The organism is Geovibrio ferrireducens, from assembly GCF_026226615.1.
In the GTDB taxonomy this organism is placed as follows: Bacteria; Chrysiogenota; Deferribacteres; order Deferribacterales; family Geovibrionaceae; genus Geovibrio; species Geovibrio ferrireducens.
On the sequence record NZ_JAJAPB010000007.1, the window covers coordinates 1 to 53,290 of the forward strand.

Consider the following 53,290-nt stretch of genomic DNA (forward strand, 5'->3'; position numbering starts at 1 on the left):
TTGTTCCTACGTTGACGTGGGGCTTCGTTCTAGCAAACTTAGCTTTAGCCATCTGGGTCTCCTCCTGAATTTAAAAGCCCTCGACCGGAATTGAACCGGTGACCTCGTCCTTACCAAGGACGCGCTCTGACCGACTGAGCCACGAGGGCGCAAAAACGCAAAAAAGGGGCGAACTGGTACGGTTTCGCCGCCTTTGAAAGCACTTGAAAAAAGCGGGTAACGGGACTTGAACCCGTGACCCTCAGCTTGGAAGGCTGATGCTCTAGCCAACTGAGCTACACCCGCATATGGCTTATAAAAAAAAAGAAGTGGGGAGAGGAGGATTCGAACCTCCGAAGTCTTACGACAACAGGTTTACAGCCTGCCCCCTTTGGCCGCTTGGGTATCTCCCCTTCTTATTTAACTTTTATTTATGCCGCCCTCAAAGGAGCGGCTTAACCGACCGCCTCTACAGGCAATCGACTGCTAAAAGCCTCGTTTATAAGAGCCGGGGGGCACCCGGCTCTTCAAGTGAAGCTGGTGATAGGAATTGAACCCACAACCTACTGATTACAAGTCAGTTGCTCTACCGATTGAGCTACACCAGCATTTCATCCAAAAACAGGAAACTTCTGCCGCGAACAGACAATTCAGTCTGCCAGCGCCTTTAGCGAAGTGAGAGCATATAGAAGAGAGGCTTCCTTGTCAAGTATTTTTTTGACATTTTTCCGTCCCTTTTTCAGGCAGGCTTTCAAGCCGAAACAAGTGATGCGGCTTGAGAAATCTACCCCTGTGCTCTGCACTTTCAGGAAGGAAAATATTGCATATCCTTTCACCTTTGTCAATCCACTATTTTATGCTTTTGAAGAAAAAAATCACACTGTCCCTGCTACTCTCTTTTTTCCGCAAAACCGCTGGTGGAATACACCCTTCCGTCCTCTTTCATATAGTATTCCCCACCGTAAGGGTCTTTAGGCAATGCGGCGATGAATCCCTTCTCCGCAAGTTCATTCAAGGAGGCTGGTTTCTCTGAATACCTGCTCTCGTACTCCCTAACCGCTTTCTCTATTTCAATAGCGCCTTGCAGCGCCAGAAGCCTCTTTTCATACAAAGCACGCACCTTTTCGTTCCCTGTACTGTTCATCATATCCAGAAGAAAGGCAGCAGCGACCTCATGTCTGCCGGAATCGTATGCCAGTCTGGCGGCAAGCGTTCCATAAAAGGACGGTGCGCCCTTTAGCTTTGCGGCACGGGCAATATACTCCGCACCTTTCGCACTGTCCTTAAGGAAGTAATAGTAAATAAACCCCAGATTATACAGCAGCCTGTGGCTTTCCGGTCTGTACGAAATCCCCTTTTCAAGGAGCCTTACAGCCTCTTCCGCCCTGCCTGCGCTCCATGCAAGGGTCAGTGCGGAAAAATAATATGTATCATAGAAATACGGATCAAGTTCAGAGGAAGCATTCACGGTTGTTTCAAACCAGTCCCAGTCCTGCCCTTTGATTATCGCCCTGTCCTCAAGCATTTTGCCGACATAAAATATAGCTGAAAGCAGGCGGTTGTCTGCGGCGAGACTCTTAAACTCAAGTGATGTAAAACGGATCAGCTGTCCGGGGACTGCCACTGAGCGCTCGAACCTCGCATCAAAATCAGCCTTCGGCGCAATCACTGCTCCGCTGAGCCAGATATGCAGTGGAATAAGAAGGCACAGCAGACCGACGGACAGTCTCACGGAAACTCCCTGCGGCTGAAAATAATACCCGCAAGAACAAGAAGAACGGCGGAATATACCAGTGCGTAGAGGATCGAGCCTGTGTATATATCAAGGGGAGGCATTATTCCGTTAGCGGCTACAGTTTTGTAATCCAGCGATGAGAAGTCTGGTACTATGTATTTAACAATATTCAGAAAACCGGATAAGCCCGCATAAGCTTCGGATGTGCCTGCGTATGTCAGCACCTCAGCGAGGCTTTGCCCCGCTATATATATAAGGACGGAGAATATCAAAACAGTGAAAGATGTCGTAACGAAGGAACTGAAAAAAATGATTACCGCATTCAGAAAAACACACTTCACGAGATCCGCTAATGCGGCAAGTGCGTAAGCATTCCACGAAAAGCCTTTGAAATATCCGGGCATGGCGGATTTCATAAGCAGTATGGGAATGTGGGTGAGGAGGAAAATTATACTGTAAGCGGAAATCAGCAGCAGAGCCAGACCTGCGAACTTGCCGAAAATGTATCTCCGGCGGGATATGTTCCGTCCCAGCACAAAATATATCGTGCGCCTGTCCAGATCCTTTGCCACCAGACCGACTGATACGGAAAAACTTATGAGCAGTCCGGCCAGCGACATTGCCCCCAGATTAAAATCAGCAATAACTTTGCTTAAGTCCTGCATGAAAAAGCGGGCGAATACAGCGCTGAGAAACATAATGATAAGCGAGAAAATAACAATAGCATACAGCACTCTGTTCCGCACTCCCTCAAGGAAGGTGATAAAGCATACCTGCGTCATCGTACCGCCTCCTCAAAAATACGCTCAAGGGCGTTATCTGCGGATTTCACCGTAACTGCGCTGAATCCTTTGTTTTTCATGGATTCCATGAAGCTCACGATCTCTCCGGAATCAGTGAGAACTCCCACCGTGTTTTCGTATTCCACAGTTTTTAATCCTGTCAGAGAAGATCTTAAGGCCTCGCTTTTATTAAAGACAACCTCAGCCTGTTTAGAAGCGAGGAGAAGTTCCTCCTTAGTGAGCATTCGGACGATTTTACCTTTGTTCATAATCGCTGCTGTGTCACAGAGGCGTTCGGCATCACTCAATATGTGGGAGCAGAAAAGCACAGTCGCCCCCTTCTCCTTCATCTTCGTGATAAGCTCATACACCATCCTGCGCCCCAACGGATCAAGCCCGCTCATGGGCTCATCAAATATAACGAGATCAGGTTCATGAATGAGCGCAGCAGCGATACCGGAGCGCTGGACCATGCCTTTGGAAAATGTACGGAGCTGTTTATTGAGATTTTCAGTCATGCCGACTTTCTCTGCCATGGATGATATGCGTTCCATAATATTGTCTTTTATTCCGGAGGAAGCCAGCGAGAAGGTCAGAAGCTCTTTCAGGGTAAGATAATCATAATAATACGGATTTTCCGGAAGGTAGCCTATGTTCCGGCTGTTTAGCTTAACAGTTCCGGATGTGGGGCGGACAAAACCCATAATGGTTTTGATTGTAGTAGACTTGCCCGCTCCGTTCAGTCCGAGAAGGGCAAAAACCTCACCCTTTTTCACCTCAAAGCTTATGCAGTCCACTGCGGTTTTCTTTTTTATGCGCTTTACAAGGGAATCTATCTTAATCATAAGCGGATTATAGCATGTTAAATATAAGGATGAAATAAACAAGTGGGAAAGAACAGTTCAACAGTTCGCTTCTTTGCAAAGGAGTGTTGGGGAGGATTTAAAAAGACAAATAAGGTTGTTTTGTTCCAGCTCATCTCCAGTGCATCATTGAGAAACCGAATTGGGAAACAGTCGCAAAGAAATCCCCCTCTGGTCCCCCTTTGCAAAGGGGGAAGTTTAAACACAAAAAAAGCCGACCGGATAAACCGATCGGCTTGGATTTTTTAAGCTACTGAGTTGTTCCTAGGGCTCTTCTTCCTCTTCAGCGGGGTTGCACGCGTCAACGCCGGCAGTTCCTTCAAGACCTGTTTCACCTGTCTGAATTGTGGGGGCGGTGTTAGTTGCGCCGTAGCAAATGGTACCACCGTTTGTGTGCTTTGTTACAACATTGTAATCTGTTCCATCATCAGCACCTGTACTTGCGAGTCCAACCCATGCGCTGAGAGTAACTGTTTCCGCTTCTCCATTACCATCAGTAGAAGCTGTTAAATCCAATACGCCGCTTGTTGCAGCAGGAGCACCGTTCTGGGCAACCTGAGGATATTCCTGATAGTCGGCAAACCAGCCCTCAAGAGAAGACTGAACGTTTCTCAGGTCTGACTGAGCAGCTGAGTTATAAGCTCTGGAACGATATTTGGCAAACTGGGGGATTGCGATAGCGGCAAGAATACCGATGATTGCAACAACCACCAGAAGCTCGATAAGAGTAAAGCCTTTTTTAGTTTTTTCGATCCTCATCATAAAGGATACCTCCTGAAGTAGAAAAAATATCTTTTCGGCATGAAATTTCGCTTTTAAAAAGCAACTTCTAAAGACAGTGTACCATAAAATTAACCACAGAAAAGTTTTTATGCAAGTTAATTTTCACACACAGGTTCCTTAACATGCTAAGTGGCTGAATACAAGGGGCTTTGAGGCATTCAGCTTTTTGTAAAATATTTATGGGTAAAGTTTATTTAAAAATAATAAATAAATGAATAATAAGGAATATCAAAACCTTGACAGTTTTTTAAGACAAACATAGAATACGCATCCTTCATATCAAGCCGAAATGGCGGAATGGTAGACGCAGCGGACTCAAAATCCGCCGGTGGCAACACCGTGGGGGTTCGAGTCCCCCTTTCGGCATCAATGGTTTAAGCCCCTTTAAGATATAAAGGGGCTCTTTTTTTACACTCGTATTACACTTACTCAGCGCATCTTGCGCAGTTACACTTCACTCATAAATGTTTCGATACTCAACTCCTCCTTCGGTTCATAATTCATGATGAGGAGCTCGGAAACGGCCTTGTGTTCGTTCCCTACTGTGTATGTGGTGCGAACATCCTCAATCAGGAAATCTGCGAAAATAGCCCTTATTTCGGGCGTATCATTGATACTGAGAATGAACTTGCCTTTTATCCCTGCCAACAGCCTTGCGAGATCCCCGAAATCATCTCTGGAGAATATGTCAGCGCCGTAGTCATCCTCGCACCCGAAATACGGCGGATCAAGATAAAAAAAGGTATCTGAGCCATCGTATTTACAGATGCACTGCTGATATGCCAGATTTTCGATATTTGTGCGGGAAAGCCGAAGATGGGCAGCCGAGAGATCCTCTTCAATCCGCAACAGATTCAGGCGAGGCGGACTCGTTACGGAATATCCGTAATTCTGTCCTGTCAGCTTTGCTCCAAAGGCTGTTTTAATAAGATAATAAAAGCGAACGGCTCTTTGAATGTCCGTGAGGCTCTCCGGAGGGGTAATGCTGTATTTTTCGAACTGTTCACGGCTCACGAGCATATATTTAAACTGCCGGATGAACTCTTCGAGATGAGATTGAGCGATCCTGTAAAGATTGACAAGATCGCTGTTGATGTCATTAATAGTCTCAACTCTGGATTGTTCTTTAGTGAAATAGACATGAGCCCCGCCGCAGAAAACTTCAACGTAGCAAGTATGCGGCGGGATCTTCTTGACGATTGTGTCGGCGAGCTTAGATTTCCCTCCGAGCCATCCTATAAGTGCTTTAATAACACACCTCAATTGACAAAAATTAGAGGACTGCTATCATACCGCTTGCCTGATCGGGCACAAAACGGACAGTAACAGACCTCGGTCTGTATCGTGTTGTCGCACGATGTCTATGGAGGTCTTGTCTCCGTGGACTGCTGTCCACTGTTTTACAAGTTCAGCGTTTTTCAGTAGCTAAAAATACATCTGTTTTAACATCCAGAGAGTTTTAGCGCCCCAACCAACAGCCGCACCAACTATAAAAGCCACAAAAAATAATATTCCGGTCGTTAACGTCATAGCGTCCTCCTTTTTATATTTCCGGCATTGCCGGCCACTCTATATCGAACGGAAAGCCCGTTTGGAGTGTTATATTCCTCAGTGCCTGTCTATATGCCCGCACAGAGACGCTGATGGCTTCATCAAGCGGATAGTCCGGCATGATGAGATAGTCTGTAGCCCTGAGCAGTGCATCACGCTCAGCGCGAACTGCCGCCGCTATCTGTGCGGCCTTTTCTTCGTCAGTGAGCAGTTCCGCCGGGTCGACAGCGATAATTTCGCCGTCGCGCTCTAAAATATGCTTTCCGGCACTCTGTTCAGCAAGCAGAGTCTCCCACGCTTCAACTGTTAACTCAATTGCGCCATCAGGTATTGTTTCATGAATATCAGAGTGATAAAACCCGTTTTTAAAATATATTTTTTTCATAAAATCCTCTTAATAGCCGATAGCTATATATTTTATGTCGCCGGTATACCCGTCCCCACCAGCAGCTACTTTTGTAACAAAAAAACCGCTAGATGACACAGAACCATATTGCGCTGTTTCGACGCTGCCAGATCCTCCGCCTGACGCTGAATTATTGAACGGAGTTATTGACAATGATACACACGCTACCGGAAACACGATCGGAAATGATATTGTCGCCGATGCTCCGCCGACAGTCCCCCACTGAAAAATCAGCCCGGACGGCAACTTCTGATAACCGTTAGTCGTTTTCGAAGCTTGCCATTCGTCCGCAGCTAGCCAGTTTGACAAAAAAGCTGCAAGCCCAGCGGGCGTTACTGCTCTCACGGCATCTACCCCCGCGGCGGATTCTGCTGTTGTTGCAAGCTCTACAATACCTTTTGCTGTCGTGCTTGCATCTCCTGCCGTTGCCGCTGTGCCTAATCCTAACGCAGCACGTGCAGAGGCGGGGGTAGTGCCGATTGTAAGCTGATTTGATGCAGTAAAAAAAACTGACCAGTTGCCCCAGCTTGTGTTTTTGACTCTATAAACAACTTCTGTGCCAGATTGATTTATGAAAAGCTGAAAGAGATTTGTTGTTGCACGGCGGAAAGTCATGCAATAACCGCCAACGCTCCCCGGTTTATTAGTTGCGGCGCTGCCTACCCAAACAATTGACGTTTCAGTAATTTCGTTCAAATCACCTACATATAAATCAATCGCTTCAGAACCGAATCCGTAGTCGCCTTTCAGTAAAAAATTCATAAGTGACGCTGGGGTGACTGCTCTCGCATCATCAGTGCGGCCTTCCACCTCCGCTTGAGTTGCGAGTTCTACAACTCCTGAGTTTGTCGTTGTCGCGGCGGGGATCGATGGTATGTCAGAAATAGCTGCGACTCTGATCCATGTGCTCGACCACACGCCGCTTGTCCGCGGACGGTAATAAATACCGCCGTCATCGGGGAATGCAACTTGAATAGATACTGTATCAGAGCGTTTCAGCATGAAGCCACATCCGCCGTCCTCCGAAGGCTTATTTGTTGCGGATGAATCATATGTAAACCAGATGCCCGCCGTCATCGACATATTAAGATTACTAACATTAAGCGGTGCAGGGCCGATCCCGTAGGCCCCGTTGGGAATCAGTTTTGCCGGGTCTATATCAGTAACGCCGGAAATAACATCCCTGTACGCGCCTTCTTTAAGATTATCTTTGCGCTCAAACGCATGAAAATTCAGAGCAGTTGAACCTATGGTTATCGGTCCGGGTGTGTTGTTCTGAAAAAGATACCCGCCGTTTGCCGTGCCTTCAACGACCGAAACCAAACTGCCAGGAAGGACATTATCAGTGTTATTAAAATCAACCGCCCTCGCCCATGCGCCGGATGCCGCAGTGTAGATGCCGTTTGATGATGCCGTGGACTGATTTTTGACTAAAACACGGTCTCCAGATGAGAGAGATACGCCGTCAACAGTCTGGAGCCCTGAAAGCGTGATATGCGCAGTTGTGGCGGCTCTCACTTTGTGCGGGTCAATGTCTGCATCGTTTACGTTCAGCACTTCCACGACTGCTTCTGATGCGTTTGAGTGCTTGCCTATGATCGTGACATTCAGCGCCGACGTTGCGCCAGACTCCAGCAGCGGCTTTGCCTTTTCAGGGTATTTTGCGATGTAGATCAGGTCTCCCTCATCATCAAACACCGCGGCCTCTCTGACGGTGAATCCGCCGACATTTTCCGGAATGCGCGCGCGGAATTTGATATGCTGACGGTTATTCGGCTGAATAGTCACGCTGAAAGTCTCTGTCCGCCAGACTTCGTTTTCCAGCGCCGTCTGGCTCTCTGACGGCTCGTAGTACGCACCGTTTGAGTCCCCCACTGCGAAGTGAGTAAAATTGATCTGCCCGCCGTTTGCGACCAGTTCATTCATTTTTTCTAAGCCGATATTCGTTAAAATCGTTTTAAATTCTGCCATTTTATCACTCCGGCCAAACTATAGTAGTGTCCACGTCATACAGAGCGGCCGCAATGTATATCGGGCTGCTCACAACTGAATTGACTTCGATTGTGTCCATGTGAGATCTGATATTTTTGAACGCGCTGATATACGATGTAAGCTTCTGTAATTCTTCAGCAGTGAGAACGGCTGATTCGGAATCGACTATAACTCTGAAATGGTAGGGCTCACCGCTGTATTCAAACCATTCATACAACTCGGTGTTATGTCCGATTATTTCGAGAGCCTTTTCAACCGCCCATCTCGTACCTTTGTATCTGTGCAGTTCCAGAGCATTTTTTATAAATTCGCGTTTTTGTTCAATGGGCATAGATGTATTCCATCCATCGAACGATGTGAGATTGAATTGCCACGCCAGAATGTTTAAAACATCGTGAGGCTGAGTATCGATTGACGGATAAATCATGAGTCTGTTTATCTCTTGGACAAATGCGCTGATTTGACTGTCAAGAGCACTGATAATAAGGCTCATTGACTCGTCACCGGTTATACTGCCGGGCAGAAGATCAGCAAGACTGAAATCATAAATTTCCTTACTCATCTTCGTACCCTGCAAAAGTGACGCTTATATTTTCCGCGACGGCAACGCTTGTTTTGTCTATTTCAGCGTATGAAGGGTGCGTAATAACCACACGTTTAGCCCCGGCGTTTATTACGCGTCTGACAAGCTCTGACGGGTTTAAGTCCCTGCCTATTGCGCTTTTTTGCCATATTACAAAATCATCAACGGCCTTGCTCACGGCTGTTTGAATTGAATCCCCGACTGAGCTTGCGCTTGAGTGTATATAGTACGAAAGCTGAATATCATAATTTACTGCCGCAGGAGCTAGAACAGAGACATTATCAGTAAGGGGACGGCGCTTAGAATCGTTCACAACAGAGTTAACCAGAGAGAGGATTTCCCCCGAAGGCAGATTACCGCCGCTCATGAGCGGGTAAATCTCGACAGTGCCGGGGGTGGGGGAAATTACAGAAACATCTACAATATCCGCATGCGCTGTTGCCGCCCAGTATTGATATGCACCTGTCGGGCCCGCTGTGCTGAATTTCTGCGGGGCTATTCTTATACGCTCTCTGAGACGATCATCTGATTCTGTTTCATACCCTCCGGAGCTTGTTGATGTGTTTATGACTCCGGCTATACCCGCAATGGGGTCTATGAGAGTCTGTATCTGCCCCGGCATGTAGCCGTTTCCCGCTGTTCCGGTCTGTATGCATACGCATTTCAGCACAGCATGGGGTGTGCCGGAGAGGACAGTTCCCGCTGACTTAACTGCAAAAAACAACTGACCGTCAGGGCTGACTCTTGTGCCCGCGGGGATGAAAACAGCGCCTGTTGAGCCGATGACACGGGAAAACTGCACATCTACAGTTGCCCCCGATGCCGGAATACGCTCAACATCAAGCAGTGCGCCGAGATGCTCTAGATTCCCCTCTTTTGAATATGCAAGAAAGTTTTGCTTCAGGGCTGTTTCCGCAAGAAAATATTGAAGAGCCTGAACATAGGCCAACCCTGACAGAAACAAGCGAACGGGATCGCCGGGATAGAGAGTTTTGCCGCTGAGAGTTTCAAAGTCTGATATTAACTGCCGCTCTATTTCTGCGACATCTGTAGTAAAAAAGCTGATTTGAGGCAGTGAATTTAAGTCCATTTTATCACCTGAATTTCACATGCGGATATACACGACCGTTCTCATCAGCCGTGAATGTGATTTCGCTTACTGCTGCGCGGGGTTCCCATAGCGCCAGTTCTTCTATTATTTCATGACGCATTAACGCCATGCCTTTCGGAGTCGGCAGATCGAGGTATACGGCTGTTAAGCCGAAGCTGCGATTCAGAGGCACTGACCCTTTTACTGTGCCTAAAATCGTTTTAATATTCTGGATAATCTCTTCTGCGTCTTCGGGGAAAAACGAGATGTAACTTGCTTTTGAGTCGCTCATTTCTTATATCTCCAAAGATCAACGTACTCGGCTTCCGTCTGTTTCTTCACAGTCTTCTTAGACTGTGTTTTCTTTGCAGTTTTTACTATCGGTGCATAATACTCTTTAAGAGTCACTGCGGCTTCAGCTGTGAGGAGTTCCCCTTTTCCGCCGACAACCTTTCTTGACTCGCTTATTTTTTCCAGAACGAATTTGCCGAAATTCTTTGAGCCGATAAACAGCGGCTGCTCTGTACCTGTGTTTAAGATTGCTTCAAGAGCTGCGAGCTCCTTTTCGGGATTGACTCCGTTAAACGCATTAAAATACATAGTGAACGATATTGTTGTAAGCGCCGTGCCCACGTGTTGTAAAACAGGCTTGCTGTTGAGCACATCATGCTCAACGAACTTAGCGCTGAGTTCGCGCGAAAGATTATCAAAAGTGCGCACAGCGGATGAGCTCACTTCAAAAACGATAGAGCCGAAACTGCCGAGACTCATTGAGGGCCTCCAGATGTTTCAGAACCTGATGCGACTCCGCCGTGGACGTGAGTATCAAGGCTTGTGGACTCTGAGTCGATTGTAGAGGCCTTGAGCGCCCCTGTTATCTCTGCGGAAAATGCCCCGCCGCCTGAACCCTTAAGACCTGCTTTATACTCAAGCAGCCCCTCTACAGTGAGCTTTTGAGTTACGATAGTTTCCGGCGCATCTATAGTAACTTTTGATGCGCTCTTTACCATCACGTCTCCGACTGCTTCGACCGTGATAGTCTCAGATGCCTTGATATTTGCCTGCCCCTTCACATCAGCAGAAAGAATGTGTTTTTCACGGTCATATTCTATTTCAGTTCCGTCTTTAAACCTCACATGCCATTTATCGTTTGAGCTTACCGAAGGGGTGTCATCGTCTGAATAAAATGATCCGAGAACGAAGCCATACTCAACACCGTTTGGCAGAAACAAACAGAGAACCTGTTCACCGAGATCCGGCATCCAGAAGGCTTTATCGTCCTGTGCTTTATTAACAAGAATACGCAGCACTGCCGAAACAGTGGAGTCTGCGTCCTCAAGCTCAACTCTTACCGCACAGAGCGTGGGATTCTGCTCAACAACTTTACCTACCCGCACGATACGTGAGAGAAGCTCTGCGGTTGTTTTATCCATATCAATACTCCAGCGCTGTTTTAAGACTCAGAGACGTAGTGTAGCCCCCTGAGCCGTCGATTGTGTGTGTTGCGGTGTCAATACCGTATTTCCCGTCAAAACGTCCGAAACCGCTGACCGAGACATTTATCCCGGCCGCGGCGGAGGGGGAACCGACAAGCGTGACACTTCCTGAAACCTCGTTGCTGTTTTTAAGCCTGAGTTCTGCTTTTGCCCTTGCTTCGGCCTCTGCCACTGATTCGACTTTTGTGTTTATTTTAAGAGTCTGCCCAACTTTAGGGGCATTAGGGGGGATATATTCGTATTTAATATTTTTTTTCTTTTTCGGGTCATAATAAGTTACAAGGCAAGACTTGTAAGTATCATGAGCTTTGCTAGCAAAGCTCCATGATTTTGTGGGGTTTGACGGTGTTATTACGAAAGATGCGTTTTTAGCGCCGTAATTTGCGCCGCTGTATATAATCACCTGAGTATCCGCAACTTTGAGGTTCATTCCCTTGCTCTTGCAGAGGCGGTCAAGAAATGCGAGGTCAGATTCGTTGCGCTGATCAAGTCTTTCCATAACCGGATCTGTATCAGAGTCAAAAATGAGAGAAAAACCGTTTTCAGAAGCAAATTTCTCTGCAACTGCTTTCAGAGTCATTTTCTCAAAACCTCTGGTTTTGGCCTCGTTGCGGAAAGCTTTTGTGATAAATGCAGAAACACCTTTAATAGTAAAAGTATCGCCGGAGTTCGCCGAAATCTCATCAATAGTAAAAGTGCCGAAATTCAGCGATATATCTTTCCCGTTGAGCCATTTTTCACATAAGAGCCCAGCGGTGACCTTGGCTCCTTTATCAGGGAACCAGTCTCCCCGCCAAAGTCCATTTTTATCGTGCAGAGTGAGTGATATATCATCTGCTTTTCCGGCGGCATTATCTGTGTAGCTGAACGATTTAAGCATAGGTGCTATATCCGCGGAAATAGCAACACCTTCATAGCTGAGTTTGAGTATTGCACGTCTCACTGATTCACCTTCCAGGGAGGCAAAATCGGCGTTGACGGCAGAACTTCAAGCTCAGGGATGTTTACTTCTGTTCCGCCGGAAAAGACCACAATATGAGCTATGGCAGGGTTTACTTCGAGCAGGGCGGACATAAACCTTTCTTCACCGAGTTCCCGCAGGGATATGGTGTCCCACAGGTCGCCTTGTATAGATATTGTCTTACGCATAACTCACCCTGTCACCGTCATTCCCCAGCCTCTCAAGAGTTTCTTTTATTTTCTGTCCGAGAGTTTCTCCGTATTCCGATGCCTGAGCGGGATCGGCATTGCCGGTTACTGTCATGTGAATTGTTATATTGATTCCGCCGCCTTTGAACGCCCCTCCCGCGCCCCCGCCAGTCTGAGCGGAATCTCCCAGTGCTGCTGATGCTTTTCCTGCTGTATTTTTTACAGCGTTGACAAGTTCAGGGTCGGCCCTGCGGACACCTTCGGCAAGGGTGGAAGGTATACGTGAGCCGGAAAGCGTAAGAGTTGACAGCGGCCCTTCCTTCGCATCAGAAAACGGGAGAAAATCCCGCACCTTGCCCAAAACGCCTTTTACTGCCTCTATCGGGGCAAACGCAGCGGATTTTATACCCTCGCCCAGAGTTGAAATAAGACGGAAGCCTGATTCAAAAAGGCTGAAACTGCTCAGAAAATTAAAAATACTCATCCATATGTTTTTATAAAAATCAACGACCCCAGTAATACCGTTTCTAAGCATATCCCACCCTGCGGAAAATGCACTGCCGAACCATGCCCAGAAACCTGAGAAAAATGTTTTTACAGAATCCCAGTTTTTTATAAGCAGATATGCCCCGGCAGCTATAGCAGCTATGCCGAGTACTATCCAACCGATCGGTGTTGAGATAAATGCCAGATTCAGCATTCGTGTTGCGAATGCCCACGCCTTGGTTGCCGCTGTTGCTATGCTGGATGATATTGCAAGAGCTTTTGCTCTCATGTTTGCAATGTTCATAACCCTGATCAGTGCGACAAACTCTTTGCGGTTTATAGGCAGCCGAATGCCGATAAGAGCCAACACTTTAGCAAAGGCGAGATACCCCCCTGCGATATAATTACCCGCAAGCCTAGCGGCATAAATAGCCGTTGTAAAAGCCATCAAACCCGCAACAGCGCCTACTATCACCGTTGTCAATATCGGAAATTTTTCTGTTGCAGTTACGATTACGGTCATGAATGAACCGACTACATCCAATGTTCCGTTGATAATCGGGAGAAAAAGTTGCCCGATTGTTGATGCCAGATTTGAAATCCGCTGCTTGAAAAGCTCAACCTCGTTACCCCTTTCCGCTGCCCGTGCCATTTTTTCCGTTGCGGCGGCTCCCTGCCCCATACTCACCGCGAGGCTGTCTGAGGCTGTTTCAAGACCTTTAACGTCTTTGTAAAGCAAATCGATCATGGCAACTGCCTCTTCCGTGCCGAATGCCTTTGTGATTTCCTGTTTCTCTATAGCATCAAGTGTATCGCCATAACGTTCTTTCATCTTTTTCAGTATTTCGGGTACAGGAAGCAACTGATCGTTCGCATCGGTAAATGACATGCCGAGAGTGTCCCCGGCTCCGGCGGCCTTTGATATAAACGCTCTGAATTTTGTGGCCGCTTCTGAACCGCCCATCGTTGTCTGAAGAATGCCGAGAACCGCAAGCTGGTCGTTCATGGAATAACCGGCGGATGTTGCCGCTGCACCGAGTGCGGACAGAGCCGCTGACATCTGATTACCGTCTGTTTTAAACTGCTGAACAGCAGAAGATATGCCCGCACTGAAATATTCGCCGAATTTAGTATCACGTTCTTCCGCAGAAAGGGTGTCCCATCCTTTTATTGTATTTTTCCCGAATTTCTCAAATTGCTGGCGGTAAATACCGTAACCGGTTGCGAAAAGACCTGTCATCGTTCCTGTGGATGACTTTGTTGCTTTTGCTGTCATGGCTGACAAACTTGTGAATTTAGCAACACCTTCATCGCTGAGGCTTGATATACCTGACTTAATGTCATAACTGGCACGGATGAAATCAGGAGCAGACGTTCCTGAAAACTGGTTTGTGAAAGAGATAGCTTCTTTTGCTATAGCTGTAAGCCCGCTTTCGGAAACACCGAGTGATGCTACTTCGCCTTTTGCTTTTTCTATTTCGCGGGCTGAATTCGCAGTACCCGCAAGGAGCGCGAATTTAGCTACGTTACCAATTAAATCTTGTTTGAGAGAATCCCTAGACTGCCTGTTCGCGTCGCGGGCTTCATCAACGCGTACACTGTATTCGTAGCGCTTTTTACGCTTTTCGAGGATAGCTGTAAGACGCGCTTCTTCACTCGCCAGTTTATTAACATCTACATTAGCTTTGCGCAGTTCTTCCCGCGTTTCGCTTAAGACTCTTTTTTGTCTATTATACGAGTCTGAAAGGTTTTTTACTTCGTTTTCGGCTTTACGAAGAACCTTTTCCTCTGCTTCAAGAACTTTATTCAGCCGTGTTACTTCGTTCTGGGCTTTTGTGAATTCCTTTATCATTGCCGATGTAGGTTCGGCTGTATTGTCAAGCTCCGCAGCCAGTGAACGCACACGTTCTTTTGCTGCGTTAAGCGCAGGTGAAATACGCCGCTCAGCAGTGCTGAATGATGCTGAAAACGTGCTCACTCTTGACTGAGCGGCAGTGAGCGCGCTTTGAGTATTATTCAGATCCGCTTCAATATTACTTAATGATGAAATTTTATCTTTTGTAGAAGAGAGTTCCTCAAAGCGTGACTGCAGCCCCTTGACTTTTCCTTTTGCCGATTCTATTGTAGTTGCAAAACCTGAACCGAGGGCTGCACCGATGATAAAAGATAAAGCACTGGTTTTTTCCATATCACTTTCCGTTTTTGTTTCATTTTTACTAACAGTCGGGTGCGGTCTTCTTTTAAGCCTTATGCCTACCCTCTCCGCAGAGGGCAGGCTTTACGGCATACCTTTTTTATCTGTTATTATTTGGCTTGGCATGTATAAGATTGTCCGGCTCTTTACTGACGCTTACTTCTTTTTGAAAGACGTATAAACTCTTCCGCCCATTCATAAAGGTCTAAGTCATCCATTTTCAGGTACACATCAAGAGATGTTGATGTGTTAACCGCCAATCCCATCGCTAACTGCTTAATGTCCTCGGATGAGAGGAGAAAAAATTCTTGTAAACAGCAAGCACCTCCTTGTGATCGTCAAGATCAACATTGAGATATTCCGCAGGGGTTAAGCCTGTGAGCTTTGCCATGTAGTGATGATCATAACCGAGATCCTCCGTGTCCTTTTTCTCCATTTCCAGTTTGTCCGCATTGGTGGGGCGGCGCAGTATGAGTTCAGTTACTTCCTTTTCGCCGAGATTAAAAGGATGATTCAGAGTTATTTTCACATTTTTTGCCTTCGCGAAGCGCCCGTCGACTATTCCCTCGCGCTCCATTTCCAGAGCTTTTTCTATCAGAAGGCCTATATCTATCCCTTGAAGATTCAATGCTTCCTTTTCCTGTTCTTTTGCCTTGCCCATAGCCTATTCCATCCCCATCGCTTTACGCACATCAGCGAGAACATCCTCGCCGCGCACTTTGTATATATAGTTCAGCTTATCAAGCTCAACCATTTCCTCACCATCGAGCTCGGTTTTCATATAGCTCAGGCTGAATGCCTGAGGTATGTCCATGCTTGCGGCAGTTTCGAGCTTACCGCCTTCGAGTTTTTTGGGAGTTGCTCTGACAAAAACCCGCACAGCGATGACTTTCCACTTTCCGCTGTTCTTATCCAGTTCCTGAAGAGCTCCTCTTACCTCAAGCTCATGCGGCCCCGGTTTCATAAGGTCGTATGCCTCTTTTGTTGTTGAGCGCCATGTGCACTCCATTTCGATTTCACCGAACTGGCCTATTACCGGGACATCCATTTCCCCGGCGATGCCGCCGCCTTTTATTGTGTCGCTCATTGCTTCCAGAGAGGGGAGCGTAACATCAGCAACAGCGTGCTCTTTGCCGTCTTTCCATACTTTTGCGCCTATAACTTTCATAAATTACCTCCTTAACCGAACAGGGTTGATACGTATGTGAGGTCGTACTCCAGAATGAACTCAAGCTGCTCCATGGGAGACGGAGGAGTTACAAAAACCCTAAAGCGAACAATCCCGTTCATAAGATCCGTCAAGGGGTTGTCTGCTTCCCTGAATTCGAAACGTCCGCCAAGGATAAACTCCCGGCTTGTGAGACCGTTCAGCCAGAATGTGCCGCTGTCTGCGATCATTTTGAGGTTTCGTTTTTTTATGGGAAAATCTATTTTCTGCCAGTAAGTAAGGATGAACGTATTCTGAATCCAGTTGAACATCCGGCGAATGGGGATAAAGTTGTCTTTCACATCCGTAATATCAGGGAAAGCCGCCGTGCGGTTGCCCCACGATGTCCACCCGTTCGACCAGTTCAACGATGTGACTATGCCGTTACGGTTGAGATAATCAGCTTCTTCAAGACCGAGATATACTTCTTCCCCATTATACACAGAGCCGGTTATCTTATAATTTTTGTTTGAAGGGGATTCATACGGGATCCCGCCGTTATTTGCATCGACTTCGCTGATGAGACCCGCAAGGTGCGTTGACTGGAAGAACTCTTTTGAACCGTTTTTAAGCTTCGGCCAGGTGAGAACCATGTCTTCGTCCACGAGGCTGTTCTGCTGCTTAAACGCCGGAATATCTGAGTATTTTTCAACTGATTCGGCCTGTATGTCGGCTATGCTCATAGCTCTGAAGAGTCCGTTTATTTTCTCGCTTTTTGCCGCGAGGACGGAGGCAACAGAAACATCATGAGACCATCCGGGAGCTATAAGAAGCCCCGGTACTACACGGAACCGCGGAAAAATCTCACTTATTAATTCAAGACCTGTTTTCTTGCCTGTGTTTACGTCTATACCGCCGATAATGTCCTCAGCCGTGACGAGCGAAGGGTCAAGCTTGGTATAGGACACGCTTACGCTGTCTGTGATAGCTTCTCCGAGCTTATTTATAACCGTTTTACCGTCTTTGTCGAAACTCAGAGCATAGTCGGTGTTGACAGTATATGTCGTTTCACCGTCTTCACTTTTGACAACAACTGTCGAGGACAGCACACCGTATTCAAGTGTGATCTTGTTAGATGCAAAAGTTTTAACAGATGCTGCAACGTCAGTTTTATGCTCCGCGGGATTGAGTACGTTTATAAAAATAACGGGAGCTATGCCGTAAAGCTGAAACTGGCTGTAAATAGCTTCGCACAGTGAAAAACCTGCGCTGAAATCATCAACATAACCGAGTTCGGTTACTGCACCGGCCAGAGTATGGCAGATTACGGGATTGTTCACGTTACTCAGATTGCCCATATTGATCGGAGCCGTGCCCACAACAACGGGGATTGCCGAGTCAACAGTGCGCATTGAGATTACGCTGGTTGCCTCTTCTCTTACGTTTATACCGTGCATGAGACTCATATTTTATCTCCTTTGAGCTTGTTATAAATGTCCTTTCTCAGCCCGCCGTCCTTTATCTCTCTTCTTACCGATGCAAGATCCGAAACAACGGGGAAAAGCAGCTTGTAAAGCGGGTCTTTTTTTATGATTTTTTCTGCCGTTTCGGTCAGACCGTTTTTGAAAACGGTTCCGCTGTTGAGCCCGTTTACTGACGGGCCGACATACACACAAACCGCTTGTTTTTTCTCAGCCGCAGGGTGTTCCTTTTTTGTTTTTGACAGTTTTTCATTTGTAGCCATTTTCAGTACCTTCCAGAATTATTGGGGCGGGTGAGCCCGTTTCATATTCAACACTGACAGCGCCGATAGCATATTTCAGAGCACCTCTTGTTCTGTCGATTCCGCTCGATACAGGGAGCTTCAGACGATAACTTTCACCGACAATGCGGTTTTGGAGCAGTATCATCCGCACCATGTCCAGCAAACGGAGAATTTCGTATGTCGGCGCATCAATGCCTTCGTTGTCGGTGTCTGCCGTCACGCCGATGTGTATTGTAAGGGGGATTGTAGCCAGTTCCTCATCGTCTTTAATTCCTTTCGGAAGTTCGAACATCACGTGAGGCCAGTCATCGTCTTTGTACTCCGGCGGTAGGCTGCCAATAAAAACATGAGGCAGAACAACGTCAGAACTGTCTTTCTTTGCGGCGAAAAAGAGCCTGTATTCTTCAAAGCTGCTCTGAAAAAGCGACACGAGGGAGCGAAGTAATATAGCCGTTGTCATTTTTTACCCCCGTGTTTAAAACCTTCGGTCATTTCGTGGGTAAAACGCTTTACAAAGCGCTCACGGCTGTTTGCTTCAATGCGCGCCTGCATATCAGGAGTTATCATTTGTCTGACACTAAGCCCGACAAGTTTGTAAATGCGTTCTCTGCCGTCAGGGGATAAACCTTGACGGCTGTTTTGACGCTTATAGATATTCAACCCGCGGACAGGGGTGTCGGCAATGAAAGAACCCGCTATCTTGTAACGTTTGCCGCGGCGGACTTCGACAGAGACCCCGACAGAAGGGCGGGGATTTGTTACTGTAAGAGGATCCGGCGAAAACTCGTAAAGAGGGATGCGCCGGGCGCGCCCTTTTTTGCCTACTGAGAGCTCGCCAGAAGGCGTGGTGTCGCCTAAGGCGGCGCGACGGACACTGAGGGCTTGCATAACACGATCTTTGCTGACATTCCAGTTTTCAGGGACTTCTTTAACAATATCAGACTGTACTCCGTCAAGGGTGCGGTTTATTGCCCGCACAGCCGACGACTTGACACGCTCTGGGAAAGATGAAATCAGCCCTGCGATTTCATGCACACCGTCTGAATTTATAGTGATATGCAGAGGCCTTTCACGTCTGTTCATATTATCTGCCCTCAGCGAGCACGAGATCTATTTCATACAGACCGCAATCGTTCACGGCGTTCTCAATCTGATAATGCTCGCTGTTAACTTCAACATAAAGTCCCGTAACTGGGGCTTCATCGAACTGAGATACCGCGGCAAAAAGCTTTTTGCGCCGTGTAACAAGTCCATTGATCTGCATGGCGGCGAATTTGTCTCCGGAACTCTCGTCAACACTTTCTAAAACGCCGTCAATCTCTGCTCCGTTCCAGTTGACAGTCTCCCCGAATTCGCCAGCGCCGACAAAAACGCCCAGATCCTTTTCAAGCTGCTCTCTGAACTTGCTCATTCATCGCCTCCGGTCTGGTAGATCTCCCGCAGGGTGCTGACATATTCGTTCGTCATTGCGGCCTGAGTTTCGTATTTCCGTACTGCCGTTTTGAGTTCTTCGATAAAGTCTGCTATGCGGGTGAAAGAAGCTTTGTCGAAGCACTGTGTGCCGTTGTCTGCGAAAGAGACGGGCTCCCCCTTGTACTGCGGCCGGCTAAAAATTTCCTGCTGAGGGAAATAGGGCACAGTGGTTTTATAAACCGTTACATGTTTTGCCGTGCATGATGCGAGAGCGAGGAAACAAACGACTATGACTGCCCATTTGCCGATGTCAAAAAAGCTTGTTGACTGCGCTTCTTCCTTCCTGGCTTTTTCTGTTTCTTCATGCTTCTTGAGTTCTTCACGCATTTCAGAAGCATGATGAGTGAAGAGGTCTTTTGCCTCTTCGTTTTTGCTGAGCTCGGCCGCAGCGTGAGACAGATCCTTTTCGGTCTGCTCGTTCTTCGCTGTTTCGTACCCTGCCTTTTTGCCTTTCTGAAACAGGGTCCAGACAGCAAACAGAACCGCACCGAGCGCGGCAAAAAAGGCTATGATTTTAGCTTTTACGGTAAGCATTGATAAGCTCCACTATTTTTGCTGATGCCGCGTTCATCGCGGCTGTGACTGTGTCTATGATCCATTTATAAAATTTCACCTTGTACAGAAACAGGCTGAGAATCGGGGCGAGAAAACACTCAAGGAGTGAAAAATTGAAAAAGCCGAGGAAAAACAGAGCGAAGTAAAAAGCAAGCCCCGTCCAGAACACCCAGAACTCAAGATCCGCAATGAGGGCGGCATCATCCTTGATGAACTTGGTTTTTACTATCTGCACGGCAAAATTGAGAAACAGAACCATCACAAGCAGATTCAGTGATACATATTCAAAGAGTTTCATTATTCCGCCCCTCTGATGATCACTTTGATTCTGTTTTCGCCTTTGAGGCGTTCCAGAAAGCTTGACATTGCAATGCGGCTGTCACTGATGAAACGCTCACCTTTTGCATTGTATGACGGTCTTGCTCCGAGCAGAATGCACCCGCGGGTATCATTGTGTGTGTTTCCGGCGTGGAAGATAATCTCACTTCTGCCCGGCACATTCTGAACATGAAATGTTTCGCCGAATTTGGGACTTGTATGTCTTACTGCTTCATACTCACCCGCGGGGATGCAGCTTATATTGCGCTGGTTACCGTTGTCAGGGTCTTCAAGCGTCATAGCCGTAACGATGCCGTCTATCATAAGCACACCGAGCGTATGAGTATCTGTCTGTTCAAGTCTCTGGATTTCAACTGTTTTCATGCCTTCCTCCTTTAATACTGTCTATGCGTTTGTGCAGACCGCGTATGTCTTCGCGGGTTTTGTCTGCATGGTCTTTCAGGTCTTCTTTTGTCGCGTATGTCGCTGTTACGCTTTTATCCAGTTCAAGCACCGAAATTTTTATGCTCGCTACACCGCTGGCTATTCTGAACAGCACCCCGCCGATGGTAATCAGAGCAACCAGGATGCTCAGTAACAAAGCAATATTTTCCATTTTCATCCCCTCTTGATTCTTAGCAGTACCCCCTCCGGAGAGGGGGCTGAGCCAAAGCCCAAGGTACGGTTGCAGGAGAAAGGAGGTAACGGCCTTCTCCGGTGTCTCCTGCCGTCAGGAGGGCAGGAGACTAGGGGGAAAGCCGGGTGTCAGTCGGCGGCGGATTCTTTATAGCTCTCTGCCAAAAGGCGGACGAGATCTTCTTTCTTCGCTTTCGGTTCGTAGCTCACATCAAGCTGCTCAAGGTACTCTTTGATCTCCTTAACGGTCATTGTGCCTATTGCCGCGATGAGTTCTTCAATGGTCATTGACGGGTCAAGCTCTTTTACCTCTGCCTCGGCCACTGCGGCGGCGTTTGCGCTGACAAGCCCTGCTTTCGCGAATGCTGCCGCGTCACCATCGGAGAGTTCAAGCGTTTTCCCTGCGGGGATGAACTCGCCTTTATATTTTATGCGTTTGAGAGTAATGACTTTTTTCATCACAGCACCTTCGCGACAAGCACACTGTTGGGGTGGAGCAGAGCAGGAAGAGGTGAGCTTTCGATGTGAACTTCCGTTCCTTTGCCGTTCTCATCGTCTTTTGACCATACAAACTCGCTCATTGCTACAAGTCCGCCCGCTTTCATGTTCGCAATTGCGCCGTGGTAGAAACGGTTGTCAGCCTTGGAGTCGGCAACGATCACGCTGTCTTCGGGAATGAGCGGAGTTATTTCTGACGTGTCCTCATCGAGGTAATACTCGCCGTAAGTGAAGAAAGTCGCGAACTCCGCAGGGGCGGCGAACTTGACAACGCCGAGATTATCATCGCGTTCGGGCTTAAGTGCGGCTACGTTGTAGCCCAGCGCCTGAAAGTATTCCTTAACTTCTGTATTAGCGAGAAAGGCCGACATGGCGTTATCGCCGAAAATCACAGTGTCGGGCTTGTAGCCTTCCATTGCAAGCTGCTTGAACCACGCCCTGAGGTCTGAAATGGGCTTTGAGCCGGACTGACTCCATCTGTCGCCGAGTGTCAGTTCTACAGAGAGATCAGCGTCTCTCTGATAGTCTATCTCTCTGTCTACGCCCTCACCTTTTATGACCGTTTTGCCCTCTACGATGGCCTGAGCAGCCATATATTCAACTCTGGCGGCGATGCTGTTTCTTTTCTCCACGAGTGCGTCTGCAACCTTTTCCGCAAGCCGCTCAGACGGTGACAGAGCGCGGGAATACGGAGACTCTCCGGCGATGCGGTTGTTCAGTTCCGTCACATCAAAAGGAGTCTGGAGATGTATGTACGCGGGCTTTACGTTTGTTGTTTCAAAGCCGGACTTACGCATCGGTATGCCGTTGCTCATGGGGCTTACGAACGGAGCAAGCTTTGACTTGCCGCGTTTTTTGATGTCTATATCAACTGATGTTGTATCCAGCGGAGCCGTTGTTCTGAAAAACCTATTGATAAGAAAGGTTTTCGGCGCGGGCGCTTCCTGGACTGCGAGGTTCAGGGTCCTTATGTCAAATATGTCGAGGCTCATTAAAACATCTCCTTGATAAATATTGAGCGGATATGCAGAGCGTCTTTTACGCTTTCTGCCGTGTGCCCTGGGCCGTAGGTGAGCTCGTCTGACGCGAACTCGCCAGTGGTGTATGCGATTGTGACCTTATCGCCCGCGGTTGCGTCGACATCCTCTGCGAGGATGGCTACGGGGTCTTCCGAACCGTCTTCCGCGGCGGCGAGGGACAGTTTGAACTTGCCGTCTGTGTCTTTGCCAAGGAGCGCGCCGCGCTTGAGAGCAGAGCCGGAAGCAAGGACTATACCTGCTGTCTGGCGCGGGAATGTTCCGGCTATCAGGTTGTCGGGTATGAACTGGCTCATTTTTTGTTCTCCATTTTCGATTTCATTTTCTCTGCTAAGCTCGCCGCGAGAGTTGCCTGAGCTTTTTCTGCGGTGGGTTTTTCATCCGCAGGGATGACGACGGGGGACTCGGTTTCGAGTTTGCCGAGAATAGACGCTCCGTCTTTTTTAAGCTGCTGGAGCACCTGCATTGATGCCTGTTCCCCTGTTGTTTTGCCGTCGAATTTGAGTTTCTGGATAAGCTCTTCTGCGCCGGGCACGAGAGCCGCTTCGACTGACTGTATTCTTTTTGTCTCGGCTTCTCTGCCTTCTGCGATGAGAGCGGCGGCTATATCAGGGTGGTTTGCTTTTACTGTTTCTGCTGTGAGAGCGGCGTTTTCGGGGTTCTCAGCGGAAACAGAGCCCTTTGTTGCAGTGAGGGCGGTTCCGTCTTTTGTCTGCATTGAGTTATCCTCCGTTAATTCGTTTATGAGTGATTCGAGACTTCCTGTCTTGTCGGCGAGTTTATGAGCAACAGCATCCGTGCCGATTCTGAGTCCGCCGTGGTCTCCTGCGCTGATGATTTCCTCAGGGGTCATGCCGCGGAATTTTGCGACCTTGCTTATAAAAACATCCGCCATCTTGTCTATGTTTCTGAGTATCTGCGCGCGGCCTTCAGGGGTTTCGGCATCGGGGCGTTTGTTAGGGGATTTTGATGATACGATTTCGATTACGTTTTCTGAGCAGCCTTTGCAGATCGTTGCCACAACGCCGATAGAACCGAGCTCTGCCATGTCGTTTACTATGATTTCATCCGCGGCGGCGGCGATGTAATATGCCGCACTGGCGCAGGTTGCCCCTGCGTATGCTTTGATGGGCTTCACTGCTCTGGCGGCGTAGATGGCTTCCGCAAGCTCGTCAATCCCCGCTACTTCTCCGCCGGGCGAATTGATTTCGAGAATGATTGATGTCACCTCGTCGTTTTCGAGAGCGGCGTTCAGATCTTTGGCAACATCGGAAACGGCTGTAGCTCCGCAAATATGCGTAAAGAGGTTGGCATATCTGAAAATAATGCCTGTGATGGGGATTATCGCTACATTACCCCTTACCGTGGCTTTGCGTGTGTTTTTAAGCGGTTCCCCGTCCTTCATCCGGACGGCCTCTATTTTGCCGTCTTTATGAGCGGATATTATCTCGTACATCTGCTCAAGCTTCGCAGACGACATCATCCACTGCGTGTCTAAAAGTGCTGTTAAAATATTCATATCTCACCGCCTCTGAGGCCGTATTGTTCCATCTGTTTAAGCTCCTCTCCTCTTTGTCTGAGGTTCTTTTTGTAGTCTCCGCCAGTCAAGTTAATCGTTTCCTCTTTGAGGGTTGTTATTCCGGTTTCGATACGGGTTTTAGCTGCATTAATCTGTTTCATTTCATCAATCATGCCTTTCGCGGGGCCTACCCATTCAGCACCGAGATAAGCCTTTCTGCGGAGCGGATCAGCAAAAAAGCCCGGCGCGGAAATGCGGCCGAGTGCTACTGCTTCCCATAACCAGCGTTCATAAATCGGCTGTATGAAATATGTGGCGAGCCACATGCGGCGGTGTTTGAAAAAGCGCCATGCTTCGTGCATTGCGGCCTGACTGGCGGAATAGCTGCTCTGGAATATTTTGAGCATGATTTCAAAAGGTACACCGAGGGAGGCTCCTATCTGCTTTACAATCGCATTGAAAAACGGATCAAAACCACTGTTGGGTCTGCCGGGGATGGGGTTTTCTATTGTTTTACCTTTGCCGAGATGAACCATAGTTCCGGCACTCATTTTCGTTTCAGAAACTGCGTCCTCTTTTTTGCCGTCCGGATTTTCGAGATCGTCAATATCGTCATAGTCTTCGTCTTTGAGGAAAACGGTGTACATGCCGCTGATTACCGCTGCCATGAGCTCGGCGTTTGTGTACTGCTCCAGCTGGCGCAGAGCTTCAATTACAGGTGTCAGATATGGGATTCCTCTTGTTTGCCCGACTCTCTCTTTTTCAAACAGGTGTATCACGTTGCGGAGACCGAGAGAGTTATATGCGGGGACTTCGTACCATTCTTTTTTCTGAGCAAAATAGCGCAGGGAACCGGGGTGGAATGATGAGAAATGGTATTTAACAGGGGCTCCGTTTTCGTCCTTTTCGATACCTGACGTGAGCTGCTCTGTATCGAACTTGTTGTCGGGGTTAGAGCACCTGTCCGCCTCGATGAGGTTGACAACGAGCTTGTAAGGGCTGTTGCGGTCTTTTATATGCGTAAGCACGCCGAACGATTCGCCGTTTATCAGCGCGGAGGTAAACGCCAGTTCCTGAAGTCCGTAAAAATTGAGACAGCGCTCAATGTCGCACTCTGTACTGTCGGCGAAGAGTTCAAACTCGCGTTCGGTGTTTGCCTCCCACTTCTCGGCCTCAGCGTCACTCATGCCGAGCACATCACGGTCAATGCGCGCATCGAGATAAAGCCCGCTGCCGACAACATTATCACGGCATGTGCGGATTATGCCTCTGCCGAGAAGGGTGTTTCTGGCGAGATCCCGCGAACGGGGCCGCAGGACAGAGAGGGCGGAGTTTATATCGGAGTCGGCATCGCCGCGGGAGGCGCGCCATGACTTGAGGGCGGGTTTGTCTGATGCGCCGCTGAATGCGTCATACATGCCCAGTCTGATACGGGCTGCCATGCGCTTCTGCGCAGCCACAGGGGCCACGAAGCGGATTGCTTTATCTATAAGGTTTTCGGTTATTGCGGGATAGGGTTTCACAGCGGAACCACCTGAACCCTGCGGAACCCGCCTCCGCGGGAGAGGGTTTTGACTTTGCGTTCCCAGTAGTCGATATTGGAGCGGATTTCAGCGGCATCGGCGCGGGTTAGAGCGCGGCTGCCTATTGTGTAACTCTGCCCTGTGGCCACAGCTTTATCAGCTTCGAGCCAGTGTTCAAGGTGCGCCTTTGCTGTGTCAAGGGTGATTCCTGCCATTTGTCCCCTCCATTTAAGGGAACGTTAGACCATGAAACGGAATCAGTCTAATAATGCTGTATAAACATTGGAATGCTGTATAAATATGTATAAAAATGTATAAAGATTTATAAAGATGTTAAAGGGAAACCCCGCCGAAGCGGGGCATGGGTTATTAATTCTCCAAATTTTCAGCATCGCCAGCATCAAAAGTGTCCCTGATTTCAAGATAGAGATCATCTCTCTCTCCCGTCTCGCCTTCCTGCATCGCCGTAATTACTTCTGTTCTCAAAGACTCATCAGACGCAAGACAATAATCTTGTGTCAGATAGTAATTATCTGCAACTTCGCCGTTGTGATCAATATTGCTCCACTCTACCATAAATTCCTGCCGTCTATCATTATGAAAATAAAGAGCTCTGACGACGTTCTCATTTAAACGAAAAGCTTTTTCCAATGTTAACTTGCTCATCTCTCCTTTGCCTGTCTCATCAGCCTGTTCTCTCTCCGCGACAGATATAAAAAAGCCTCTTACTGACACCGCATATCCTTTATGCACGGCGGATATGAAAAAATGGGACTGAACTCCGTATTCTTTATTAAGATCATCTGCCTTGTCCTGCGCGTCCTTTTTTCGTGAGAAGCTATAGAGTTCCTCGTCACCGTATTCTGCTGTAACGATGAAGTCTTCCCCCTCTTGATCAGTAGCAGCTTCAATAGCCGCGTCTTTTTCTTCCGTCAAGACCACATAGCGGTCTTTCGTCTCAAAATAGATTGCTGCCATTTTATTCCTCATTTTTTTCTCCTCTTGCCTGTCTCATCAGCGCCGGGCGGCTATCCGGCGGACGGGGCGAACCCCGTTTCGACTTAATCGTAATATACGTTATCAGCGTATATTAGTCAATAGAAAAATACGTTAATAGCGTATTTTTTTGAAGAAATCATCTCAAGGTGCTCTCAAAATTTCGGCCGCTTTCTGAGCATCCCCAGATGCTAGCGCTTCGAGCGCTGCGCGGCGCATCCGCTCCATCTTTAACCATGCTATCATAGCCACCGGAGGGGCATTTCGACCGGAGCTCCAGTTATCTACACTCCGTTTTGGAGTGCCTGTCAAATCAGCCATCTCCTGCGATGTCAGTTTCAATTCTTTTTTCAACTCATGAAAACCCATATTTCACTCCGATTTAAAATAGCCCCCGAAGGGGCTATTTTGTACATTTATATCCGCTTCTATTTAAAAGCACCCTTACTGTTCCGATGTCAGATTTAAACTGCCCTCCTACTATATCATAGTAGGTATTGGCCTTTTTAAGGCATGAGTCTTCGAACTCAGTCGTTTTGCAATTTATAAGAGCACGTATGACCTGCTCTTTTATGTATATCCTTTTACAGTTCCCTTTTTCCCAAAGTTTTCCACCCAACTCGATCAACCTTGCTTCCATCGTCCCTCTCCTTTCTTTTTTTTAAAAGCGGGTTCCCGTCCGCTTTATATTTATAATATACGTTATCAGCGTATATTAGTCAATAGAAAAATACGCTAATAGCGTATTTTTTTTTAAAAGAACCGTATCCACAAAATCTATTCTCTCTCCGAGCCACCGCAGGGGCGGGATTGCGATCGTGTTGCCGAGGGCTGAGTAACGGGGGCCGTCTTCGTAAAAGCGTGTGAATGAGCCGTCCGGGTTTTCAGAATACATATCCGGGTATTTCTCAAAATGACGGGATGCCGGGCAGTGCTTCAGTATGCGCCTTGGAATACGGGTATAGTAATCCGGAAAACCCTGAAGCCGTTCCGCTTCAAGCGGGGTTATTCGGCGGACTATGCCCCCTCTGCGGACAAGAGCAGTATTGCATCCGCCGGAGCCCCATTTTTGTGTGATTGTCGGGGATATATCGCCGAACTCTTTTAAACGGCTGTCCTGCGGGTGATTGTCATAGCAGACAGCGTGATGATGGGTTGCACCGATTGTATAAGCAGGGTCTCCCTCATCCCCTACACCGAACCCCGTGCCCTCCCCCAAAGCTTCATGACGCGTCACAACCTGCATATTCAGGGGTATACAATGCTGGACCAGCCCCCCGCCTCTCTGACTGAATATTTCCTGATTTGACGAACCGATATAATGTTCTCCGGACGATGAGAGCAAGGTCGGGTGCGGGTTGTCCGGGTCATCCCAGTGAGATGCGTTTTGAGTGACAATAAGAGTCTCTGAACCCTGACCGCAAGAAACGCCGGAAGCTCTCAATCCTCCGTAGCCTTCAATGTATTCCGCAAAGCGGCTTTCAGTAAAGGCGGCAACTCCCGCCCTCTTTTCTCCGCCCTTCGGAGAATCCCCAAACATGCTTTGCGGCTCAAAAAGTACCGCTGCGGCAGGTCTCCAGTCTCCAAGATAGCCGACAACGAAGACTCTACGGCGGCGTTGGGGCACTCCGAAAAACTGAGCGTCCAGCACTCTGTAGGCGATGCCATACCCGCACTCAACCAACGCCCCGATGAATTTTCCAAAATCCCTTCCGCCGTTGGTTGACAATACTCCGGGGACATTTTCCCAGAGCAACCAAGGCGGCTTAATTCGCTCAAGAATGTTAACATATTCCATTGTGAGCTGGCCGCGGTCTCCATCCATCCCTGATTGCTTTCCGGCGACTGAGAAGTCCTGACAGGGTGTTCCTCCGGCAAGAAGTCCGATATTGTTAACTGCCTCTCCATTTTTCACCTTTTCGATTATTTTTGTCATGTCTCCGAGGTTCGGCACATGCGGATAATAGTGTTCAAGCACTGCACAGCAGAACGGGTCTATTTCCGAAAACCATGAGGGTTCCCAACCGAGCCCCGCCCATGCCACGGAGGGCGCTTCTATGCCGGAGCAGACTGTTGCGTATTTCATGAGTAGGCTGCCATGAATGTTTCAATTGATAATTCGGATGGCGGGGTGAAATTTGTGATGAGCAGCTCAACCGCCCGCGGCTTTGCGCCTCCGCCGTGCTGGTGAACGTATACAGGCATTTCCTTTGTCTGGAAATAGCACCCGTGATAAAGGCTGCGGACGATATCCGAATCATAGTAAGAAAGCACGAAGCGGCCTTTAACCCGTTGCAGGGCAGTGGCGAGCTTGACATGGTCTTCCTCTTTCCAGTTCACGCAGTAATAGAAATCGCTCTTCAGGTACGGCGGATCGCAGTAGAAAAGGGTGTCTTTGCTGTCGTATTTAGCGAAGAGAGCAGGGTAATCAAGGCATTCGATGTTGACCTTTTCAAGCCTCTTCCTGGTCTCGACAAGGCGGCGCATGAACCTGATCCACACTGAGCTTGCTGTGGCATGGGCGCATTTATTCATGCTGTAGCTCATGCCGGAGCGCTTACCGCACCGGCCTACGCACATATAGTACGCAAAGGCGAGAGCATGATCTATTTCGTCCGTATAGTCCGCCGTGCGCCATTTTTCCCGCATCGTCTGAAACTCCGCACGGGAGAAGAGGAGCCACTTGCCGCGCTTAAACAGTTCACGGCATTTTGCGGGGTCACGGACTATGCGGAAAAGATTGATCAGGTCTTTGTCTATGTCGTTGTAAACTTCGACCTGAGACGGCATTTTATCAAGCAGCACTGCCGCCGAGCCGCCGAACACCTCTACATAGCAAATGTGCGGCGGGAACTGCGACATTATCCACTGGGTTAAGCGGCTCTTGCCGCCGATGTAGGGGATCATTACAGCACCGCCTCTGCGGGCTCATTAGACACGGGAGAGATAAAACGGATCTCTTTACCGAGGCTTTGTGCTATTTTGATTTCGGCGGTCACACCTGTTGACGTCTGCCATCCATCTATAGCAACGACATAGAGAGCGTCTGCCCACTCTATAAAAGTGGTGTCATAATCAGCCCAGAAATCCCACTCGACGGGCAGTCCGTACCGCACCAGGGGGTGACTGTGGGAAATCGGGGAATACACGAAATCGCCCTCTTTCATCAGCTTTGCGGCAATCTCGTTCGCTACCTCAAATCTGTATTGCCTTATATTTTCATCTTCATGGGTGTAGGGTATTGCCAGATAGATTTTTTTAGACATCACTCACCTTCCTTCAGTAATCTCGACCTTTTTGTAATCTTGCACGTTTTACTGCCGTTATCAGCGCGATACACTGCTTGCAAGTGATTTTACCATTCACGTGCTCAATATCTTCTTCATACTCTGTATCAGCGTGTTCACTATCTGCGCCACACAAAGTCGAATACCCCGAATTTCTATAAAAAAAATGATTTGTGGGTTCTGCATCATCTTCATTATTTATAAAAGCTATTATTTTCGTCATCACTCACCGTCCTCTGCATAAACGGCAGGACGATGATCTGGTCGCCATGAATACGTATGCGTTTTTTCATGGTCGATAAGAGAGAACGATCCCTGATTAAGCTCTATCATTAAACGAAAAGCGAAATCAAACATGCGACTAAATATTTGTTCCTTACTCCTTTTAAAACGCGGATAGCAAATTCTCCTAATGAAAAAGCCCTCTTCTTCGCCCATAAAGTACATATATTTAGTTTTTGTAAAAGTTAAACATTCAGGAAACTCTAAAGCTTTTCGGCGATAGAACTGCTGTGCATGGTCAATATCTCCTGCCATACATATTTCAACCCAATATGTATCGCATTCGAGTTCTAATGTTTTATTATTAACGTTATAAAAAGGCTTATTTTCACTCAGTCCCATCACTCACCGTCCTTTTTGCTTCAGTGCAATAAGGGCATTTTACAGTCAGCATTTGTGAGCTCATATTGTCCTCCTGATTACAGCAGACTTAAATCCTGTTACCACAGAAAGGGCAGTAATTGAGCTTGATCCCTTTCTTTACATAACCCCCGCTGCGGAGTACAAATCCGGCGATAATAAAACTTGTATCATTTACCGTTTCCAACGAGGTAACGCCCTTGCGCCCTGAGTGATAACTTCCATCCAGAGCTTTTCCCAGTGCATCACAGGGGGTAATCTTGTCACTATCTCTGACACATTCTTCATTCATCTGCTCTCTCCTCTCACTTTGCACAGTGATTTAAACTCCTGATACTGCGTTTCAGAGATAGCTATACTCCCGTTTCTGCCGGGGTATTTTGAGCATGGGAGATGCCCTTCTGCTATCCAGCGATAGATGGTCTGCTCGCTTTTCCTTTCTTTCTCTGCTATCTCCTTGACCGTGTACTCTTTTTCTTTTTCTGCCATGCGTCACCCCTTTATATTGATAACTATTTTCGGCTTCTTTTTTTCTTCTTTCGGAATCGGCTTCTCAGCATTAGGCTTCGGCTTCGCGGGTGCGGGTTCTTTGCTCGGCATTGAACCGCCCATCTGAGCCAATATTCTGTTGTGATATGCTTGCAGCGGAGCACCCATGATATGCAGAGCCGCTATGTTGTAACAGGTCAGGTCAAAGACTTCGTTTCTGTTGCGCACTTTGACCCATTTTTGATGAGCTTTGCCGCCGCGAATTTCGGTGATGCACTCCTCGGCTGTTAACTGGAGAAAATAATCTTCATCACAAACGCTTTCGCGAAAGTGCATATAACCGACATTGCCGGGCGATGCTTGCATGTATTCCTTCACTGTGTCCTTCAGAACGAATGTGCCGAGGAGAAAGCCCTGCGCTTTTGCCGCGCCGAGGACTGAGTTTTTAAGCATCGGTTCCCCTTCGCCTTCGGAACCGCCTTTTATGCAGTAAATGCGGTATTTTTCCTTGCCCTTGAGATATGCAGTGACTTCCTGAGTGAGGTAGCCCGCATCGACAGCGACGCAGGAGAGACGGAGATTAGCCCCGCAGAAATGAGGAAAACGGCTCAGACGCAGATAAGAATAGAGCTCGTCCCAGACATGTTTCAGGCGGGGATCGCCTGAAATGATTTTCCGCTCTATCACCCAGTTTTCATAGTTCAGCCCCCAACCCATAACGAGGGCCTCTATTCTGGTTTTCTGCACGTCGACACCCGCGGTGAGCAGACAAACTTGCGGCGGAAGCTTTTCAAAGTCTTCATCTTTTGCCCGTGCAAGCAAATCGCTTGTTTCGGTGAGGGTTACTTCATCCAGTTCGTCATAGCCGAGACCGAGCCAACCGTTGACGAAAGCCCGTTTTTTCTCTATATCTCCGGCTACTGACTGCGACTTATCCCAGATGTCGGTGAATGAGATAAAAGGCGAGTAAAAAGAACTTGACCTGAAACCGAGGTGAAGGTTGCGTCCGCCGTTTTCGAGCACATCATAGAGCTCCCGCCTGTCCTCTGTCTTCCAGAGAGCCTTAGTCAGCATACCCGGCTTGTCACGGTCTTTGAGCAGTTCCCCGCAATGCGGGCATTCATAAGAAACGACACCGTCTTTGACGTGCAGTCCGCCGAAGGTGAACACTATACCTTCTTCGCAGTGAGGGCACGGGGCATAACGGTCAAAGATGAAATCTGCCTGTTTCACGGATGTTAATATCCTTCCGTCTTTCAGCACCGGAGAACCCGCTTCGAGCACTTTTGCATTAATCTGCGCTTTGATACGCTCAAGCAAGAGCGTCTGCGGATCCCCATGCTTAGGGATTACCTTCCACTTGTCTACTTCATCCATTAAGATGATGGCCACAGGCTTTGACGCAAGCTGGTTAACACTGGTTGCCCACGCGATATAAAACACCCCTCCGGTGAATGGGATCATAAACTTATCGCGGCGGATGTCTTCCGAGTCGCAGCATTTTGCAAGGACATCTTCGCTTGTATTGTTAATCATTTCGGCTATACGGATCTTGCTCATGTACGAGCAGTCCGACTTTTCCGGCATTGTCAGCATCATCGGGGCCGGGGACTGGTGCATAAAGTAACCGGCGGTGTTCAGAATCGTTTCAGTTTTTGCGTTCTGCGTTCCTGATGCCCAGCTTACACGCAGGACGTTTTCGTGCGTGATTGCGTCAAGAACACCTGTCGCAAGGGCGAAGGTCTCGTTCTGCCATTTGCCAGTGACGCTTGATGTAACGCTTGTCAGTATGCGGTATTTTGCCGCCCACTCGGAACCGCTCATGCGCTCACGGGGGCGGGCGGCGTATACCTCAGCGGGGAAATACTGCGTTATCTGCGGGGCTTCGGCAACTGTCATACCTTCACCTTTTCGAGCTTGCGCGAGTAATTAGCGAAGAGAGTATCTATCTGATTTCTGAGTATTTTGCGGATAACATCCTCGTCCTGGCCAGCGAGGAGAGGGGGCAGAACGGCGGCCATGCCCTCAAGCCCACGCTTCATTTCCTCCACACGGGCCGCGAACTCGGAGCCCACAAGCTCCCGGCTGATAAGTCTGCCTTCGAGCTCGGCGAGTGCGAGTCGCTCTTTCTGCAAGCGGATGTCTTTGAGGTTCAGATCCGCTTGCGTTTTCTGATCTGCCAAAGAGGGGCTTTCGTCTGCCGGAGCGGGGAGGTGCTTTTTTGCGTACTCATCGGCTGCCTCTTTTTTCACTCCGCCGTTTTCATCAAGCGTGAGCTTGCCTTCTTTCACATGCAGATAAACAGTTTCTTTTGCGACTTTGTAACCTTGCTCCGCAAGATAGCGGTGTATATCTGCGCGTGTAGTGAGATATTCGTTCTCAGGGAAAGCGGATTGCCAAAACTCTTTTACACATACTTCAAGAGCTTTTTTTGTTGAGTTAAAGGCCCTGAGTTCGGCTGTTCCTGCACCTAAGATTTTCACGTTCGATCTTGCGTCTGCGAATGCGTTTTCTTTTGATTCGAGAATTTCCAAAGAAACCGGATCTAAAACGGATTTTAATTGTTTGATGCGGTCTTCGATTATCATTCAACACCGCCGAGGCGTATTTTCCAGAGCTTCACGGTTTCTCTGTCTATCTTTAGGGTCTCAGCTATGCGGGATTCAGAAACGCTAAGACTCAGCAGAAGTGCGAGCATCACGATTGTTTGCGGGGATATTTTCATGCCGCTGAAAAGAGTACCGGAAGCCCAAGAAAAACGGCGGCCGCAGGGACAAGCAACAGTTCCGCCGCGCTGATACGTGCCTATGACAGACTTGCGCACCGGAGCACCGCAGGAGCATGACGGCTCATCGCCGTGCACTGCGCGGATGAGCAGATCGCGGCACGAGAGTTCTGAAAGGACTTTGTCGGGGTTAAAATCGCTAATCATCATTAATCCTCATCTTTACCGCTCAGGTTGTAAAACCTGACTTTGTCGTTCTTCTTCATTTTGTGCATACCGAAAACGGAGGGCTCAAGCTTACGTATTTCAGCCATTATGCGGCGGCGGCCCTTCTTCGGTTCGTACATAACTTCGTAAGCATCAAGCATTGTATTTTGTGTGAGCTTCCCTGCTTTAAGCTGCTTTTCGAGATCGTAATAAAGCTGTGTCCTCTCTTCCAGAATCTCATCAAAGAAGAGCATATCGCGCTGGAGCAGAGCGTTGATGAACATGATGGTCTGGCTGTTCGTAGCGTCGACTATCGCCGCTTTCTCCGGCGTATCAAGAGCAGAGTTATAGATCTTCCAGTCAACCTCGTACCAACGCAGCATAGCGGCGAAATCAGAAAGCTCCGCGGCGATGGCGGCGCGGGTTTCCTCAATGTCCCATCCCAATTTTTTCAGTGCTTTGCCTGTCCGCAGGACTGTAAAACGGCGGTCGGAGGGTTCGATCTCGATCGGGAACGCTTCGTTTGATGTGATTAATATGTTGCCGTAAACCCTGACTTCTCCGGCTTCGCGGTGCTTGCGCTCAACCTGCACAAATGAGTCCGTAACAAGCTGCTTGAGAAAGTTCTTTATGTTCTTCCTGGCTTTCATATCCACGGCGATTTCGTTCAGGTTAAAAAAGAGGGTTTCGGCAACCCAGTTTTTGAACTGGTTTTCAAGCCTTTCGCCGTCCACTACAACGCAGTAACGCTTGCCGAAAAGCGGAGTGAGCACCTCCGAGAAAAACAAGCCCTTTCCTGAGCCCTGTTCGCCTTTGAGAACGAGCGAAACCTGACTTTTGCGGAGTGTCTGAAAAAAGCCCGCGAGCCAGTTTATCATCCACGTGACATGGGCTCCGTCGTTATTACAGAGGTTCTCTATCAGTTTGATAATAGTCTCTGGCGTTCTGTGCTTAGTATTGCCTGAAGCCAGATACTCAGTCGGCGCGAAGGCCGTTCGGTAGTAGTTGTCGTTCTCGATATAGAACTCGGAGAGCGCAAACGGAGTAAATTTGTCTTTTACGCCGAGGATCTGATCCGGTGTCACATCCGGCTTTGAAACGTTGTCGCCGCTACCAACGGCTTTAAACAGCCTCACTTTGGGCAGATCAAGAAAGTTAGCGAGCCTGTTCTGTGCTTTGGCATCGCTCTCAAATACGACAACATCTTCATCAACGTGCGAGCGAAAAGCCACCGCGCCGGAATAATCCATCCAGAGTGCGCCTCCTTTTTTTTCTATCATGTCAAGCAGTTCGTTTTTAACGTCAGGCTTACGCCAATTGTTACGCTTGAACTGTGAATAGTCGATGACGGCATCTTCCGCAGGACGCTCAAGCTTCCGCTTTTCTTCAAGCGGGAGAAAAGCTTCATTAAGTTTATGCTTAGCGGGCCGTTTCTTAGCACTCATCAGCAACACGCAGGACGAAATTTTTTATAACGCTTTCAACGCTTTCGCCGCGTTTTGCGCAGTATGCGGACATCGTTTCAAAAGTACGGACATGTGATGTGTCCGTTACATCCGCGGGAGAGAATGAGTATGTTTTTTTATTGTGATAAGCAGTGAGATCATCGCCCTGCCGCTCAACTACAAGGTCTTTCTCATCAATCAAAGTTTCAAAATTAACGAACATGCCCTTTATCCCTCTCTTTGCACATAAACTTGAAATAGCCGCACCCTGAACACTTTACAAACAACTGCCCGCTCTCGTTCGACCTGCCGATAAAAGCAGACGGGTTCCGATCGGGGTGGGCAGGATTCGGGCAATGACACGCTGCGGTCTCGTTCGGTTGCAGATAATCAAAGTCAGAAAAAGCAAAATAGCCTTTCTTTGTCTGAATAAGCGTGTCCGCTGCGAGCTCATTTTCAAGCAGCATCGACTCACCGCCTGAATACTGCCGCTTTGGTTTGCTTTTGCTTTTTGCGTTCTGGGCAATCTCGGCTGCCTTCGCCTTGGCTCGTTCGAGATGCCATGCGCGGAAGTTAGCCACAAGGCGCTCAGTCTCCAGAACCAAACCCGTCTCAACATATTCATAGATCTGATTAGGGTTCGGAAAATACATCCGGACAGTGTCTTTTGTCTTGGTGTCAATCTGGTCTGAAAGCCCTGTGAGCTCTGAAAAATAGATATAGAAATCATGGTATTCCGCAGCCGTGACAGAGAGCCCCGCAGAGAGGGGGATTATCAGACGGTAGCGGTCACACGGCGGCTTTGCTGATTCGCCTTCGCCTTTCTGCTTCTGGTGATTCCGGCTTGTCGTGATAAAGCACGAAATCTCGAAATCCTCAAAACGCTCTTTTGTTTCGTCCATCGGGGTTCCATCGTCGAAATCGTACATAAGCACGTTCGTAAAACCTTGAAGCTTTGAGCCGAGGCGATAGCCGTTTTCGCAGATAGCCGCTGAATAGTTATAACGCTGAGTGAGCAGGTGCAAACGGCGGAACGGGACGGTTACGGGCTTGTAACCTTCTGTTATATGGTTGCCGATTGCCAGCGTTATCATGCGTTTACCCTTTGAACCCAAGAGTGCGGGCATCTTCAACGGACACTATCACGCCGCCGAGCCCGCCTTTAAGTTTATAACAACTGCTTGTGCCGCAGTAGACTGCAACTTCAGCCGCGCCGGGCTTGCCCAGAAAGGTTTTCTTGTCAGGGCATCCGGAGCAGATCTGTACTATTTTGGGATCACTTTGTTTCGTCATCTGATTCACCTTTATTTATAGGTACTAGCATGAGATCATATTCACTCGTGACTATGATGTACGGGCTTGAGTCATCTGTGTATTTGAGCCAAAGAACACCGCGCACAAGGCGGAACAGGTTGAAATGCACCGGGTTAACATAGACCCCCGCTTTTGTGGTTATTTCGTAAAGCGGAACATCTTTAACCCCTTCTATCTCTTTCCAGTTCTTTGAAAAAACATTCAGGGTAGTGGTAAGTTTTTTCTCCGGCTCGTATGAATCGAAGATAACGTCATTGTTGATAGAGAGTGTTGAGAAGAACTTGCCTGTGTTCTCTTCGTATCTGCGGAAAACACAAGTCAGATCTCTGTTTTTGAACACCTTTTTTGCTGAAAAAAGAATGTCGGCTTTAACACAGAAAGACTCCGACTCTTCGAGGTCTTCAAAGCCTTCGAGATTAAAGCGGATCAGCGCGTTCGCGGCGCACAAAAAACCTTGATCTTTTATGAAGTAGATATAATGATACCGCTCCTCGGCGAGTTTTTGACCGAGCTTGCGCACCTCTTTCAGCACTTCAAGAGTGTGCAGTTCAATTTTGAGCTTAGTCTCATAAACAAGGCAAGGCTGTTTGATCAGTGCGACAGACATGACAAGGTCTCCTTGTTGTACTCTGCCGACGGCTTTATCGGTATAGTCGGCAATATGTGCTGAAAACGGCTCCATTCGACTATTGCGCTGCACACGTTGCTTTCTTTTCGCACGTTACCTTCGGCATCTATAAACCAGATTCGCCCCTTGAGGAAAACATGAGAGGCGTTCTCACAATCAAGCACATATTCATGAAACCACTTTGTATCAGTGCTTGCGGGAATAAGCCCGACAACGCGTTCGCAGTGCGGATGCTGTATCTCATCAATTGCCTTTTTTAGCCATTCGCCGACTTTGCGTCCGTAAGGCGGGTTCTGGAAAACCCTGCCATACCACGGTTTAGTCAAGCCGTTGTCCGCTTCTGTATAAAAACTGGCACATTTCGCATTCTGCGGGTTTGCCGCCGCGTCGAGCGTGAACTTATAATAGCTGTCAAGGTGGCGGAATAATGACCAAGGAGTCTCCCAAAAAATACTCATCAATCCTCCCTAAAACGGTATGTCGTCTTCGCTGAAATCGTCAGAGGCGGCGGGTGTTTCCGGTTGCTTCCCGTCTTTCCGCACACTCACGAACTGGATGTTTGAGGCAATAACTTCATGCTTGCTGCGCTTCTGCCCTTCCTGCTCCCAGATATTCTGCGAGAGGCGGCCTTCAACGAGAAGAGGCATACCTTTCGTGAGGTATTCCCCGAAAACCTCACCGAGCTTGCCAAAAGCCACAATGTCGATGAACATTGTTTCCTCTTTGTCTTTGTTTCTCTTGCTGTTCACCGCAAGACCGAACTTTGCGACTGCTAAATCGTTGCCGGGAATGTATCTTACTTCGGGATTGCGCGTAAGATTTCCGAGCAGCACTACTTTGTTAAAAAAGCCCATAACTATTTCCTAAGCCACAGGGCGAGCAGATAAACTATCACCCCGCTAATTATTGCAATTACCATGTTTGCGAAACCGCTCATTTGACTTCCTAAATACTCAAATTCTGAAAACTCAGGAAAGCCCCCCGCCCCCGCGGGGAACTTTGTTAAACTGCCCTTTTTTCGGGTTTCATGCGCGTATAATCTTTCCGATAAACAGCCTCCTTGTCCGAGCGCTTATGTAATTAGCCGCATGCAGAACAGCCGCAATAAGGGCATGTCCAGCATCAGGAATCGTGGTTAACATCGGCCCCGCATTCGGGGCATTTTTCAACTGTCATAGGATTCTCCCGTTGTCGTCTGTGACGCGCTGTTTATTTTCGGCGACAAAACGCCTTACATCGCCAAACAGATACCGCGCAGCCCCGCCGATTTTGATAAAAGGCAGATTCTTCCTGCCGCTGCGCCACTGTTGCAGAGTCTTAGGCTTGATGCCTGTGTACTCTGCGACTTGTTCTTCGTTGAGCAGAGTGTCATCGCTGTAGCGGGCTTTCTGAACCTCGGCGCTGACACGGACAAGCTGACCGATGCGGTCCTCAAGCTCAGCGACAAGCGGCGCTACTGCGGCTTTAACTGCGGACTGTATCTGTTCTTCAAGGCTCATTCTACTGTCCTTATCCCTGTGATTTTGATTCCCCTGCCCTGATAAGCCGCCCTGTATTTCTCATACATGCGGGTTTTAGCTTCGGGTAGAGAGCTTGCATTGCAACTGCCCGGCACTTTGCCGATCAGTTTCTTATTTGCGAAAACCAGAACTGTTGCTGTGAAACGTATTCCTTCTTCCGCGCTCATTTCTGCACCACCTCTGTCAAGTGTCTTACAAGCTCCTGCGCGCACAGCGCCAACGGGCCCAGAGACATAAGAATCTCCCGCGCTTCGTGCTTTGATATATCAATCCCCTTTTCGCTGTCGGGGCGGACGGACATTGTTACGCTTGATACAACACCTCCGAAATCTTTTGATAAATCAGATAATTGCGACAACACGTGGGCGGCGTTTGATGTTACTTCGGGCACACGGACAAAAACCCCGCCCGCTTCTTTACATATCATGCTCATTGTTTCATCAAGATGCGCCGCACCGAGAAGTTTCAGCACACTCGGAAAGGGGGGTATGCTCTGCATCGGGTAGTTCTCCACGGTCTTCGGGCTCACGTGTATCTCTTTAGCTATCTGAGCATTGCTCCATCCGTGACGGTTTTTAAGCTCCCACATCATCGTGCGTATTATTTTCTGAGCTTCCATTATTCGCCCTCCTCAACTATCCGGCAGCCTTTCCAGTGCGGCTGTCCGTTTATGTCGCGCACGTCGAGAAAGCCATGTGCGCTTTTCCTGAAAATGAAATTCCATAGCCTTTTCATCATGCCGACTCCCTCCCCTCTCTGATTAACTGCTCAACAACTGCGTCGAGTTCATCACTGTCATAGAGCCCAGCAAAATAGCGGCTCACAACGCTGCGTGACGCGCCGGAAACCCTCACTACATCCGCCTGTTTCAGACGGAGGCTGTCCAATTCCTCAAGTTTGCGGATGCGAGAACGCAGAACCGGCAGCCTGTCTTTTATGCCTTTTGCAAGCTTGCTCATTTCAAACTCCGCTCATAGTGAAGAAACGTTTAGCACGAGGGCTTTTTTCAAACACGTCAAAGACGGTCTGGTTAAAATCATCAAAACTAAGCGAGGAGAATTCCGGCGTTTCTTTCACCGCTTTGATAACATCAGTGGGCAAAAACGCCGGGTTCTCGGCTGACAGTCTTTCGAAAATCGCCTTTTTATATTCTTCACTCATGGTCTTTATTTCCTTTTTTCTCTCAGGCGGTAAAACCTGATCTTGTCGTTTTTCAGCACATCATTAAAAAAGCTGTTAGCAGCGCGGAGGGTTTTCAGTACGGACGGAGTACTGTAGTCACCGTCAAGCAGCATATTGCCGAACGAAGCTACAAGATCCGGCTGAGTGATGATCCCTTTAACGAAATTGGCTTTGATTGATGCGTAGAGTTCCGGGGAGTCCTTGAGAAGTGGTTCAAAATAAGAGAGGCGCATATTAAGCACAGCGCTGATGAAGAGCCCTGTTTCCTCTGTTTGCTGTTCGGCTGAGCTCTCGCTGATAACGTACACGCCTATTTTCTTGAGAGTGTCTAATATTACTGTTCTGCGCTCGGCAGGGGGGAGCGGCGCTATAAGCTGGCGCACCTGACGCACGTAGGCGGTTTTATCCTTCAGGGGAGCTTCCGCAAGCTGCTGAGGAGCGTTCATTTCGCCGATGATCAGATCCTCTGCGAAGTCACGGAACTTTTTAGCCCGTTCGCTGCGGATGAAAAAGCCGAGGCGGATGATCCCTCTCTTTGTCCAGAGGGTTTTTTCATGTGCGATACCGCCCCTCGGATTAGCGTTGCAATTTGCAACGCTAATAAAATGCTTTCCTTCGGTAAGTTCGTCGGCATGACGGAGAAGGTGACTTCTTATTGATTCAGGCTTACAACCGAACCCTGCCGCCACGGCTGCCGTGCCCATGAGGTATTCATGCTCTGCGGAAGGCTGAGCAACAAGCTCAGCCCCTTCAAAATGGATTATTTCGGCTTTCATGACTGCACCGCCATAGCAGGGTGCTTGTCATAGAGTTCAAGATCGATAGGAAACTGGAGAAGGTATTCTTTAAAGTCGTTATGCTCAACTTTGAGAGCTTTGATTAACCAGAAAGGATCGAAACCCGCTTGCCTTAATGCAGGACCGGTTTTAATAGGCATAACCCTGTGGACACCGATTGCCTCCTCAACTTCTTCACGAGGGGAATTTGTGGTGATAAAAACATTACCTATTACCATGCATCGTTTATCCTCACGATACTTTTCCCAACACATAACACTGTCGCTTGTTATAAGCTCTTTTATGTGGTTGCGATCTCTTCCAGAACGAGGGAGATCTGGTAAGTAGAATAATGCTATTTCTTTCACCCTGCTTATCCGAAAATAAGCTAATGCATCGTCATCGTAGATCACTGCTTTGCCATAATAAAGATCCGATAAAATACATTCATAAAAGATGCTTTTACCTGAAGACTGAACACCGTGAAAACACAACGCGAGTGGGCAGCGTTTCCGTGTCTGATAAAACACAGCCAGCCAGTTCATAACCCACTGAAAAGAGCTTTCATCACCATTACACAAGTGCATGATAAAGCGGCGGGTTTCAGATGTTTCAAAATTAAAAGGTTTGTCACTGGTGCTTTCTGTGCCTGTACGCTTAGCCATATCCACTTCAAGGGAATACTGCCCTGAACCGGAATGAAGCACATTGATATAGTCCCCGTTAAGTATGCCGAGCCTTTCCGCTTCATCTGCTTCAAGCAGAAGTGTTACTTTTCTTTCAGCCATTTTTTCCATTACGCCACCGCCTGATTATCTGCCTGTGCAATAGCCCTTGCGCTGTAAAGGCTTCCGACCATTACGTCATAAAAACCTGCGTTTTTAAGCTGAACTTTTGCGCTCATCTTTGCGGCCGCCACAGCCTCATCAACTGTGATTTCTCTGTCGCATGTGAGATGCACATCAATCATCCCTGTATCGGGCTTTCCGTCCTGATTCATGCCCGAATATGCAACTCTTACTGTCAACTCAACCATCATAGTTACCTCCGTTTCCCCGTCTTTTATTTGTATGCTCTAAGAGCAGTTGCCTTAAAATCTTCCAGATGCTTTTTAAGAATTACTATCCTGCCGTTTTTTCCCGGCATCTTCATTGAAGCAAGCTCACCAGAAGCCACCCACCGATAAACCGTCTGCTCACTCACGTTAATCTCATAGGCAACATCTTTTATCGTGTACCTCTCGGCTTTACCTTTTATAGGAAGGTGAACCACAGGGGCGGGCTTGCCGGTTTTATAAAGGTTTCCTTCTGATGCCGCTGCGCTGTACATGCCGTTTATAAAATTTCTGATTTCTTGTGCAGGGTTGTAAGACTGTTCTCTCTGCGTTTTTTCAGTCGGTTCTTTTTCGGGCTTTTCGCTCATGGAATAGCTTCCGGTCTTGCGGATAGAAGGAAGTATCTCCATCGTCACCCAGTCCTGAAACCTTTCTGCATCACGAACACGGGAGCGGAGAATCAGGCGGTAAAGATCGGACTCAGGAATGATATTGACAGGCTGACTGCCTGAAACGCTCTGTTTATAGGGGTGGTGTTTCACCACCCCCCTGCAATGTGCTTTTACGGCATTCGTTGTATCCCTGTAGCCTAAAGCCTCAGCAACATCTTTCGCCACGAACCACGGTTCACCGTCTTTAATAATTGTGCGAACCGCCCCGAACTCCCTGTTCTTAAAAACCTGTACAGCATTGCTCATGTTGCCTTCTCCCTTGTTCATCAGAGATTTGCTCTTGATATAAACTCATCAAGATAGTCAGCACGCAGAATTAAAGCGTCTCTGGTCAGTTTCTCTGCTCTTACAGAGGGGATATTGCTTACAGCAAAATTTTTGTAAGAGAGATCAGCAGGTTCAAAGTCAGTATCATTCACAAAACCAAGATGTTCTCTCCAGAGAAACTTACCCCACTTACAGAGAGACTCCTCACTGGGAAGGGCAGGAGAGTACACGACTACAGCTTTCCCTTTGAGAACATCCAAGAAATCACGGCTAAGATTCTTTGCAATCACATCAATAGCATAACCGTCCTTGCGTGCCGTCACGGTGTCAAAAGCCTTGATATAAGGCATTATTTCAAAAACGTTCACTCGCCATGCCCTTTTAGCCATTTTCTTTTCCTCCTGCTCTCCCCTTTTACTGCGGAGCATCCTGACTGCTCCCCCTGTGCATAGAGGAGGGTCTGAGTTAAGGTATAAAGAGATTGCCCTTAACCCCCGCCTCTGCTATTCTTGGCTGATGTTAACAACGTTGTTAACATCTACAGTGAGATTATCACTTACTAATATTAGTGTCAAATAAAATATTGGTGAATAATACAATGAGCCACGGAGAAAGGATTAAAAATATTCGTAAAATATTGAAACTAAACCAGAAAGATTTTTCTGATAAAATAGGAATAAACCAAAGTACCTTGTCTCAATATGAGAGCGGAACAATAAACCCAAGCAAAGCTGTATTAATATCAATATCTAACTCATTTGGAGTGAGCATAGAATGGCTACTAACCGGAGAAGGGGAAATGCTCGCTGCGTTCGCAGGGAAGAACTATCAGAACATAGGGGATGGGAACTCGATCACTGTCATTGATGACGTATACAAAAGCAAAATAAACATCAACGACAGATTCAACAGCCTTTCACCCGAAGCACAGGAAGTTATTAATCTGCTTATGGAATTTCCCATACCAAGCATCATAAGCGAGCTTAAAGAAAAGCTCATGAAATATAAAAATATCACATAACCCCTTTTTCCATTGTAAACCCCTAAACGCCTTGTTAAAATCATAAAAAAACAGGGGGTCACAATGCTTGTAAAATGTAAAACATGCGGACACGAAATATCTCATAACGCAAAAACTTGCCCTAATTGCGGTGAAAAACACCCAGTCCCGATTCCTAAAGGATGCTTACAAATAATATTAGCAATAATAATAATTATGGGATTGATCGGTTTTTGTTCTTCTGATGACAAGGTTGGATATACCAAAGGAACTGTTCAAGACTATTCGGAAATGCTGATAGATGATGTAAGTATACCAAACAGGAAACGAGCGAAAGTATTTATATATTCAAAGGCAAACACTCTCGAAGATAGGGCAGCAACTGTCATTGATGCCGCAATTAAGTATCAAAACGAATATGGTTTTGACACCGTTAGCATAATAATGAGATGCGAGAATGTGCTTGAGTCGGGAACATGTGCTTATGCTAATTATACACCAGATAGAAAAGGAAATTCAGGAGAAGACAAGAGTGAAAAATGGGTTGTTCAGTCAAGCGCAGAGATACCAAGCGAATTACAAGAGCAAACATCAAAACTCTGGTATCAAAACAGAGATAGATTCATCGAATCAAAACTTATTACCTTCCCAAACGGTAATTCGTTTATGGATGATAATCATTTAAACGAAGATGCCTTGAAAAATTTTATTGCAAATAGATTAGAAGTAAATAAAGAACAACTATCTATGGCGTACTATTCACTTGAAACTGTATACGAACAGTAATCTCACTTCTTTATCGTCCAAATTTTCACCTTTTTCTTTGCTCCGGCGGAAGCTTTCTCAGCACGCCGGAGAAAACGCTCCTCATCATCGGCGAGTATCAGAAGTATGCCGGGGTTTCTTCCGGTTATCTCAGCATAATATAGCGACTGCCCTACAGCCTCAGCCCATTTCTTACCAAAATCAACCTCAACAGCATAATCACTCAAAAGACAATCAACCCTCGTACTGTCCGGCAGAACATATTCCACCTGCCCACCCATCTTATCACACCAATACCGCTGAAAATCTTTCTCACTTTTTAACTCAAGAGGTTTTGCACATGCCGATAATATAATAATGAGCAAGAGTATAAAAAAACGTTTCATTACATCACCTTATAATTCACAAACGGGGGATTAAATGCCTAAATTCAGCAACTCAGGAGAAAACAACACCATAACCTATATTAAAAATCTTACCAACTGTACAGTACACATCCACGGCCGCGCACACATCACAGTAACAGATCACGATTCTGAGCAAATGCGCCAACTCATAAGAGCCAAAATCAGAGAGATAGGACGCTCCGAATACTGGCTTCAGGAGATGTATTTTGAGGCTCACGGGGAACGCATTGCACATATCGACTTCGCAGAACCGGAAGCTCTCCGCAAGCTTGCGGAGTTCGCATCTTCTTTCAGTATTAAAACATAATTATTCAGAAAAATCATGAGATCTTACACTATACAATACTGGATAGCGGGCATAAAAAAATTCATTCGGACTCAAAACGGGCGCAAAAAACGGGCATAAACGAAATGGTTAATTTTTCTTTTATAACAGTTGTTTTCATTGTTTTTTAGATTTAAAACGGGCGGTTTAAAAACCTTCAAAAACAGATTTGATTATAAAATTAGATCAAATATATAAATGCTTTAATAAAAACAATACTTCAATATCGGGCAATTAGTCAAATAATAAAAATTTTTTCTACAAATATATAAGAAAGAAACTTTTTATTAACCGCCCAAAAAACCCCTCGCTTCAAGTAACTGATAAATAACAAAAACGTCCCGACAGGGAAAAACGAGCAGAATCTTTAAAAATCATTGAATATCAGCAGGTTCCGAATGTTGTTTTTTGCGCCCGAAGTTTTGTCCCGTTTTATGCCCGCTTGCCTCTGATGAAGAAGTGAAGAAAGCGCGTTTTCTGGAGTAAAACACCCTGACAAAACATTAATAAAAACGAGAAAGCTTGCTTCCGCAAGGGCAAGACGAGTTAATTTGAACCGCCTTCACAATCCTTCCCATGGAAGACGAAACACGCATAATTAATAAAAACATTGATATACAAACAGTTTAGTCATTGCATTGCATTTTTTCTGCAAAAAAAACATGCCCCTTGGGAACTAAGCGCTGCGCACAGGGCTTTTGCGCCGGGAGAACCTATAAAAAAAAGGTGGGCAAGAATAGCGCGCCCCCTTGCGGTTTAAAAACTCTGTTGTGTTTTATTTTTTCGTATTTTTCGCGCGAGCTTCCCTTCAACACCACCACCGCGCAAGCAGAGCCGGAAGAAAGGTAAACGGGAATAAAAAACATAGCGCCCGAAACTTCTTCGGGGGACAAACACAAGAAAGGCTTTCTGATGGGAAGAAGGTTGCGCCGCCATGCGCGTCGATGACGAACAACTTATCTCAGATATCCGACTCCGTCCGACTCAACGGCTTAATAAGCAAGCGGCGCCCTAATCTGATGAATCCTCATCGGGGTGGCGGTTGCCGGTTATCGTTGCCCTGAAGCGCCGGGCAGCCGACTTTGCTTTGAGCTTCCTGGCCGGTTTATCTGTGTACATAATATTAGCTTGCTGTGCGGCGTGTTGAAGTCGCTGATCGCGCACGTGGGCGTATTTCTGCGTTACCTGAATACTGCTGTGTGTGAGCATCTTGCTCACTACATCGATCTGAACACCGGACTCCACGAGAAACGTGGCATATGTATGCCGCAGGTCGTGAAAACGCACATGAGGGCGAATCCCCGCGAGCTTCTTGGCTTTATCCCATAGTGTTCTTATGTCCTGCCGCTGTCCTTCTGTATAACGCGAGGGGAACACATATTCGCTTTTGACAGGGATTCTGTCTAACAATCTGATAGCTGATTCCGGAACCAACAATGTTTTTGCCTTCTTGTTTTTGGTTTTCTTGAGCCTGATCATACATCTGTCGCGATCTATATCATCCCACTTCATTCTGAAAATACTTGAGACTCTCAACCCGGTAAACAAGGCAAATAATATCAGTTCTCCCCCGTTGTCCCTGAATGCGTACTCATTGCACACCTTGACTAAGGCGGCAGCTTCAACGGCAGTCAGAGCCTCGACGATAGTATTGTCCGGAGTGCTGAGTTTTATCCGTCCCGCCGGGTTGTTTTCATTATAAATCTTTATATCAGCCAGATAATTAAAGAGCCGCTTAACAACCTGTAGGTATTGTCTGACAGTAGCCGGAGACAAATTCACCGACTCTTTTTCAGAGGTCAGCTTATTTACTTTAATAACCTTTTTAAGCTTTATTTTTGAAATGTAGTCTTCGATGTGAGTCGGAGTTATAGCTGTTATCAGCTGCTCACCATAATCTTTTTTGAAAACCTGAAGGCGCAATTTATCATCATTCCATGATGCGGGTTTTTCCGCCTCTGCCCATGTCAAATAACGGGAGATAGCTTCATTTATGGTGATTGCCTTCTGTTCCTCCGTTGCTTCATCAAGCAACTTTTTACTCCTGATTCTTGCCGCAACAGCGACAGAAAACTGGTCCGAAAGCCACCCTACTTTCTCTTGCTTCTGCTTACCGTTCTTATAATATTTAATATAGAAACAGCGGTCAGGTTTGCCTTTGTACCGTTTTGACTCTGACTCGTAGTAATAAACACCAGAAGCACTGGTCTTTGTTAACTTCATAATTTTTCTCTTTTTACACTTGTTTTACACTTACAGAGATAGAAAAGAGTATAGAAATATATAAAAACGAGCGCAAGCATAAAAGAAATAAACACATATCCATTAGGCTTTTTAGTAAAAAATAGAATTATGGAGAAGATTGTTTTAAGGTTATGTGCCGTACTCAAAATCCGCCGGTGGCAACATCGTGGGGGTTCGAGTCCCCCTTTCGGCACTCTTTATTATCAACTGCTTACGTGATTTAGCACGCTAAATAAAAATCCCATTTTTACACTTTTCTAACGTTTTTTCTAACGCCTGTAGTCAGTGAATGACTACAGGAACAATTCCTGTTTACTCACAGAGCGATAGATATTAGAATCAATAAAACATCATTGACGGAGCAACCATGCCTGAAAATCAGAATACCGAATATAAAGAAAGCTGGAATGATGACCATCTGAAACAGCTTTGCAGTTTTGCAAATGCACAGGGCGGCGTTCTTTATGTCGGTATTAATGATGACGGACAGGTTGTCGGCGTTAGTAACTATAAAAAACTTGCTGACGATCTGCCGAATAAGATTCAAAGCAAGCTTGGCATATTCCCTGAAATCAGCCTGAAAGAGCAGGACTGTAAGCATTTTCTTGAAATACATATCAGACCTTCTTCAATGGCAATCTCTTTAAGCGGCAGATATTACCAGCGCACCGGAAGCACCACAAAAGAGGTTGTGGGCAAAGCCCTGACTGAATTTCTGCTCTGCAAATCCGGCATGTCTTGGGGTGATGTCATAGAAGAAGATGCCACCTTTGATGACATCGACAATGAAAGTGTTGCCGTGTATCTCAATGACGCAGAGCGCTCAGGGCGCATCCCTGACGCAAAGAATCTGTCTGTTCATGAACTGCTTGATAAGCTGAACCTAACCAAAAACGGCAGACTGAAAAGAGCCGCCATAATTCTTTTCGGCAAAAATCCCGAAAAGTTCTACCGCCACACATATGTAAAAGTCGGACGGTTTGTCGGCGGAGAAATTTCCCCTAAGTTCCATGAAATAATCGAAGGCAACATAATCAGCTTACAGAAAAGAGTTTTTGAGATAATTGAAACCAAATTCATAATAAAGAACATATCCTTTGAGGGCGTGAACCGCATAGAAACACCTGAATACCCCTTCCCTGCCCTTCGGGAAGCGATCTTGAACGCCTTGATTCATCGTGATTACATGGGCAACATGACGCAGATTAAAATATATGACGACCGCCTGCAAATCTGGAATGACGGCTCACTTGTGGAAGGCTTGACCGTTGAAATGCTAAAGCAGAACCACCCTTCCAGACCGAGAAACAGGCTCATTGCCGATGCCTGCCTGAAGGGAGGCTACATTGAAGCATGGGGAACAGGAATACCGAAAATCATTGATACCTGCAAATCCGCAGGTTTGCCTGAACCTGAAATCTGTGAAGCCTTCGGCGGCTTTCAGATAACCATCTTCAAAGACAGATACAACGAAGCCTCGCTCCGAAAAATGGGCTTAAACGAACGGCAGATCAAAGCCGTTCTCTATGTAAAGGAAAACGGCTCAATCACCAATTCGGAGTATCAGAAGCTGAATGACGTGGGCAAGACAACAGCCACAGAAGAACTTGGCAATCTAGCAGACAAAGATTTACTGTTCCATTCAGGAACTGGGCGAGGCAGCAATTATACTTTAAAATAATCGGCCGCTAATTGGCCGAATTGGCCAGTAATTGACCGCTAATTGGATGATACATTAAGTCAACAGCCTATTATCTCATTGACGGATAAATGGCGATGATGACAGATAGATGACGTACAACATAGTTATACAATATCGTAACCAACCAATTAAACTGTTAATATTAAACAAATTGTCGAAATAGAATACGCAACTGAAAATTTAAAATTATTAAGCCTAAAAACTGATTTTAAAGTAACATAATGGTGAGCAAGACATATCATAACGAAAAAAAATGCTAAATAATCGTATACATTTAATCTTCCAGATAAAGTTCCTAAACCTCTGGTGTAAAATTGCATGAGAACCATCGAAACAAAAAAGGCAGATAGCACGTTTGCAAATCCAAGCATTCCAAGATTAAATTTTGATTTAAAGAAATATTTGAAGGGAATGCATAAGAGAACCATTAGAAACAAATACCTGGCTAACATATGTATATATAGGGCAAATCCACTTGATAATATCATTGTAATTATTTCTTGCTCAGATGCCATAAATAAATGAGCAAAATTGGTTATAAGAGATACTATAAAAATTGAAGATAAAACCAAAAACAGTAATATCAAGTTGGCATGCCATTGTTTATTTGAAACATGCAACTTATGAAGTTTAGATGGATTAATAACTACATATTTTAACGCAAGCAAAAAATTATTAATAAAATTATTTACATCTCTTTTATTCAAAAATGACTCACATCCTAATTCTTTTTGAGAACTAGTATTTAATGAAGAGATCGATTTTCTATTTGGTTTTATAGAGACAATAAGACCATCTAAAACAATTTGATATTCATTGGAAGCTTCATAGAATTTATTGAACTCATCGATATATGATGAAATGATTGCAAATCCTCTGGTGACAGCATTGGAAGGGTTTCCAGATTTAGGTTCATCATATTCTTTATTATTTATGGCTGAAGATTTTACTGTATCATAAAACATCTTCTGAGACACCCTTACAATATTACCTGATTTTTCATATATATCAATAAGTTTACTTATCCTCGCCAAGGCGACAACAGCTTCAGGATGTTTTTCAGTAACAAAAGATTTAAATGAAATAAGGTATTTGATAATTGTCGTTTTTTCATATTCAGAAAAACTACACTCACTTTTTTTCCTTTTAGTCATGATGTACTTGCCTCCTTTTTGCATAAGAAAGTAACTATGTTATTTTTATTAATTATTTCTGATAAAGACAAGAAAAATAAGGAGAAAAATATGCAAAAATATTTAGACATCGATGAAACGGCAGAATTCCTGAAAATCAAAAAGGCAACAATCTATCAGATGACGCACATGCAACAGATTCCGCATATCAAACTAGGCGGAAAGCTTCTGTTCGATCCTAATGATCTTGAGAAATGGTTAGAAGGAAAAAAAGTCAATGTGAGGAGACACCAATGAGCCTCATGCGTCCGGTATCCGTTGCTAATGCAATCAACTATTACTATGAGGACGATCCTATCTTCTCAAAAGATGAAAGAAGCAACTCAGAATGGCTGGGCAGAAGCAGCAAGATCCTGAAATTAAGCGGCGAAATCAGAAAACAGGAGTTTGCAAATATACTTCATGGACTGCACCCGATGAGCAAAGAAGAGCTTATTCAGCGTGGAGTAAACAGCCAGCACCGTGCGGGGATGGATTTTGTTTTCTCCGCTCCGAAATCTGTTTCTATACATGGCATCTATCTTCAGGAAAGAGGGGTTACCGAAGCCCACAACAAGGCTGTAAAAGAAGCGGTAACATATATGGAATCTATTGTCACATACCGCTCCACAGAAGACGGGCAGACAACATACGAGAAATCCGGCAATATAGTTGCTGCCGCTTTCCATCACTCCACATCAAGAGCAAACGACCCGCAGCTGCATACCCATGTTGTTGTGGCAAATATGACGCATACTAATGACGGCTGGCGGGCAATCACTAACGAATCATTATTCCTGCAACAAAACAACATTAATCAGGTCTATCAGAACTATCTGGCACATTATCTTATGGAGGCAGGCTACTCCATTGAACGCAAAAACGGTTCATTTGAAATAGCCGGATACAAAGATGAATGGATAAAGGAGTTTTCCAAACGTTCAGAAGAAGTTACTAAATATCTTACAGACAATCTTGAAACGCTGAAGCAGCAATACCCCAATGCCTCCCATGAAGAGCTGGTGGACATCGCAAGGCTAGCGAGCAGAGATTCAAAAGATCATCAGGTAACAGCCGAGGAACTCCATAAAAACTGGGAATCGAGAGTTTCCAAAGACTTGATAATCGAACACACCAATAGGAAGGAGCAGCAGCACTTTAAGGATTTTGATTTGGAGAAGGCTGCGGTATTGGTTACCGAATCCCAATCGCTTTTCAGCAAAGATCAACTTGCCCTTGAATACCTGAAGCTCAATATAGGCACTAAAACCATTGATGACTTTAACAAAGAATTCAGAAAAATGCAGTCTGAAAATGTGATTGTATCTGTCGGAGCAGTAAATACCCGAATCGGCACGAAATCCATCAGTCTTGAAACCCAACTATATACCACATCGGAAGTCCTTGAGCTTGAAAGAACGATCATGAACAGGCTGGGAAATCAACAACACCAACAGCCCCTGTCCGGTCAAACCGTTATTGATAAATATCTGGGAAACAGCTCTCTGACCAGCGGCCAAAATGACCTGATTAAAAGTGTTCTCACTTCAGATAAACAATTCATTTTCGTTCAGGGTGATGCAGGAACGGGAAAAACCTTTGCTCTGGAAAAGCTTGCTGACATTCTGCGTGAGGAATCGCCATCAACGAATATAATAGGTGCAGGTTACACAGGAAAAGCCGCTGCCGAAATAGAATCCAAAACGTCAGGCAAAATTAAGGCGCATACTCTTCACAGCCTTTTGAACAACTCTGATGCGCATATCACAACAAAAGACACCCTTTTGATTGTGGATGAAGCGTCCATGATAAGCTCCAAACAGTTCAGCAGCATTATTAACTTAGCCGAAGCGACTGATGCTAAGATCGTCTTTATCGGCGATACAAAACAGCTTCAGCCAGTGCAGGCGGGGCAGATTTTTAAAGATGCCGTTGAGCGGTTCGGCGCAGACGCTGTTATGACGGAAAATATGCGCCAGAAGACAGAAATAGCCCAGCAGGCAGTTGAATATGTTAAGCAATATGCCGAAGGGTTGAATGATGAAGGAATAAAGGATGTAATCGACTCTCTGAAATCGGCTTCAAAAATATATGAAGACGCTTCCTTCAGCAAAGCTATCGAAAAAGCTGCGGAGGACTACATAAAAAGCACTGAGGAAGGCAAATATCCCCTTCTCATCACCCACAGAAACGAGATCAAAGATATTCTTAACTCACAAATCAGAAATGAAATATTGCCGCCTGATGCGCAGCACTTTGAGCTGAATGTCAGAGAACAGTTAAATATCAACAGGACTGACAAATTCAGCTCTCACAGCTATCAGGAAGGACAGCCTGTCTTTATCAATTCTTCAACAGAAAACCTCAGAGCCGGTTCCGAATGGAAAATTGCATCTATTGACCATGAAAATAATTCCTTAAGCCTTACCAACTCAAAAGGATTCAATGCCGAAATAGATTTGCATGAACACGGACAGAGCATTTCCGCCTTCAGCGAGCAGACAAAGGAGTTCGCCGCCGGAGACAGAATAGTCTTTGAAAAGAATGACCATCTTCTGGGCGTAAAAAACGGTCAGACAGGCCGCATTGACAGCTTTGAAAACGGTATACTCACCGTCACGAAGGACAGCTGCGAAAGCATCAGCTTCAAACCTGAAACATACAACTATTTGGATCACGGATATGCGCTGACCGTCCATAAGGCGCAGGGGCAGACCTGCGATACGGTTCAGTACATCACAGAGGGCAACGACAGGATGATTAATACAGAAGGCTTCTACGTTGCCATGACCAGAGCCAAAGACGACATCCGCATATACACCGACAATGCTGATAAGCTCGCCGAACGTGCGGAGCTTCATGAGAACGAACACTCACTCCACAAAATGCTGGATAACGACAAATCGCAAGCACATGAAAACACCGCTCAGATGGAAATCTGACTCGGATAAGGGGGATACTCCACGCAACCATGTTGCATTGAGAAGTTAGGATAAATGCTGATACATTAAAGATTTATATAGAGAGTTCTGCCATGCGGAATGCATTGCAGAAGATGCGCTTAATAAGCTGAAAGTCTGGCCAGACAATGCACTAATAACGCACAACAAAAACAATACGGAGGACATACG

Annotated in this window: 70 protein-coding genes, 5 tRNA genes and 1 other RNA gene; 7 read left to right on the plus strand and 69 right to left on the minus strand. The window is 46.7% G+C overall.

The window, feature by feature from the left end; translation table 11 throughout:
* Positions 1-75: 75 nt before the first annotated feature.
* The 8 genes from OSQ85_RS08690 to OSQ85_RS14070 all read right to left on the minus strand — a co-directional run bounded on the left by OSQ85_RS08690 (position 76) and on the right by OSQ85_RS14070 (position 4,121).
* Positions 76-149: transfer RNA gene (locus OSQ85_RS08690), tRNA-Thr, on the minus strand.
* A gap of 62 nt (positions 150-211) precedes the next feature.
* A tRNA-Gly gene (locus OSQ85_RS08695) sits at positions 212-285 on the minus strand.
* Between the two features lie 24 nt (positions 286-309).
* Positions 310-392 (minus strand) — tRNA-Tyr (locus tag OSQ85_RS08700).
* A gap of 122 nt (positions 393-514) precedes the next feature.
* Positions 515-587: transfer RNA gene (locus tag OSQ85_RS08705), tRNA-Thr, on the minus strand.
* A 281-nt stretch (positions 588-868) separates the two neighbouring features.
* Positions 869-1,711, minus strand: a complete 843-nt coding sequence (locus tag OSQ85_RS08710; protein ID WP_265822484.1) for a tetratricopeptide repeat protein — start codon at positions 1,709-1,711, stop codon at positions 869-871.
* Complete coding sequence (locus tag OSQ85_RS08715) at positions 1,708-2,496, minus strand: ABC transporter permease (RefSeq protein WP_265822486.1); 789 nt, start codon at positions 2,494-2,496, stop codon at positions 1,708-1,710. Before OSQ85_RS08715 ends, OSQ85_RS08710 begins: the two co-directional genes overlap by 4 nt.
* Positions 2,493-3,341, minus strand: a complete 849-nt coding sequence (locus OSQ85_RS08720; protein WP_265822488.1) for an ABC transporter ATP-binding protein — start codon at positions 3,339-3,341, stop codon at positions 2,493-2,495. The genes OSQ85_RS08715 and OSQ85_RS08720 overlap by 4 nt, the downstream gene beginning before the upstream one ends.
* A 282-nt stretch (positions 3,342-3,623) precedes the next feature.
* Positions 3,624-4,121: a type IV pilin protein gene (locus OSQ85_RS14070; protein ID WP_322874097.1), complete on the minus strand. Its 498-nt coding sequence runs from the start codon at positions 4,119-4,121 to the stop codon at positions 3,624-3,626.
* Positions 4,122-4,425: 304 nt separating this feature from the next.
* Here OSQ85_RS14070 and OSQ85_RS08730 point away from each other — a divergent pair.
* Positions 4,426-4,508 (plus strand) — tRNA-Leu (locus tag OSQ85_RS08730).
* Between the two features lie 81 nt (positions 4,509-4,589).
* Here the strand turns inward: OSQ85_RS08730 and OSQ85_RS08735 are convergent.
* The 58 genes from OSQ85_RS08735 to OSQ85_RS09020 all read right to left on the minus strand — a co-directional run bounded on the left by OSQ85_RS08735 (position 4,590) and on the right by OSQ85_RS09020 (position 42,933).
* On the minus strand, positions 4,590-5,405 hold the full coding sequence (locus OSQ85_RS08735) for a DNA adenine methylase (RefSeq protein WP_265822489.1): 816 nt from the start codon (positions 5,403-5,405) through the stop codon (positions 4,590-4,592).
* 280 nt (positions 5,406-5,685) lie between these two features.
* The gene (locus OSQ85_RS08740; protein ID WP_265822491.1) at positions 5,686-6,078 is read right to left on the minus strand and encodes a tail fiber assembly protein; all 393 of its coding nucleotides are present in this window, start codon (positions 6,076-6,078) and stop codon (positions 5,686-5,688) included.
* Between the two features lie 9 nt (positions 6,079-6,087).
* Complete coding sequence (locus OSQ85_RS08745; protein ID WP_265822492.1) at positions 6,088-8,070, minus strand: phage tail-collar fiber domain-containing protein; 1,983 nt, start codon at positions 8,068-8,070, stop codon at positions 6,088-6,090.
* 4 nt (positions 8,071-8,074) lie between these two features.
* The gene (locus OSQ85_RS08750; protein ID WP_265822494.1) at positions 8,075-8,653 is read right to left on the minus strand and encodes a phage tail protein I; all 579 of its coding nucleotides are present in this window, start codon (positions 8,651-8,653) and stop codon (positions 8,075-8,077) included.
* Positions 8,646-9,764 (minus strand): baseplate assembly protein, encoded by a 1,119-nt coding sequence (locus tag OSQ85_RS08755; protein WP_265822496.1) that lies wholly within the window; start codon positions 9,762-9,764, stop codon positions 8,646-8,648. The genes OSQ85_RS08750 and OSQ85_RS08755 overlap by 8 nt, the downstream gene beginning before the upstream one ends.
* A 4-nt stretch (positions 9,765-9,768) precedes the next feature.
* Positions 9,769-10,056: a GPW/gp25 family protein gene (locus OSQ85_RS08760; RefSeq protein ID WP_265822497.1), complete on the minus strand. Its 288-nt coding sequence runs from the start codon at positions 10,054-10,056 to the stop codon at positions 9,769-9,771.
* Positions 10,053-10,535 carry a phage tail protein gene (locus tag OSQ85_RS08765; RefSeq protein WP_265822498.1) on the minus strand — a complete coding sequence of 161 codons (483 nt, stop codon included), beginning with the start codon at positions 10,533-10,535 and terminating at the stop codon, positions 10,053-10,055. The genes OSQ85_RS08760 and OSQ85_RS08765 overlap by 4 nt, the downstream gene beginning before the upstream one ends.
* Complete coding sequence (locus OSQ85_RS08770; RefSeq protein ID WP_265822499.1) at positions 10,532-11,197, minus strand: phage baseplate assembly protein V; 666 nt, start codon at positions 11,195-11,197, stop codon at positions 10,532-10,534. The genes OSQ85_RS08765 and OSQ85_RS08770 overlap by 4 nt, the downstream gene beginning before the upstream one ends.
* Before the next feature lies 1 nt (position 11,198).
* Complete coding sequence (locus tag OSQ85_RS08775; RefSeq protein WP_265822500.1) at positions 11,199-12,203, minus strand: phage late control D family protein; 1,005 nt, start codon at positions 12,201-12,203, stop codon at positions 11,199-11,201.
* On the minus strand, positions 12,200-12,409 hold the full coding sequence (locus OSQ85_RS08780) for a tail protein X (protein WP_265822502.1): 210 nt from the start codon (positions 12,407-12,409) through the stop codon (positions 12,200-12,202). Before OSQ85_RS08780 ends, OSQ85_RS08775 begins: the two co-directional genes overlap by 4 nt.
* On the minus strand, positions 12,402-15,083 hold the full coding sequence (locus OSQ85_RS08785; RefSeq protein WP_265822504.1) for a phage tail tape measure protein: 2,682 nt from the start codon (positions 15,081-15,083) through the stop codon (positions 12,402-12,404). Before OSQ85_RS08785 ends, OSQ85_RS08780 begins: the two co-directional genes overlap by 8 nt.
* A 274-nt stretch (positions 15,084-15,357) precedes the next feature.
* Positions 15,358-15,750, minus strand: coding sequence for a phage tail assembly protein (locus OSQ85_RS08790; RefSeq protein ID WP_265822506.1), 393 nt, complete (start codon positions 15,748-15,750; stop codon positions 15,358-15,360).
* A gap of 3 nt (positions 15,751-15,753) precedes the next feature.
* Entirely contained in the window at positions 15,754-16,257 is a 504-nt protein-coding gene (locus tag OSQ85_RS08795) for a phage major tail tube protein (RefSeq protein ID WP_265822508.1), read from the minus strand.
* 11 nt (positions 16,258-16,268) lie between these two features.
* Complete coding sequence (locus OSQ85_RS08800; RefSeq protein WP_265822510.1) at positions 16,269-17,702, minus strand: phage tail sheath family protein; 1,434 nt, start codon at positions 17,700-17,702, stop codon at positions 16,269-16,271.
* Positions 17,699-17,980, minus strand: coding sequence for a hypothetical protein (locus OSQ85_RS08805; RefSeq protein WP_265822511.1), 282 nt, complete (start codon positions 17,978-17,980; stop codon positions 17,699-17,701). Before OSQ85_RS08805 ends, OSQ85_RS08800 begins: the two co-directional genes overlap by 4 nt.
* Positions 17,967-18,461, minus strand: coding sequence for a hypothetical protein (locus OSQ85_RS08810; protein WP_265822513.1), 495 nt, complete (start codon positions 18,459-18,461; stop codon positions 17,967-17,969). The genes OSQ85_RS08805 and OSQ85_RS08810 overlap by 14 nt, the downstream gene beginning before the upstream one ends.
* The gene (locus OSQ85_RS08815) at positions 18,458-19,084 is read right to left on the minus strand and encodes a hypothetical protein (RefSeq protein ID WP_265822514.1); all 627 of its coding nucleotides are present in this window, start codon (positions 19,082-19,084) and stop codon (positions 18,458-18,460) included. Before OSQ85_RS08815 ends, OSQ85_RS08810 begins: the two co-directional genes overlap by 4 nt.
* A gap of 1 nt (position 19,085) precedes the next feature.
* Complete coding sequence (locus OSQ85_RS08820; RefSeq protein ID WP_265822516.1) at positions 19,086-19,412, minus strand: hypothetical protein; 327 nt, start codon at positions 19,410-19,412, stop codon at positions 19,086-19,088.
* A complete protein-coding gene (locus tag OSQ85_RS08825; protein ID WP_265822517.1) occupies positions 19,409-20,008 on the minus strand; it encodes a hypothetical protein in 600 nt (199 codons plus the stop codon). The genes OSQ85_RS08820 and OSQ85_RS08825 overlap by 4 nt, the downstream gene beginning before the upstream one ends.
* Entirely contained in the window at positions 19,989-20,327 is a 339-nt protein-coding gene (locus OSQ85_RS08830; protein ID WP_265822519.1) for a hypothetical protein, read from the minus strand. Before OSQ85_RS08830 ends, OSQ85_RS08825 begins: the two co-directional genes overlap by 20 nt.
* Complete coding sequence (locus tag OSQ85_RS08835; RefSeq protein WP_265822521.1) at positions 20,327-20,731, minus strand: DUF5675 family protein; 405 nt, start codon at positions 20,729-20,731, stop codon at positions 20,327-20,329. Before OSQ85_RS08835 ends, OSQ85_RS08830 begins: the two co-directional genes overlap by 1 nt.
* Complete coding sequence (locus OSQ85_RS08840; RefSeq protein WP_265822523.1) at positions 20,718-20,963, minus strand: hypothetical protein; 246 nt, start codon at positions 20,961-20,963, stop codon at positions 20,718-20,720. Before OSQ85_RS08840 ends, OSQ85_RS08835 begins: the two co-directional genes overlap by 14 nt.
* Positions 20,964-21,112: 149 nt before the next feature.
* A complete protein-coding gene (locus OSQ85_RS08845; RefSeq protein ID WP_265822525.1) occupies positions 21,113-21,442 on the minus strand; it encodes a HeH/LEM domain-containing protein in 330 nt (109 codons plus the stop codon).
* A complete protein-coding gene (locus tag OSQ85_RS08850) occupies positions 21,442-22,473 on the minus strand; it encodes a major capsid protein (protein ID WP_265822527.1) in 1,032 nt (343 codons plus the stop codon). The genes OSQ85_RS08845 and OSQ85_RS08850 overlap by 1 nt, the downstream gene beginning before the upstream one ends.
* A complete protein-coding gene (locus OSQ85_RS08855) occupies positions 22,473-22,814 on the minus strand; it encodes a head decoration protein (protein ID WP_265822529.1) in 342 nt (113 codons plus the stop codon). Before OSQ85_RS08855 ends, OSQ85_RS08850 begins: the two co-directional genes overlap by 1 nt.
* Positions 22,811-24,037 (minus strand): S49 family peptidase, encoded by a 1,227-nt coding sequence (locus tag OSQ85_RS08860; protein WP_265822530.1) that lies wholly within the window; start codon positions 24,035-24,037, stop codon positions 22,811-22,813. Before OSQ85_RS08860 ends, OSQ85_RS08855 begins: the two co-directional genes overlap by 4 nt.
* Complete coding sequence (locus tag OSQ85_RS08865; RefSeq protein WP_265822531.1) at positions 24,034-25,560, minus strand: phage portal protein; 1,527 nt, start codon at positions 25,558-25,560, stop codon at positions 24,034-24,036. Before OSQ85_RS08865 ends, OSQ85_RS08860 begins: the two co-directional genes overlap by 4 nt.
* Entirely contained in the window at positions 25,557-25,775 is a 219-nt protein-coding gene (locus tag OSQ85_RS08870) for a DUF6148 family protein (RefSeq protein WP_265822532.1), read from the minus strand. The genes OSQ85_RS08865 and OSQ85_RS08870 overlap by 4 nt, the downstream gene beginning before the upstream one ends.
* A 154-nt stretch (positions 25,776-25,929) precedes the next feature.
* On the minus strand, positions 25,930-26,538 hold the full coding sequence (locus OSQ85_RS08875; protein WP_265822533.1) for a hypothetical protein: 609 nt from the start codon (positions 26,536-26,538) through the stop codon (positions 25,930-25,932).
* Between the two features lie 22 nt (positions 26,539-26,560).
* Positions 26,561-26,622, minus strand: an RNA gene (locus OSQ85_RS08880) — hammerhead ribozyme type II.
* Between the two features lie 337 nt (positions 26,623-26,959).
* Entirely contained in the window at positions 26,960-27,196 is a 237-nt protein-coding gene (locus tag OSQ85_RS08885; protein WP_265822534.1) for a hypothetical protein, read from the minus strand.
* 75 nt (positions 27,197-27,271) lie between these two features.
* The gene (gene dcm, locus OSQ85_RS08890; RefSeq protein WP_265822535.1) at positions 27,272-28,642 is read right to left on the minus strand and encodes a DNA (cytosine-5-)-methyltransferase; all 1,371 of its coding nucleotides are present in this window, start codon (positions 28,640-28,642) and stop codon (positions 27,272-27,274) included.
* On the minus strand, positions 28,639-29,463 hold the full coding sequence (locus tag OSQ85_RS08895) for a DNA adenine methylase (RefSeq protein WP_265822536.1): 825 nt from the start codon (positions 29,461-29,463) through the stop codon (positions 28,639-28,641). The genes dcm and OSQ85_RS08895 overlap by 4 nt, the downstream gene beginning before the upstream one ends.
* A complete protein-coding gene (locus OSQ85_RS08900) occupies positions 29,463-29,822 on the minus strand; it encodes a DUF1937 family protein (protein ID WP_265822537.1) in 360 nt (119 codons plus the stop codon). Before OSQ85_RS08900 ends, OSQ85_RS08895 begins: the two co-directional genes overlap by 1 nt.
* 13 nt (positions 29,823-29,835) lie before the next feature.
* Positions 29,836-30,069 carry a hypothetical protein gene (locus OSQ85_RS08905; protein WP_265822539.1) on the minus strand — a complete coding sequence of 78 codons (234 nt, stop codon included), beginning with the start codon at positions 30,067-30,069 and terminating at the stop codon, positions 29,836-29,838.
* On the minus strand, positions 30,066-30,467 hold the full coding sequence (locus OSQ85_RS08910) for a hypothetical protein (protein WP_265822541.1): 402 nt from the start codon (positions 30,465-30,467) through the stop codon (positions 30,066-30,068). The genes OSQ85_RS08905 and OSQ85_RS08910 overlap by 4 nt, the downstream gene beginning before the upstream one ends.
* A gap of 88 nt (positions 30,468-30,555) precedes the next feature.
* The gene (locus OSQ85_RS08915) at positions 30,556-30,777 is read right to left on the minus strand and encodes a hypothetical protein (RefSeq protein ID WP_265822543.1); all 222 of its coding nucleotides are present in this window, start codon (positions 30,775-30,777) and stop codon (positions 30,556-30,558) included.
* A complete protein-coding gene (locus OSQ85_RS08920; protein WP_265822545.1) occupies positions 30,774-30,974 on the minus strand; it encodes a helix-turn-helix domain-containing protein in 201 nt (66 codons plus the stop codon). The genes OSQ85_RS08915 and OSQ85_RS08920 overlap by 4 nt, the downstream gene beginning before the upstream one ends.
* Positions 30,975-30,977: 3 nt before the next feature.
* Positions 30,978-32,873: a terminase gpA endonuclease subunit gene (locus OSQ85_RS08925; protein ID WP_265822547.1), complete on the minus strand. Its 1,896-nt coding sequence runs from the start codon at positions 32,871-32,873 to the stop codon at positions 30,978-30,980.
* The gene (locus tag OSQ85_RS08930; RefSeq protein ID WP_265822548.1) at positions 32,870-33,562 is read right to left on the minus strand and encodes a hypothetical protein; all 693 of its coding nucleotides are present in this window, start codon (positions 33,560-33,562) and stop codon (positions 32,870-32,872) included. The genes OSQ85_RS08925 and OSQ85_RS08930 overlap by 4 nt, the downstream gene beginning before the upstream one ends.
* Entirely contained in the window at positions 33,559-33,909 is a 351-nt protein-coding gene (locus OSQ85_RS08935; RefSeq protein WP_265822549.1) for a hypothetical protein, read from the minus strand. The genes OSQ85_RS08930 and OSQ85_RS08935 overlap by 4 nt, the downstream gene beginning before the upstream one ends.
* Positions 33,909-35,351, minus strand: a complete 1,443-nt coding sequence (locus OSQ85_RS08940) for a primase-helicase family protein (RefSeq protein WP_265822550.1) — start codon at positions 35,349-35,351, stop codon at positions 33,909-33,911. Before OSQ85_RS08940 ends, OSQ85_RS08935 begins: the two co-directional genes overlap by 1 nt.
* Entirely contained in the window at positions 35,341-35,574 is a 234-nt protein-coding gene (locus tag OSQ85_RS08945) for a hypothetical protein (RefSeq protein ID WP_265822551.1), read from the minus strand. Before OSQ85_RS08945 ends, OSQ85_RS08940 begins: the two co-directional genes overlap by 11 nt.
* On the minus strand, positions 35,564-36,445 hold the full coding sequence (locus OSQ85_RS08950) for a hypothetical protein (RefSeq protein WP_265822552.1): 882 nt from the start codon (positions 36,443-36,445) through the stop codon (positions 35,564-35,566). The genes OSQ85_RS08945 and OSQ85_RS08950 overlap by 11 nt, the downstream gene beginning before the upstream one ends.
* Before the next feature lie 4 nt (positions 36,446-36,449).
* Positions 36,450-36,644: a hypothetical protein gene (locus OSQ85_RS08955; protein ID WP_265822554.1), complete on the minus strand. Its 195-nt coding sequence runs from the start codon at positions 36,642-36,644 to the stop codon at positions 36,450-36,452.
* Positions 36,628-37,272: a hypothetical protein gene (locus OSQ85_RS08960; protein WP_265822556.1), complete on the minus strand. Its 645-nt coding sequence runs from the start codon at positions 37,270-37,272 to the stop codon at positions 36,628-36,630. Before OSQ85_RS08960 ends, OSQ85_RS08955 begins: the two co-directional genes overlap by 17 nt.
* Positions 37,257-37,751: a DNA N-6-adenine-methyltransferase gene (locus OSQ85_RS08965; RefSeq protein ID WP_265822557.1), complete on the minus strand. Its 495-nt coding sequence runs from the start codon at positions 37,749-37,751 to the stop codon at positions 37,257-37,259. The genes OSQ85_RS08960 and OSQ85_RS08965 overlap by 16 nt, the downstream gene beginning before the upstream one ends.
* Before the next feature lie 9 nt (positions 37,752-37,760).
* Positions 37,761-38,147 (minus strand): single-stranded DNA-binding protein, encoded by a 387-nt coding sequence (locus tag OSQ85_RS08970; RefSeq protein ID WP_265822558.1) that lies wholly within the window; start codon positions 38,145-38,147, stop codon positions 37,761-37,763.
* A gap of 318 nt (positions 38,148-38,465) precedes the next feature.
* The gene (locus tag OSQ85_RS08975; RefSeq protein ID WP_265822559.1) at positions 38,466-38,792 is read right to left on the minus strand and encodes a helix-turn-helix domain-containing protein; all 327 of its coding nucleotides are present in this window, start codon (positions 38,790-38,792) and stop codon (positions 38,466-38,468) included.
* On the minus strand, positions 38,789-38,980 hold the full coding sequence (locus tag OSQ85_RS08980) for a hypothetical protein (RefSeq protein ID WP_265822560.1): 192 nt from the start codon (positions 38,978-38,980) through the stop codon (positions 38,789-38,791). Before OSQ85_RS08980 ends, OSQ85_RS08975 begins: the two co-directional genes overlap by 4 nt.
* Entirely contained in the window at positions 38,977-39,432 is a 456-nt protein-coding gene (locus OSQ85_RS08985) for a hypothetical protein (protein WP_265822562.1), read from the minus strand. The genes OSQ85_RS08980 and OSQ85_RS08985 overlap by 4 nt, the downstream gene beginning before the upstream one ends.
* Positions 39,433-39,547: 115 nt before the next feature.
* Entirely contained in the window at positions 39,548-39,772 is a 225-nt protein-coding gene (locus tag OSQ85_RS08990; RefSeq protein WP_265822564.1) for a hypothetical protein, read from the minus strand.
* 1 nt (position 39,773) lies between these two features.
* The gene (locus tag OSQ85_RS08995; RefSeq protein ID WP_265822565.1) at positions 39,774-39,974 is read right to left on the minus strand and encodes a hypothetical protein; all 201 of its coding nucleotides are present in this window, start codon (positions 39,972-39,974) and stop codon (positions 39,774-39,776) included.
* Between the two features lie 5 nt (positions 39,975-39,979).
* A complete protein-coding gene (locus OSQ85_RS09000; protein ID WP_265822566.1) occupies positions 39,980-40,771 on the minus strand; it encodes a hypothetical protein in 792 nt (263 codons plus the stop codon).
* Entirely contained in the window at positions 40,768-41,568 is an 801-nt protein-coding gene (locus OSQ85_RS09005) for a DUF5906 domain-containing protein (RefSeq protein ID WP_265822567.1), read from the minus strand. Before OSQ85_RS09005 ends, OSQ85_RS09000 begins: the two co-directional genes overlap by 4 nt.
* Positions 41,568-41,810 carry a hypothetical protein gene (locus OSQ85_RS09010; protein WP_265822568.1) on the minus strand — a complete coding sequence of 81 codons (243 nt, stop codon included), beginning with the start codon at positions 41,808-41,810 and terminating at the stop codon, positions 41,568-41,570. The genes OSQ85_RS09005 and OSQ85_RS09010 overlap by 1 nt, the downstream gene beginning before the upstream one ends.
* 23 nt (positions 41,811-41,833) lie before the next feature.
* Entirely contained in the window at positions 41,834-42,523 is a 690-nt protein-coding gene (locus tag OSQ85_RS09015) for a BRO family protein (protein ID WP_265822570.1), read from the minus strand.
* 20 nt (positions 42,524-42,543) lie between these two features.
* The gene (locus OSQ85_RS09020; RefSeq protein ID WP_265822571.1) at positions 42,544-42,933 is read right to left on the minus strand and encodes a hypothetical protein; all 390 of its coding nucleotides are present in this window, start codon (positions 42,931-42,933) and stop codon (positions 42,544-42,546) included.
* A 209-nt stretch (positions 42,934-43,142) separates the two neighbouring features.
* On the opposite strand from OSQ85_RS09020, the gene OSQ85_RS09025 reads away from it, so the two are divergent.
* Positions 43,143-43,565 carry a helix-turn-helix domain-containing protein gene (locus tag OSQ85_RS09025; RefSeq protein WP_265822572.1) on the plus strand — a complete coding sequence of 141 codons (423 nt, stop codon included), beginning with the start codon at positions 43,143-43,145 and terminating at the stop codon, positions 43,563-43,565.
* A 63-nt stretch (positions 43,566-43,628) separates the two neighbouring features.
* A complete protein-coding gene (locus OSQ85_RS09030) occupies positions 43,629-44,330 on the plus strand; it encodes a DUF4875 domain-containing protein (protein ID WP_265822573.1) in 702 nt (233 codons plus the stop codon).
* Between the two features lie 2 nt (positions 44,331-44,332).
* Here OSQ85_RS09030 and OSQ85_RS09035 read toward each other — a convergent pair whose 3' ends face one another.
* Complete coding sequence (locus OSQ85_RS09035) at positions 44,333-44,695, minus strand: hypothetical protein (RefSeq protein WP_265822575.1); 363 nt, start codon at positions 44,693-44,695, stop codon at positions 44,333-44,335.
* 34 nt (positions 44,696-44,729) lie between these two features.
* Between OSQ85_RS09035 and OSQ85_RS09040 the strand changes: the two genes are divergently transcribed.
* Positions 44,730-45,023 (plus strand): hypothetical protein, encoded by a 294-nt coding sequence (locus OSQ85_RS09040; RefSeq protein ID WP_265822576.1) that lies wholly within the window; start codon positions 44,730-44,732, stop codon positions 45,021-45,023.
* 1,029 nt (positions 45,024-46,052) lie between these two features.
* Here the strand turns inward: OSQ85_RS09040 and OSQ85_RS09045 are convergent.
* A complete protein-coding gene (locus tag OSQ85_RS09045; protein ID WP_265822577.1) occupies positions 46,053-47,264 on the minus strand; it encodes a tyrosine-type recombinase/integrase in 1,212 nt (403 codons plus the stop codon).
* Between the two features lie 388 nt (positions 47,265-47,652).
* Between OSQ85_RS09045 and OSQ85_RS09050 the strand changes: the two genes are divergently transcribed.
* Positions 47,653-48,966, plus strand: coding sequence for an ATP-binding protein (locus OSQ85_RS09050; RefSeq protein WP_265822578.1), 1,314 nt, complete (start codon positions 47,653-47,655; stop codon positions 48,964-48,966).
* Positions 48,967-49,115: 149 nt separating this feature from the next.
* On the opposite strand, the gene OSQ85_RS09055 is transcribed toward OSQ85_RS09050, so the two are convergent.
* A complete protein-coding gene (locus OSQ85_RS09055) occupies positions 49,116-50,141 on the minus strand; it encodes a hypothetical protein (RefSeq protein WP_265822579.1) in 1,026 nt (341 codons plus the stop codon).
* 90 nt (positions 50,142-50,231) lie between these two features.
* On the opposite strand from OSQ85_RS09055, the gene OSQ85_RS09060 reads away from it, so the two are divergent.
* Both OSQ85_RS09060 and mobF read left to right on the plus strand, forming a co-directional pair.
* On the plus strand, positions 50,232-50,417 hold the full coding sequence (locus OSQ85_RS09060; RefSeq protein ID WP_265822580.1) for a helix-turn-helix domain-containing protein: 186 nt from the start codon (positions 50,232-50,234) through the stop codon (positions 50,415-50,417).
* On the plus strand, positions 50,414-53,101 hold the full coding sequence (gene mobF, locus OSQ85_RS09065) for a MobF family relaxase (protein ID WP_265822581.1): 2,688 nt from the start codon (positions 50,414-50,416) through the stop codon (positions 53,099-53,101). Before OSQ85_RS09060 ends, mobF begins: the two co-directional genes overlap by 4 nt.
* Positions 53,102-53,290 lie beyond the last annotated feature (189 nt).

Bases quoted from the DNA above. Each gene is read 5' to 3' on its own strand.
- OSQ85_RS08820 (WP_265822516.1), bottom strand. From the start codon at position 19,412: ATGAGCAAGTTCAGAGAGCAGCTTGAAAAGGATCTGGGCGTTTTTGTC.
- OSQ85_RS09015 (WP_265822570.1), bottom strand. From the start codon at position 42,523: ATGAGCAATGCTGTACAGGTTTTTAAGAACAGGGAGTTCGGGGCGGTT.
- OSQ85_RS08990 (WP_265822564.1), bottom strand. From the start codon at position 39,772: ATGAGCAAGCTTGCAAAAGGCATAAAAGACAGGCTGCCGGTTCTGCGT.
- OSQ85_RS08805 (WP_265822511.1), bottom strand. From the start codon at position 17,980: ATGGCTACAAATGAAAAACTGTCAAAAACAAAAAAGGAACACCCTGCG.
- OSQ85_RS08770 (WP_265822499.1), bottom strand. From the start codon at position 11,197: ATGGATAAAACAACCGCAGAGCTTCTCTCACGTATCGTGCGGGTAGGT.
- OSQ85_RS08755 (WP_265822496.1), bottom strand. From the start codon at position 9,764: ATGGACTTAAATTCACTGCCTCAAATCAGCTTTTTTACTACAGATGTC.
- OSQ85_RS08900 (WP_265822537.1), bottom strand. From the start codon at position 29,822: ATGTCTAAAAAAATCTATCTGGCAATACCCTACACCCATGAAGATGAA.
- OSQ85_RS08780 (WP_265822502.1), bottom strand. From the start codon at position 12,409: ATGCGTAAGACAATATCTATACAAGGCGACCTGTGGGACACCATATCC.
- OSQ85_RS08950 (WP_265822552.1), bottom strand. From the start codon at position 36,445: ATGATAACGCTGGCAATCGGCAACCATATAACAGAAGGTTACAAGCCC.
- OSQ85_RS08980 (WP_265822560.1), bottom strand. From the start codon at position 38,980: ATGAGCGCGGAAGAAGGAATACGTTTCACAGCAACAGTTCTGGTTTTC.
- OSQ85_RS08985 (WP_265822562.1), bottom strand. From the start codon at position 39,432: ATGGAAGCTCAGAAAATAATACGCACGATGATGTGGGAGCTTAAAAAC.
- OSQ85_RS14070 (WP_322874097.1), bottom strand. From the start codon at position 4,121: ATGATGAGGATCGAAAAAACTAAAAAAGGCTTTACTCTTATCGAGCTT.
- OSQ85_RS08785 (WP_265822504.1), bottom strand. From the start codon at position 15,083: ATGGAAAAAACCAGTGCTTTATCTTTTATCATCGGTGCAGCCCTCGGT.
- OSQ85_RS09020 (WP_265822571.1), bottom strand. From the start codon at position 42,933: ATGGCTAAAAGGGCATGGCGAGTGAACGTTTTTGAAATAATGCCTTAT.
- OSQ85_RS08860 (WP_265822530.1), bottom strand. From the start codon at position 24,037: ATGAATATTTTAACAGCACTTTTAGACACGCAGTGGATGATGTCGTCT.
- OSQ85_RS09060 (WP_265822580.1), top strand. From the start codon at position 50,232: ATGCAAAAATATTTAGACATCGATGAAACGGCAGAATTCCTGAAAATC.
- mobF (WP_265822581.1), top strand. From the start codon at position 50,414: ATGAGCCTCATGCGTCCGGTATCCGTTGCTAATGCAATCAACTATTAC.
- OSQ85_RS08845 (WP_265822525.1), bottom strand. From the start codon at position 21,442: ATGAAAAAAGTCATTACTCTCAAACGCATAAAATATAAAGGCGAGTTC.
- OSQ85_RS08965 (WP_265822557.1), bottom strand. From the start codon at position 37,751: ATGAGTATTTTTTGGGAGACTCCTTGGTCATTATTCCGCCACCTTGAC.
- OSQ85_RS08850 (WP_265822527.1), bottom strand. From the start codon at position 22,473: ATGAGCCTCGACATATTTGACATAAGGACCCTGAACCTCGCAGTCCAG.
- OSQ85_RS08795 (WP_265822508.1), bottom strand. From the start codon at position 16,257: ATGAAAGTTATAGGCGCAAAAGTATGGAAAGACGGCAAAGAGCACGCT.
- OSQ85_RS08875 (WP_265822533.1), bottom strand. From the start codon at position 26,538: ATGGCAGCAATCTATTTTGAGACGAAAGACCGCTATGTGGTCTTGACG.
- OSQ85_RS08970 (WP_265822558.1), bottom strand. From the start codon at position 38,147: ATGGGCTTTTTTAACAAAGTAGTGCTGCTCGGAAATCTTACGCGCAAT.
- OSQ85_RS08765 (WP_265822498.1), bottom strand. From the start codon at position 10,535: ATGAGTCTCGGCAGTTTCGGCTCTATCGTTTTTGAAGTGAGCTCATCC.
- OSQ85_RS08750 (WP_265822494.1), bottom strand. From the start codon at position 8,653: ATGAGTAAGGAAATTTATGATTTCAGTCTTGCTGATCTTCTGCCCGGC.
- OSQ85_RS08910 (WP_265822541.1), bottom strand. From the start codon at position 30,467: ATGGGACTGAGTGAAAATAAGCCTTTTTATAACGTTAATAATAAAACA.
- OSQ85_RS09000 (WP_265822566.1), bottom strand. From the start codon at position 40,771: ATGAAAGCCGAAATAATCCATTTTGAAGGGGCTGAGCTTGTTGCTCAG.
- OSQ85_RS08790 (WP_265822506.1), bottom strand. From the start codon at position 15,750: ATGGGCAAGGCAAAAGAACAGGAAAAGGAAGCATTGAATCTTCAAGGG.
- OSQ85_RS08760 (WP_265822497.1), bottom strand. From the start codon at position 10,056: ATGAGCGACTCAAAAGCAAGTTACATCTCGTTTTTCCCCGAAGACGCA.
- OSQ85_RS08975 (WP_265822559.1), bottom strand. From the start codon at position 38,792: ATGAGCCTTGAAGAACAGATACAGTCCGCAGTTAAAGCCGCAGTAGCG.
- OSQ85_RS08745 (WP_265822492.1), bottom strand. From the start codon at position 8,070: ATGGCAGAATTTAAAACGATTTTAACGAATATCGGCTTAGAAAAAATG.
- OSQ85_RS08920 (WP_265822545.1), bottom strand. From the start codon at position 30,974: ATGGCAGAAAAAGAAAAAGAGTACACGGTCAAGGAGATAGCAGAGAAA.
- OSQ85_RS08930 (WP_265822548.1), bottom strand. From the start codon at position 33,562: ATGATAATCGAAGACCGCATCAAACAATTAAAATCCGTTTTAGATCCG.
- OSQ85_RS08895 (WP_265822536.1), bottom strand. From the start codon at position 29,463: ATGATCCCCTACATCGGCGGCAAGAGCCGCTTAACCCAGTGGATAATG.
- OSQ85_RS08935 (WP_265822549.1), bottom strand. From the start codon at position 33,909: ATGATGATTAGCGATTTTAACCCCGACAAAGTCCTTTCAGAACTCTCG.
- OSQ85_RS08825 (WP_265822517.1), bottom strand. From the start codon at position 20,008: ATGCTTACCGTAAAAGCTAAAATCATAGCCTTTTTTGCCGCGCTCGGT.
- OSQ85_RS08810 (WP_265822513.1), bottom strand. From the start codon at position 18,461: ATGACAACGGCTATATTACTTCGCTCCCTCGTGTCGCTTTTTCAGAGC.
- OSQ85_RS08870 (WP_265822532.1), bottom strand. From the start codon at position 25,775: ATGGCAGGAATCACCCTTGACACAGCAAAGGCGCACCTTGAACACTGG.
- OSQ85_RS09030 (WP_265822573.1), top strand. From the start codon at position 43,629: ATGCTTGTAAAATGTAAAACATGCGGACACGAAATATCTCATAACGCA.
- OSQ85_RS08945 (WP_265822551.1), bottom strand. From the start codon at position 35,574: ATGTTCGTTAATTTTGAAACTTTGATTGATGAGAAAGACCTTGTAGTT.
- OSQ85_RS08955 (WP_265822554.1), bottom strand. From the start codon at position 36,644: ATGACGAAACAAAGTGATCCCAAAATAGTACAGATCTGCTCCGGATGC.
- OSQ85_RS09050 (WP_265822578.1), top strand. From the start codon at position 47,653: ATGCCTGAAAATCAGAATACCGAATATAAAGAAAGCTGGAATGATGAC.
- OSQ85_RS08800 (WP_265822510.1), bottom strand. From the start codon at position 17,702: ATGAGTCTCATGCACGGTATAAACGTAAGAGAAGAGGCAACCAGCGTA.
- OSQ85_RS09055 (WP_265822579.1), bottom strand. From the start codon at position 50,141: ATGACTAAAAGGAAAAAAAGTGAGTGTAGTTTTTCTGAATATGAAAAA.
- OSQ85_RS08840 (WP_265822523.1), bottom strand. From the start codon at position 20,963: ATGGAAAATATTGCTTTGTTACTGAGCATCCTGGTTGCTCTGATTACC.
- OSQ85_RS08835 (WP_265822521.1), bottom strand. From the start codon at position 20,731: ATGAAAACAGTTGAAATCCAGAGACTTGAACAGACAGATACTCATACG.
- OSQ85_RS08830 (WP_265822519.1), bottom strand. From the start codon at position 20,327: ATGAAACTCTTTGAATATGTATCACTGAATCTGCTTGTGATGGTTCTG.
- OSQ85_RS09035 (WP_265822575.1), bottom strand. From the start codon at position 44,695: ATGAAACGTTTTTTTATACTCTTGCTCATTATTATATTATCGGCATGT.
- OSQ85_RS09025 (WP_265822572.1), top strand. From the start codon at position 43,143: ATGAGCCACGGAGAAAGGATTAAAAATATTCGTAAAATATTGAAACTA.
- OSQ85_RS08715 (WP_265822486.1), bottom strand. From the start codon at position 2,496: ATGACGCAGGTATGCTTTATCACCTTCCTTGAGGGAGTGCGGAACAGA.
- OSQ85_RS08960 (WP_265822556.1), bottom strand. From the start codon at position 37,272: ATGTCTGTCGCACTGATCAAACAGCCTTGCCTTGTTTATGAGACTAAG.
- OSQ85_RS08940 (WP_265822550.1), bottom strand. From the start codon at position 35,351: ATGAGTGCTAAGAAACGGCCCGCTAAGCATAAACTTAATGAAGCTTTT.
- OSQ85_RS08925 (WP_265822547.1), bottom strand. From the start codon at position 32,873: ATGACAGTTGCCGAAGCCCCGCAGATAACGCAGTATTTCCCCGCTGAG.
- OSQ85_RS09045 (WP_265822577.1), bottom strand. From the start codon at position 47,264: ATGAAGTTAACAAAGACCAGTGCTTCTGGTGTTTATTACTACGAGTCA.
- OSQ85_RS08720 (WP_265822488.1), bottom strand. From the start codon at position 3,341: ATGATTAAGATAGATTCCCTTGTAAAGCGCATAAAAAAGAAAACCGCA.
- OSQ85_RS08855 (WP_265822529.1), bottom strand. From the start codon at position 22,814: ATGAGCCAGTTCATACCCGACAACCTGATAGCCGGAACATTCCCGCGC.
- OSQ85_RS09010 (WP_265822568.1), bottom strand. From the start codon at position 41,810: ATGATGGTTGAGTTGACAGTAAGAGTTGCATATTCGGGCATGAATCAG.
- OSQ85_RS08885 (WP_265822534.1), bottom strand. From the start codon at position 27,196: ATGGAAGCAAGGTTGATCGAGTTGGGTGGAAAACTTTGGGAAAAAGGG.
- dcm (WP_265822535.1), bottom strand. From the start codon at position 28,642: ATGAAATACGCAACAGTCTGCTCCGGCATAGAAGCGCCCTCCGTGGCA.
- OSQ85_RS09005 (WP_265822567.1), bottom strand. From the start codon at position 41,568: ATGGAAAAAATGGCTGAAAGAAAAGTAACACTTCTGCTTGAAGCAGAT.
- OSQ85_RS08815 (WP_265822514.1), bottom strand. From the start codon at position 19,084: ATGAACAGACGTGAAAGGCCTCTGCATATCACTATAAATTCAGACGGT.
- OSQ85_RS08740 (WP_265822491.1), bottom strand. From the start codon at position 6,078: ATGAAAAAAATATATTTTAAAAACGGGTTTTATCACTCTGATATTCAT.
- OSQ85_RS08995 (WP_265822565.1), bottom strand. From the start codon at position 39,974: ATGAGTGAAGAATATAAAAAGGCGATTTTCGAAAGACTGTCAGCCGAG.
- OSQ85_RS09040 (WP_265822576.1), top strand. From the start codon at position 44,730: ATGCCTAAATTCAGCAACTCAGGAGAAAACAACACCATAACCTATATT.
- OSQ85_RS08915 (WP_265822543.1), bottom strand. From the start codon at position 30,777: ATGAATGAAGAATGTGTCAGAGATAGTGACAAGATTACCCCCTGTGAT.